We start from the raw sequence: 57,671 nt of genomic DNA on the forward strand, positions 1-57,671 counted from the left end.
ACGACTCCACTCTTCGGTTTCACCGCATGAACAAGTGGTACAAAATCGTCCCTTACAACGGAATGGAACTCTTTTTGTATGATGACATCCTTCACAAACGAATAGTTTAAATCCGTTTTTAGGGTTTCCGCAGTTAAGAAACTTTTGAACTTCTTTCAGAACCGAAGGACGGATTCTTTCCCCATACTTTTTAACAAAGGGATTCCAATGATCGATAAAAATCTGTTTAAGAATATTTGTCTCCATATAACGATTTTACCAACAAATAGAGGGACTTGCGCCCCTCAAAATTATATACTTTCCTATATAGCAAAAAAGGGGCAGATTCCGTAATGGAACCGCCCCTTCTTGCTCAAAACCTTATGCGAATTCAGCAACCAATTTCGCAAAATCTTCTTCAGACAAGCGAATATCTTGATTTGCCAAACCTTCTTCTTTGAAGCCTGTAACAAGTGCTTCGTAAGGTTTTTTCTCGGTGTCTTGATAGATCAGACCTGTAATCAAGCCTTTGTGTTGCATCGAAGCAGACATTGCTTTCACACGGTCGTGTGGATCGTAGCCTTCGATTGTGTCAACTGGAACGATGTTTTCTTTGAACCAGTCGTAGGTATTTACTTTGTTATAGGTTACACAAGGGCTGAATACGTTGATCAGGGAGAAACCTTCGTGTTGGATACCTTTTTCGATCAACTCGGTCAAGCCTTTCAGGTCGCTGGAGAAGGATTGTGCCACGAAGGTTGCTCCTACAGACAGCGCCAACTCTACAGGAGAGATGGAAGACTCGATGGAACCGGCCGGTGTAGACTTGGTCACAAAACCTGTCGCGGAGCGCGGGGAGGTTTGACCTTTTGTCAGACCGTAGATTTGGTTATCCATAACGATATACGTAATGTTCATGTTGCGGCGGATTGCGTGTACAGTGTGACCCATACCGATCGCAAATCCATCCCCATCTCCACCAGCAGCGATAACTGTCAGTTCACGGTTTGCCATTTTCACACCTTGTGCGATTGGCAAGGAACGACCGTGGATGCCGTGGAGTCCGTAGCAGTTGATGTAACCGGAGATACGACCGGAACAGCCGATACCGGAGATAAGTGCCAGATTTTCAGGTTCCAAACCTACGTTCGCAGCAGCACGTTGAATCGCAGCTTGAATGGAGAAGTCACCACAACCTGGGCACCAGTTTGGCTTAACGTTATTTCGAAACTCTTTCATAGTTGCCATGATTTACCAACTCCTTCACTTCTGCATAGATTTCCTTAGGCAAGAACGGGTTACCGTCATATTTCAGAACGGATTTGATCTTGTCTGCGCCACCAGCGTTTTGTTTGATCAGGTTTGTTACTTGACCTTGGATGTTGTGCTCTACCACAACCACTTGTTTTGCTTTATCCATCAATGCTTTCACTTCTTCAGCAGGGAATGGATGCAGCAAGCGAATTTGAGCGTGGTTTACTTTCACGCCTTCTTGCTCCAAACGCACTTTCGCTTCTTGAATCGTACCGATTGTGGAGTTGATACCCACGATCAGAACGTCAGCATCAGCATGAGGTGCATCTGCAACTACTGGGTTTTTGAAATTTTTCAGTACGCCATCGAGCTTGCGCATACGTTTATCCATTTGTTGAACACGGTTAGCAGCGTTCTCGGATGGACGACCAGTTTGGTCATGCTCAACACCTGTTACGTGGTGCAGACCGTATTTTTGTCCAGGAATAACACGTGGAGAAATGCCGTCTTCGGTTACTTCATAACGCTTGAAGAGGTCGTTTTGCTCTTTCTCTGGCAGTTCTTGTCCAGCAAGCAATTTTCCACGACGGATTTCTACTTTGTCATATTCAAATGGGGTTACAGTTTGTTTACCCAAAGACAGAGTAAGGTCAGTCATCAGGATAACAGGGAGTTGGTATTCTTCTGCAATGTTGAACGCTTCAACAGTATCGTAGAAGCACTCTTCTACTGTACTTGGAGCGATAACAACTTTAGGAACATCGCCGTGAGTACCGTAGATCATTGCATTCACGTCGGATTGTTCAATTTTGGTTGGCATTCCTGTAGAAGGACCACCACGTTGTGTATCTACGATAACGACTGGCGTTTCAGTAATACCTGCCAGACCGATTGCTTCCATCATCAAGGACAGACCAGGACCAGCAGATGCTGTCAAAGAACGAGCACCGGCAAAGTTTGCACCGATTGCCATCGTGATCGCTGCGATCTCATCTTCTGTTTGGATAACAGTACCGCCCAACTTAGGCAGCTTTTTGATCAGGTATTCCATAACCTCAGAAGCAGGTGTAATCGGGTAAGCAGGCATGAAACGGCAACCTGCTGCTACAGCACCAAGCGCGATCGCATCGTTTCCGATGAGGAACAGCTGTTTTTGAGGGTTTGCTTTTTCCAACTGGAATTCAGGCAGTTGACCACCTGTCAGTTCTGTAACAAATTCAAATCCGCGGCGAATCGCGTCCATGTTCTTCTCAACGACTTTTTCACCTTTGCGGAGGAACATATCTTCTACAATTACACGGAAGCTCTCAACCGGAATACCCAGAATAGCACTGGACGCACCGATGGAAACCATGTTCTTCATCAGAGAAGTACCCAGCTCATCTGCGATTTCAGACAGGGGCACAGTAAAGAATCGAACCGCTTTCAAACCGTCTGGCAATTTAGGGTTAAATTTCGCATCAGCGATAATGATACCGCCTTCACGAAGCTCATGCGCATTAAAATCGATGGTTTCTTGGTCGAACGCGACGAGAATGTCGAGGTCGTCAGAAATCGCGCGCATAGGTGTTGTGCTAACACGGATTTTGTTGTTTGTGTGTCCACCTTTGATTCGGGAAGAGAAGTGGCGGTAGCTGTACAGATGGTAACCCATCCGGTTCATTGCCATCGAGAAGATCTCACCAGTACTCTCGATACCCTCCCCTTGTTGTCCTCCAACTTTCCATGAAAGTTGACTAATCATTCAGATTCCACCCTTTCAGTGACTGTGAGAAAAAGCAGCTTTTCTATCGATTGATTCGATAAGATGTGACAAAATTGTGCATAGACAGTAACAATTGTAGTCCTGTCCATGTAAAATTGCAAGTGCTTTTACTCAACTTACTTTTGACCTGAATTAAATGTTGAACTTTGGTTCATTAATATCCTCATGTATCATTGTAGCACGTTTCCGAAAACACGCAACCAATTTCCGTGTACAATTTTGAATCCATTCTTTTCTTTTTCCTTTTCCTTTGAAAAACGCTTGGAAACAGGAAAAAACGTTGTCCTACCTACAATCAGAATAGCCTCAATGACTTACTTTAATACGCCTGTACAGCTTGAAATCAAACGTTCCCGCTTCCAATACAGGATATGTGAATGACGTACCGTTTGTCTGATGCACTGACCTATGTCCATAGCCTGTTGTCCGATATGCTTGGCCTATTCTTTGGCTCAGCTACATTATCGGACAAACGAAAAAACCTGTTCATTCATCGAACAAACAGGCATGACAACAGACATATTTCATTATCTGGGCTCTACGATGAGTTTTATTGCAGTACGCTCTTCTCCATCAATCACGATGTCGGTAAAGGCTGGAATACATATGAGGTCAACTCCACTCGGCGCTACGAACCCTCGTGCGATTGCTACGGCCTTCACAGCTTGATTAAGTGCCCCAGCACCAATGGCTTGGATCTCAGCAGCCCCGCGTTCGCGAAGCACTCCAGCAAGGGCACCAGCAACGGAATTGGGGTTAGACTTTGCTGAAACTTTTAATACTTCCATCCTTTTGAACCTCCCGTCTGATAGGAATCCTGTCATCATTAGAATGATATTCGCATAACCCCTAAAAATTCCTGCTATTCCAAAAGAAAGATTCAAAAAATTCAATTCTTTTCTTTATTATTCCATAAACGGATGGTGCTCGTCAATTCGTATCCGTTCCAGTTTTTTTGCGCTTCCTGTCGATTTGTCCAACGTGATGACGACCGCATTCAACTGCGCAGGATCTGGCGCTACCTCGAATCGCTCCGGCAGCTGCGTCAAGAATCTGCGAATGACCGCCTCTTTCTCCATTCCCAAGATGCCATTGCTTGGGCCGCACATCCCAACATCACATAAAAAACCCGTCCCTTTTGGCAGCACTCGTTCATCCGCCGTCTGCACATGTGTATGTGTTCCTACGACTGCACTGACTCTTCCATCCAGATACCACGCCAAAGCTTGTTTCTCTGAAGTCGCTTCCGCATGAAAGTCAACAAAGATCAATTTGGTGCGCTTGCGTGCCTGTTCCACCAGTTTGTCTGCAAGCTTGAACGGGCAGTCCAATGGAGGCAGAAAGGTTCGCCCCTGCAAATTGATAACCGCAAGCTCTCCTTCTGATTGTTTGACATAGGTAATGCCGCTTCCCGGAGCCCCTTCTGGAAAGTTCGCCGGACGAATCAACCGCGGTTCTCCATCAATGAAGTCATAGATATCTTTATGATCCCAGGTGTGATTCCCGAGTGTAATAGCATGCACACCGCTCTCAAACAATTCTTTCGCGATTTTCTCTGTAATGCCTCTTCCATGTGCCGAATTCTCACCATTCGCGACAATGAATGTAGGTTGGTACTTTCTTTTTAGCATAGGCAGGTACGCTTTCACCATTTCCCTGCCTGGAGAACCCATTATGTCACCGATAAACAACAGCTTCATTCCAACATCACCTCGTTGCTAGTATACACTACATCAACTCCAGAAGAAAAATGTCTCTGGTCTGTGCCTTCGACGAAAAAAAGTAAAGTGGCTGATTAGCCACTTTACTTTGCATACTCAACGGACCGCGTTTCACGGATCACAGTTACCTTGATGTGTCCCGGGTAGTCGAGTTCATTTTCTATTCGCTTGGTAATCTCGCGTGCTAAGCGGGTTGCTTCTGCATCGTCGATTTTGTCAGGTTGTACAATGACGCGAATTTCGCGCCCAGCTTGAATCGCGTAGGACTTCTCAACCCCATCGAACGATTCGGAGATCTCTTCGAGTTTCTCCAAACGGCGTATGTAGGTTTCCAATGTCTCACGACGCGCACCTGGACGAGCAGCAGACAAAGCGTCGGCAGCAGCCACAAGCATGGCAATAACGGAAGTTGGTTCCGTATCGCCGTGATGGGAAGCAATACTGTTCACCACCACAGGATGCTCATTGTACTTCTTGGCCAGTTCCACACCGATCTCGACGTGGGAGCCTTCCACTTCATGGTCAATCGCTTTTCCAATATCGTGAAGAAGACCAGCGCGTTTTGCCAGTTTCACATCTTCTTTCAATTCAGCAGCCATCAAACCTGTGAGGTGAGCTACTTCCATCGAGTGCTTCAGTACGTTTTGACCATAGCTTGTGCGATAGCGCAGACGTCCGAGAATCTTGATCAGATCAGGATGCAATCCATGAACACCGGTTTCAAAGGTTGCTTGCTCCCCGTATTCACGAATTCGTTCATCGACTTCGCGACGTGCTTTTTCCACCATTTCCTCAATACGAGCAGGGTGGATACGTCCATCTGCAACCAGCTTGTCCAAAGCCGTCTTGGCAATTTCTCGACGAATCGGATCAAACCCTGAAAGAATCACTGCCTCTGGAGTATCGTCAATAATGAGATCAATTCCGGTTAAGGTCTCCAATGCGCGGATATTTCTACCCTCGCGACCGATAATTCGTCCTTTCATCTCATCGTTAGGCAACGTGACAACGGATACAGTTGTCTCTGCTACGTGATCCGCTGCACAACGCTGGATGGAAGTCGTGATAATTTCACGTGCACGCTTATCTGCTTCTTCCTTCGCCTGTGTCTCGATCTCTTTGATCATGACGGCCATTTCATGGCGGACTGTATTCTCCACATCTGTCAGGATGATCGTTTTGGCTTCTTCCTGTGTCATGCCGGAGATACGTTCCAACTCAGATACTTGCTCTTTATATAATTGCTCGACCTTGCTTTGCAATTCCGCGATGGAGCGGTCGCGCTCGGACAACTCTTCTTCCTTGCGTTCCAGCTGTTCCATCTTGCGGTCCAACGCCTCTTCTTTTTGAAGAATGCGGCGTTCTTGACGCTGGATCTCGTTGCGACGCTCGCGCAGCTCGGTTTCTGCTTCGGAACGAAGCTTGAACACTTCATCCTTGGCTTCCAGCACCTTTTCCTTTTTCACGGCTTCGGCGTCCCGTTTCGCTTCTTCTACAATCTGGAGCGCAGCTACTTCTGCACTGCCGATTTTAGCTTCCGCAATCGACTTGCGGACGAAGTAGCCAATACCTAAGCCGATCAGCAAGGTAACAAGCGCAATGACTACAGTAATAATGGTTTCCATAGGCTCTTTCGTTTCACCTCCTTATTGTTTGACATCTCCCCACTTTCCAAGCATTCGTTTTTCATGGAGTGCCGCTTGTCGACTTTGCTCTCATAGAACGTTCGACTAAAAAACAAGACCGATGTTACTCGGTCCGCTGAAGCCGCACAATCATTGCACGGGTTTTCAGTTGTTCCACAGGCAACGAGTGAGCAAATCAGCAAAAAAGTTATGATACACCAAGTAAATACAAACCTATTTTATTATTTGTGAACAAGAATTGTCAAGAAGATGCAAATAGAGTCACGCTTATCCATCTGTACGCTGACGCAATTCGCCCCTGATCTGCTGAACGATCGTATGAGAAAAACCCTTCCGCATAAGCATGGAAAGGAGCCTTCTCTCTTCATCGGGATTTGGCGGTCCTTGCAGGCGACGCACCTTTTTCTCGATGAGAGCACGGGCTGCAGAAAGCTCATCTTCCCGTGATACTGCACTCACAGCCTCTTCCACGATCGCTTTCTCCACGCCGCGCTGCTGCAATTCCATACGCAGCATGTATGAGCTCCTTGGCTTCAAACGCAATCGCTCATCAACCCACTGTCTAGCAAATGCTTGATCGTCCAAGTATTTTTGTTCCTTGCAGCGTCGGCATACTTCTTCTGCGATCTCCGAGGAAAAGCCCTTTTCTAGCAAATAGGATTGAAGCTGATTGCCCGTCCGCGGGCGGATTCCGAGATAACGAAGAGCAGCCAAATACGCCTTGTGCTTTTCCTCTGCCAATACGATTTCCTGATAAAAGGATTCGTCCACTTCGTTTCCTTTGAACAGGTTGTATTTGACGAGGATGTCTTCATGCACCGAAAAGGCAAAAGCGTCCTCGACATAGATATGATAACGTTGCTTCTGTTTTTGATCCTGATGAACTCCCGTAATAACTCCGTTCGTCATCCTTTTCCACTCCTCTGGCAGCTCGTTTTTTTGAAAACTTGGCTGCGGCAAGCCTTTGGCGGAGCCTTTGTACCCAAGGGGCTAACTCACTCCGTTCGAAGTCTCACTATGTTGCACGTATACTATCATCCGCTAATCCTTTTGCGCTTTTGCGCACTTAAACTCCGATAGTAGAAGCAAAACAGCCTGTCTCACCGACAGGCTGCTTCCTCATATGCGCTCCATTAGTCCAGATCAAAGGCTGGTTCTTCGTCTTGTTCTGGATCATGCACAGGCTCAGTAGCCGGAATCGAACTCGGATTGAGACTGTAGTACTCGCGAACTTTTACCTCAATCTGGGTTGCGATGTGCGGATTCTCTTTCAGATAGATCTTGGAGTTTTCACGTCCTTGACCCAAGCGCTCTTCATTGAAGGAATACCATGCACCGCTCTTTTGCACCACGTCGATCTCAGCACCGATATCCAGAATGCTACCTTCGCGGGAGATACCTTCCCCATACATGATGTCGACTTCTGCTACTTTAAATGGAGGAGCTACTTTATTTTTCACAACCTTGATCTTGGTTTTGCTACCCAAGATGTCGTTGCCCACTTTGATCGACTCAGCCTTGCGAACATCAAGACGCACGCTGGCGTAGAATTTAAGTGCTCGCCCACCTGGTGTCGTTTCAGGGTTCCCAAACATGACACCAACTTTTTCACGCAACTGGTTAATGAAGATCGCAATCGTTTTCGATTTGTTGATCGCACCAGAGAGTTTACGCAGTGCTTGCGACATCAGACGCGCCTGTAAACCTACGTGGGAATCTCCCATCTCGCCCTCGATCTCCGCTTTCGGAACCAAAGCTGCTACGGAGTCGACTACGATAATGTCTACGGCACCGGAGCGAACCAGCGCTTCCGCGATCTCCAACGCTTGTTCCCCTGTGTCCGGCTGGGAAAGCAGCAGCTCTTCGATATTGACGCCAAGCTTGGCCGCATATACAGGGTCCAACGCATGCTCCGCATCGATAAAGGCCGCTTGACCACCCTGTCTTTGCACTTCTGCGATCGCATGCAAAGCAACGGTCGTTTTACCAGAGGATTCTGGCCCGTATACTTCTACAATTCGTCCGCGTGGGAATCCACCCACTCCAAGGGCAATATCAAGGGCCAAGGCACCGCTGGACACGGTGGAAACCTGGATGTTGGCTACTTCCCCCAACTTCATAATGGAACCTTTTCCGAACTGCTTTTCTATTTGACGCAATGCACTTTCCAAAGCTGCGCGACGATCTGACAAATGGTACACACCCTTTCAACTATTCGGTTCATTTGTTCTTGTACTCATCATACATCGAGATAGAACGGTTTGCCAAGTATTTTTTACGAACAAATATTCGCATGCATAAAACAGCCATCCGCATCATCTATGAGCGAATGGCTGTTCCGGTCTTGTGTATTAAGAACGCTTTGCTCCGCGAGGCTTCGCAGGCTCGAGGTTGATGCGCTTGCCGTTGATTCGCGTTTGACGCAGCGATTCGTAAACAAAAGCTGCTACATCCTCCGGAACTTCAACAAAAGTAAAGTTCTCGAAAATGTCGATCCGACCTACCGATTTCCCAGGGATCCCCACCGACTCGGAAATCTCGCGAACCAGGTCCTGTGGCTTTATATTGGCATTGCGTCCCACGTTCAGGAAGAAGCGGACCATGCCTTTGGCAGCACCAGTCTCTCCGAAGTTGTATGCTTCAGGCTCTTTTGCTTCCGCCACTTCACTATGGAAAGCAAGGTGCAGAGCTGCAGCAGCAATTTTTTCTGCCGGATACTGTTCCACCAGAGAATCTGTAACCTTTTGATACATCTCAGCAATGGCGTCGCTCTCCAGCAGGCTGATCAGCTGTTCACGCAGCTGTTCCTGCTTGCGCTCCGCTACTTCCTCAAGCGATGGTACATTGCGGGAGAGCACCTGTGCTTTGGTTTGCTTCTGAATGAACATCATCTGTCTGACTTCGCGCGGAGTCACCAATGTCATGGCAATCCCTTTGCGTCCAGCACGACCCGTACGGCCAATCCGGTGTACATAGCTCTCGGAATCCTGCGGGATATCGTAGTTGATGACATGGGATACATTGCCGACGTCAATACCGCGTGCTGCCACATCTGTCGCAATCAAAAACTCAATCGAACCCTCACGGAAGGAATTCATCACCTTATCACGCTGAGCTTGAGACAGGTCGCCATGCAAGCCATCAGCCAAGTAACCCCGTGATTGCAGCATCTCAGTCAGTTCATCTACACCGCGTTTGGTACGGCAGAAAATGATCCCCAATTCCACATCTTCACTGTCCAGAATGCGGCACAGGCTTTCCAGCTTATTGCGGTCGAACACTTTGTAATACACTTGCTCGATCAGTGGAGCTGTCACTTCCTCGCGGCTGACAGCAATCGTTTGCGGAGACTTCATGTAACGGGTAGCCAAGCGCTTGATTTCTGGCGGCATGGTTGCCGAGAAGAGCAAGGTTTGGCGGTCTTCAGGCAGGTGGTTAATGATCGTTTCGATATCGTCCACGAAGCCCATGTCGAGCATTTCGTCTGCCTCGTCCAAAACAAGCGTATGTACACCTTCCAGCTTCAGCGTTTTGCGGCGCAGATGATCCAGTACACGACCTGGCGTACCGACCACAACCTGAACACCTTGACGAAGTGCACGGATCTGATGGCCGATGGATTGACCTCCGTAGATAGGCAAGGTCCGCACTTTGTTGTACTTTCCAATTCGCAAGAGCTCGCCAGCTACCTGGATCGCCAGTTCACGGGTAGGCGTGAGAATGATCGCCTGTACGCGATTTGCAGGTGTTACTTTTTCCAAAAGCGGAATACCAAAAGCTGCCGTCTTCCCTGTACCTGTTTGAGCTTGACCGATCAGGTCGCCGCCCTCCAGTACTTTCGGAATACAAGCTGCCTGAATCGGCGATGGTTCCTCAAAGCCCATATCGTGAATGGCTTGAAGGATAGATTTATGTAAAGGAAAATCTGAAAAAATCGTCATGAATACGTCACCTTTCTTTTTGCATTTGCAGCGCATAAAACAGCGCATATTTAGCGGCACGCTTGACAATGGCATGTCTCTTTCCAGCCAGCCGCAATTCCTTCACTACTGTCGGCATGCCTTCTGCGGCAATCCCGATATAAACCAGACCCACAGGCTTCCCCTCAGATGGATCGGGGCCCGCTACGCCAGTAACCGATATGCCGTAGGTTGAGCCTAATTTTTCTCTGATGCTTTCAGCTAGAATTCGAGCGGTTGTCTCACTGACCGCACCATCTGTTTGCAACACCGATTCCGGCACATCCAGAAAACGATGCTTGACCTCGTTGGTGTAGCAAACAATACCACCATTGTATACGGCAGAACTGCCGGGCACCATGGTGATCAACGAGGCGACAGAACCACCTGTACAGCTTTCTGCACAAGCAACCGTTTCCCCCCTGCGCTTCAACTCGGAGACAAAAACCTCATGCAAAGACGATTCACCGATCGCGTATATATACTGCCCTAGCCGATCGTGAATTTCTTGCTCCACCGGCGCAATCAACGCTTCTGCTTCATCCACAGTTGCAGCTCTGGCCGTGACGCGTAAAGTCACTTCAAACTCCTTGGCGTATGGCGCGATCGTCGGGTTATCCTGGCTGTCGATCAAATCCAGCAGCTGGGCTTCCAAAGCGGATTCACCAATTCCATAAAAGCGTAGCACATGCGAATGAAAGACCTGTTTGTCCGGCAACAGCTGAATCAGATATGGCATGACATAGCTTTCCACCATTGGATACAGCTCGCTTGGCGGCCCTGGCAAGAGGATAAATGTCGTGCCCTCGTGCGCAATCCCCATCCCTGGTGCCATCCCGTAGTCGTTGGTGAACACATGACTACCTTCTATGACTAGGGCTTGCTTGCGGTTATTTTCCGTCATTACCATCTTGCGCTGTTCGAAAAATGCTTCGATATGCGCCATAGCTGGCGAGTTGATTTCCAGTCCAACGCCAATGTGTTCTGCCACCGTTTCCTTGGTCAAATCATCCTGAGTAGGACCTAATCCACCCGTAAAGACGACCAGATCGGATCTGCTTGCAGCCAGCCTGATAGTCTGAAGCAATCTCTGTGTGTTATCCCCCACAACTGTGTGAAAATACACGCCGATGCCGACTTCCGCCAACTTTTGCGACAGGTACTGTGCATTCGTATTGGCAATCTGACCAAGCAAGAGCTCGGTTCCCACAGCAATTATCTCCGCTCTCATGTCCCTCATCCATTCTCTTTGTGAGTAGAAAAGCCTCTAAAAAGACAGTCTATCACCGACAACCTTCTGGGAGAAGAGTCTCTTATTAAAAAGCCTAAAAGAGGTTTTGTTCTATAGAGGTGTGACCGCGCTTTATGGGAAAGGCTTTTCTGATGTCATGGGAGAGGCACGCGCTGTGGCAACCATGAGCCCCAGCACCTCCCCGATGAATTCTTCACGGTGAAAAAAGAGTCCAATACCCGCTTTACGAGTATTGGATAACGTTGCGATTCTTCGCAAAGTAGTCGTACCCGGAATAAAGGGTGATGATGACCATCGCCCAAATCGCTACCTGATCAAACGGAATGCCCAAAAACTCAAATGGGAAGTTGCGGATCATCACGACAGTGACCGCGACGATCTGAACCCACGTCTTTAGTTTGCCCAATGCGCTGGCAGCAATTACCTTTCCATCTGCCGCCGCAATCAACCGCAATCCGGTCACGGCAAACTCCCTGCTGATAATGATGATGGCGATCCATGCCTCGAGACGCTGCATTTCAACCAAGGATATTAAGGCCGCAGAGATAAGCAGTTTATCCGCAAGCGGGTCTAAAAACTTCCCCAGGTTGGTGACCATTTTATTTTTCCGGGCGATATAACCGTCGAGTCCGTCCGTACTGGCTGCCAGGATGAACACCAAAGCCGCAATCAGCTCGTTATACGTCATCGTTAGGGTACCGATAGTAAAAGTCCCAATGTTGTAACGCACCAGCAGAAAAAACATAACTACCGGAACCAGGAAGATCCTGGTGAGGGTGATGCGGTTGGCAAGATTCACCTAGACTACCTCCCCGGCAAGATCGTATTCATAGGAGTGCGTGATTTTCACCTTGGCGATGGTGCCAAGTTCTCCTTTGAAACCAGAGACAAAGACTTCGCCATCAATTTCAGGAGCATCGTACTGTGTGCGACCTACATAAATGTCATTGCGTCCTTCATAGCGTTCAATGAGTACGTCCAGAACCTGCCCGACGAACCGACCATTTCGCTTGCTGGCGATCTCGCGTTGGATCTCCATTAAAATATTCGCCCGCTTTTCCTTCAATTCCTCGTCAACATGATCGGGGAGCCTGGATGCCGGTGTATCATCTTCGTTGGAATAGGTGAACACACCCAAACGATCAAACTCAATATCCTTTACGAACTCACACAGACGCTCAAAGTCCTCGTCTGTCTCTCCAGGAAAACCAACGATCAGAGAAGTGCGCAATGCCACGTCTGGGACCTGTGCCCGTATTCTCGCGACCAATGCGCGAATATCCGTCTGACGTCCAGGCCGGCGCATTCTTTTAAGGATTTGGTCCTCAGAGTGCTGCAAAGGCATATCTACGTATTTGCACACTTTTGGATTGTTGGCGAATGTTTGAATCAGCTCATCTGTAAAGAATCCGGGATACGCATAGTGCAGACGAATCCACTCTATTCCTTCCACTTCTGCCAAACGGTCCAAAAGCTCAGGCAGCATATGCTTGCCTTCATAGATGTCCGTCCCGTAGTTGGTGGAGTCTTGCGCGATCAGGCTGACCTCCACGATTCCTTGCGCTGTCAAATGACGTGCTTCTTCCAAAATGGACTCAATCGTACGACTACGGAAGTTTCCACGCATGAGCGGGATACTACAGAACGTACATGCATTATCGCATCCCTCGGCAATTTTGATGTAAGCCGAATACGTCCCCTGCTTAACCTTGCGCTTCACCACATCTTCATAGGTAAAGATCGGATTACCAACGTAGATCGGACGCTTTCCGTCCAGCGACTCTTCGATGATCCCCGTAATGGACATAAAATCACCTGTTCCGACAATGCCATCCACCTCAGGAATCTCGTTCAAGATATCCTCTTTGTAACGTTGTGTGAGACAGCCTGCCACCACAAGTGATTTTAGTTTTCCAGCTTCTTTCATCTCAGCCATGTCGAGAATCTTGTTGACCGATTCTTCCTTTGCAGCGTCGATGAAGCCACAGGTATTGACGATGACTACAGTCGCATCCTCGGGATTGGCGACCAGTTCATAGCCTTTTTCATCTATCAGATGGGCCATCATGTCGGAATCGACAAGATTTTTCTCACAGCCCAATGTTACAATCGCAACTTTTTCTCGCGAGCCTACCTTCTCTGCCATTCCATTTCCTCCAATTGGTCACACCAGCCCAGATTACACCTATCCAGTATAATATAAGCCCAAAGGAAGTGTCAAAAGAGACAAAAGTATGAAAGGCAAGCATTCGCTTGCCTACTGTGCAGCCGCCTCTTTTACTGCAATCACAATATTTGACGGCATAGACTTCATTTGGGAGGTGTCTACAACTACGCCATTCACGGTCAACTCTACCATCATAGGCTTACCGAGACGGACATAAGCCGTTTTTCCAAGCTCGATCGTCTTTTCTTCGTCTTTCTTCAATTCTCCAGTTCCAACATAGGTTTTCCCTTTTCCTTCCGAAACGCCATACCAGCTTCTGTCTTCCTTCACTTTCAATTTCACTGTAATTTTTTCGCCGCCTTGCAAAGCGTAGTTATACATGGAGCCTTGCTGTGACTCAAATGTTACGGTCACTGGCGGTGTTTCAACGACAGGAGGTGCAGTCGTGGAAGGATCCGGAGTCTGCGTCTGGTTGTTTGGAGGCACTGGTGTTTGAGCAATCGGTGGTGTTGCGGCTCCACCCTGTCCGGGAGATACGATTTCTGCACCTGGTGTTACCTTTTCCCCAGGAATGGGAAGTGTTACACTCCCGTCGTTGTTGACGAGAGCCACATACGAAACCCCAATGATCAAAGCTACGAACAACACTAAAAGTGCCTTGGTAATCCAGCGTCCGGCCTGGATGGGACTGTTGGTCGTCGATACTCGGCGCCTTCTCAAGCGTTCTGCCTGCTCAACGGGTGGCTGGGCAGGCAAATCCGATTGAAAATGATTCATAAGGTGATTGGCGTCGAGTCCAACGGCTTCCGCATAGCTTTTGATAAATGCACGCGCATAAAAGTGGCCAGGTAGTACGTGAAAGTGGCCTCTTTCGATCGCTTCCAAATAGCGTCGTTGTATCTTGGTGATTCGTTGGATGTCGTCGAGTGAAATCCCTTTTTCTTCGCGGGCCCTTTGGAGTACTTGACCTAGCTCAGACACAGCTTACCCTCCTTAATTCATATCGAAATTATCGAAGCCGCGATTGTTAATCAACTCGTAAGTGATTTCCTCATCCGGATGATGTCGCAACTCAATGATGTAATGAAAATCTGACATTTCATATTCTGACTCTCTTGCAAAAATATCCGGATGTTCGATAATCTTCGCGGCAGGGAAATTCATGATCTCACGAAGCAAGGAATAGTGTTTTTCGGTCGAACGCAGTGTGGAAACAATCCCATCTATTAAATATACATGATCCGTAGACAACTCATCAATGGCTAACGAGCTTCGAACGGTCTGGCGCAAGAGAGTAGACGAAATAAATGTCCAGCGCTTATTGGCCGAGACGCTGGCAGCAATCATGGATTCGGTCTTGCCAACGCGAGGCATGCCGCGTATTCCAATTAGTTGATGACCTTCCTTTTTCAGGATTTCAGCCATAAAGTCAACCAATAGCCCCAATTCATCACGCACAAAGCGAAAGGTTTTCTTGTCTTCGCTATCACGCTCGATGTAGCGACCATGCCGAACAGCTAGTCGATCCAGCATGGTTGGCGGCCGCAAGCGTGTTATGGTTATGTTGTCCATTTTCTGCACAACATTGCGCAGAACCTCAATTTTTTCATCATCATCGGTCAAAAGCAACATTCCACGGCGCATGGTATCTACACCATTAATCGTCAAAATATTAATGTTCAGCATACCTAAAATAGAAGACACGTCCCCTAACAATCCGGGACGGTTGCGCGAAATCTCATATTCCAAATACCACTCTTTTTTTGCTTCCATCTGCATATCCTCTCCGACACCAAAATTGCCTTCTTATGTAGTATAACATTTTCCCAACTTTCGACAATCGAAGAAAAGAAAAATCCCCTATGTCGGGGATTTTATCTGTTAGTTACCACGGCTGATATTTTCCGGACTTTGCACCAGTTTCACCATAAGTGAAGCCAATGCTTGTTGCTGTTCTTTGTCTCCCGCGTCCCACAGCTGTTTCAACAGGCGCTCTTGATCATTTTTCGGATCCACTTGCTCTGATAAGTAGCCACCAATTTGATAAGCCACATTTTGCAGGGTTTCGCTCTCCATGCCTGCTTGTTTCGCCTGCTCTACTCGATCGCCGAGAAACTCTTTCCAGTCACGAAAATTGTCAAGAATCGACATGTGGAAATTCCCTCCCTCTGTATGTTGCGGGCAGATGTTTACCCACACAGAAGTAGAATTCCTTCTTTAGAGCGGAACTATGCATCCACAAGCACTACATCACGTGTACCAACCGCCGTTTGGACTGACGATTTGTCCGGTTAGATAGCTGGCATCCCTAGACAGCAAAAAACGAACAACAGCGGCCACTTCCTCTGGTCTTCCCAAGCGGTTAGCAGGGATCTCATCCGCGATTGCTTCCACTTCATCCGGTGAAAACCTCTCCATCATTCCGCCTTGTATGGCACCCGGAGCAACAGCATTCACTGTTATTCCGTTTGGTGCCATCTCTTTTGCCAGCGCCTTAGTAAACGTATTAAGCGCACCCTTGGTAAGGGAATAAAGCACCTCGCAGGAGCCACCTGTCATTCCCCAGACAGACGTGATGTTCACAATGCGACCGTATCTTTCTCTGAGCATCGCTGGCAGCGCTTGCTGCGTGATCAAAAAGCTGGATCGTATATTCAAGGCCACCATTTCATCGAACAACGGCACGGAAACATCTGTGAACAGCCCTACATGATCTGCTGAGGCGTTGTTGACCAGAAGAAGCGGCGGAACCTGTATGTGCTGAAACATCCGGTTGATTTGATCGGGATCGCGCAAATCTGCCTGCAACGTCTGTACAGGCACTCCCAAATCCTGACATAGCTGAAGGATTGGGGCGAGCTTATCGGCTGATTGATTGTAATGCAGGTAAAGAGGAACTCCCGCACTGGCCAATGCACGGCTTATCGCTTGGCCGATAGAACCGGAAGCTCCCGTCACCAACGCCCAAGGCGTTTGTTGTTCCATCAGTATTCACTACTCCTGTGCCGAAGCGGAACGGACGATGGATACAGCCATCTGATCAATCAGAAAATGCTCCTTCATGCGTGTTTCCACATCTTCGCGTGTAATGGACTCCAGTAGCGGCAGGACAGAAAACAGATCATTGCCGTTAAATTTGTAGTTGGTGAACTGATTCGCGATAAACTCGACGGAATTCAAACCACGCATGAAATTGCCGATCTTTTTCCGCTTCGCACGTTCGAATGCATCCTCGTCAATTCCAGCTTGCTTGCATTCTTCCATCACACTCTTGATGGTTTCGACGAGTTTTTCCGGATCAGGTGTATCTCCGCCAAGAATGGAATAGGCATAGTCCTTTTCACAACTGTAATCAAAATCAAAACTCTCCGTAATTAATCCACTGTCATACAGCTTTTCATAGACCGATGAGCTAGTGCCAAACACGATGTCCAACAACAATTTAGTCGTCTGGTCACGCTTTAATAACGCTTCACCCGTCAAACCATTCTCCCGCTCTTTGATACCGATCATGCATTTAGGCAAACCTACCGCCAAATTTGCCTCGATCAGCGGCTTTGCTGGACTAGACTGCTCCTCCGGAAAAATTCTGGAGATCTGCGGAGCTGGCGGAAAATCTTTGCCTGACTGATTCTCCCGGATCAGCTTCATCACAGCTTCCGGTTCAAAAGAGCCCACAACCAAGAGAAGCATATTGGCTGGATGATAAAAGGTATCGTAACACTGGTACAAGTACTCTTTGGTAATGTGAGAAATCGTTTCAATCGTTCCTGCGATCTCAATGTTGATCGGATAATCCTGATAGAGGGCCTTGAGCAGATTCATGTAGACTTTCCAGTCCGGATTGTCGTCATACATGGTTATTTCCTGCCCGATAATTCCTTTTTCCTTCTCTACGCTCGCATCCGTAAAATACGGCTCCTGAACATAATCCAGCAGCAGATTCAGATTACTATCCAGCTTATCCGTGCACGAAAAGAGGTATGCCGTCCGATTGAAGCTGGTAAAGGCATTGCACGAAGCTCCATTTTTGCTAAACTCATGCATGACATCCCGATCCTTTTTCTCAAACATCTTGTGCTCAAGAAAATGGGCGATTCCGTCAGGCACGTTGATTTCCTCTCCGCTTTTAGTCTGAAAATGGCTGTCGATGGAGCCGTAGCGTGTCGTGAATACAGCGTACGTTTTACTAAAGCCTTGCTTGGGTACAAGAAACACCTTCAAGCCATTCTCCAGGGTTTCGTGATAGACGGTTTCTTTTACTTGCTCAAAAACGGTCGTTTGCACGCTTACGCATCCCCTTTCTTATCCCGCAGCAGATAAATCATATCGATCTTCACCTTGTCGGCTACTTGCTTGATGTCGTCAATGGACACCGTTTCGATGGCTTGAAGCAATTCGTCCAGCTGCCGTTTGCGTCCACTCAACAAACCGTTATACGTGAAATCAATCATCATTCTCGCGCTATCCAACAGCTCTCGGAACTGGTTGGTCAAGGTAGCCCGGGTTTGGCTCAATTCCTCCTCCGAGATCTTTCCTTGGCGCATGGTTTCCATTTGCGCTTTGATAATCTCCACAGCCTGATCGAACATCTTGGCTTCGATGCCGGACATGATCATCAAAATGCCCTTGTGGCTCTCCAGTCGCGACACGGCATAATACGCCAGACTCGCTTTTTCCCTCACGTTGACAAAAAGCTTGGAGTGTGGGAATCCGCCAAGAATGCCATTGTATAGAAGGAGTGCAGGATATTCCTCATCCTTGTACGTGATGTTCGTACGGCAGCCGATATTCAGCTTCGCCTGACTGACATCCAACCGATCTACCGTGGTTCGTTCTTCCTGTATATTTTTTTCAGGAGTAGAAATCTCCAGCGTTTTTATGGTTGAGCGCTGCAGGGGTATATGGGTTTCAATTGCCTGTCTCACACGTCCCGCATCCACATCTCCAACTACGAACATATTGATTGGATTGGAAGCCATCAATTCCTGAAAGTACTGATACAGATCTTCTCCAGTGATAGACGGCAAATCCTCCAGTCGTCCTTGCACAAGCAAAGAAAATGGTTCTCCCTTGCACATTTCTTCCGTTACGCGCTGATTGGCATATTTCATCTTGTCATCGATCAAGCTTTCGATCCGTTTACGTAGCGTTTCCTTCTCTTGCTTTACGTATTTTTCCAGAAATGCCCCGTTCTCCACGCAAGGTCTCACCAGCATATCGCCTACAAATTGAATCGCCTCTTCAAGAAGAGAGTCCGCTTGTGTCAGGTACTTTTCATTCGGCACTTCCATGTAGATCTGCAGGATTTGACGTTCACCCTTTTTTGTTACATCTACATCAAAAATAGCGCCATACAAAAAGTCGAGATGTTCACGCAAACGCTTGGTTTCCTTGAACCTGGCGCTCGCCCGTTTCATCACCATCGCCAGCAGTGCTGTTTTGGTAACAGTCTCTTCAGACAACGCTTGTTCAATCATGGTCACAATCGTCGTGGTTTTAAACTTGCCAGTTGGCAAAATATGTACGTTCATCCCGTTTACCTGGGAGCTGTTAAACGCGATTTCGGTCAAGTGGGTGCTCATACTCCATTCTCCCTTCTGCATCAGCTTACTCTCCTCTATTGTAACCAATTGACAGGCCAGCGAGTAAACAAAACTTGATTTTCGCCTCTACAAAGCTCAAAAAAGGAAAGAAAAAGGCTGCCCTTATCAGGCAGCCTTGCAAAGCATGTATACCGAACATCGATATTCTTCATCACAGATCTGAAAAATCCCATTCCCGCGCATCATCAGGAATCAGGCTTTCCTCTACAAACCGTCCACAATCGGACCCCAGACACAACATGCCGTCCAGCTGCTCGTCGTGGAAGGGCAGACCGTGATTCCCTCCACAATAGGGGCAAATCCACACAGCAGAGCCCTCCTTTCTTTCCAAAGGATTACCTCCTGCTAGTTTGCCCCAATTTCAGTTGGAATGATTCACTTTATTCTGTTCCCAGTAACGAAGGTAGTTGTAAGCGTCTATAGCTTTACCTGAACTCGCTTGATACAGGCCAAAATGCAAATGGGGTGAAAACATCCCGGTGGTTCCAGGCGCACCATAACCTGAATCTCCCACAAACCCGATCATTTGACCCGTTGATACTTTGTGTCCGACCTTTATTCCAGGTACAAAAGCACTTAGATGCGCGTAGTACATCTTATAGGCTCCACCTGCATCGGTAATGTTTATTCTCCAGCCTCCATACGTGTTCCAGCCGATCCGATTGATGGTTCCTGAGGATACCGAATAAACTGGTGTCCCTGTAGGTGCCATGATATCGATGCCTTCATGCGAGCGCACACTGCCATTGCCGCTCTCGGTCCATTCCCGATTCGAACCGAAGCTGTCAACATAAGGCTCGTACTCATTTTCAGCAGCAAGCGGAAAAACAAAGTCATCGCGCAGCAGCTGCTGATTACCAGCTGTTTTCTTCGGACTGTAGGCCGCTGGTTTTGCTTGATTCGTCAAATACAGCAATTGACCAGCGAGCAATGCATCCGAAGTCAATTGATTGTTTTTTTTCAAATTCTCAATTGAAGTGTTGTGCCTTTTCGCAATCAAAAACAAACTGTCCCCTTCTTGAACGATGTACGGATTGGAAGTGTCTTTTGCCGAGGCAGAAGCAGTTTGCTTTTTGGTCCATACCATCGCTACCTTGGAGGCAGCATTCCAGTCGACCTGATACCCCAGCGATTCGCTGACAAAGCGAATAGGGACCAGCGTTCTTTTCTTTACGATTGTTGCAGGAACATCAAGTGTTACCCGTTTGCCATCGACATAGGCTGCAGACTGATCGATCGGGATGACGATTCGTTTGCCTTGATTCGAAACGACTACCTGTCTGATAGCACCATCGTATTGCACCTGAGCACCCGTTTGTTCTGCAATGACACGAATGGGAACCAGCATCCGTCCGTTTCGTTGGATCGGCTGTACATCAGCTGATACCCCTCTACCGTCAATCACCAGCGAAATTACGGGACCCGGTTCAGCAGCATCTGCCTTATCCCCTAGCGTCAGCATCAGTATGATACAAACTGAAAAAACGCCTAGAATCCTCGGCCACAGATGTCTGCTGTTGTTATGTAAACAGCGTGTCATCCTATCCCTCCCTCGTGCGAGATTCACGAAAAATTATCGCATAGGGAAAGAGCCGGGTTCTAGGCGTAAATTATGTCAACTAACGAGAGCCTGTTTCGTATGGTTTACCCAGAGCAGCAGGTGCGCTGGATCGACCTACCAGACCCGCCATGACCAGGATGGTCAAAACGTACGGAAGCATAAAGATGAACTCCGTCGGTACGTATTTGGTCAGGCCATAGACTTGCACCAATGACTTGATGGCTTGCGCGATCCCGAAGAACAGTGCCGCTCCCATCGCACCAGCAGGATGCCATTTACCGAAAATCAGGGCAGCAATCGCGATAAAGCCTTGACCGGATACGGTATTATGGGAAAAGTTGCTGGTTGTAGTTAATGAAATGGTTGCACCACCCATGGCTGCCAATGCACCACTGATCATGACAGCCGTGTATCTCATCTTTTTCACGCTGATCCCGACGGTATCTGCTGCACGCGGATGCTCACCGACAGCTCGCAGGCGCAGGCCGAATGCCGTCTTAAATAGAAGGAACCAGGTAAAGAAAACGACAATAAAGGCGAGAAAACTGGTTGGATATGCTTCAAAAATGGCATGACCGAGATAGGGTATGTCACTCAGCAATGGAATTTCCCATTTGCTGAACACACTGGTCAGTGTTGTGGTCTGCCCAGCACCATTAAAAATGATTTTGGTCAGGTAGACGGCCAACCCCGCAGCCAAAAAGTTGAGTGCAACGCCGCTAACGGTCTGATCAGCTTTGAATGTAATGGATGCTACCGCATGAGGCAGTGCAAATAGTGCACCGGCAATCGCAGCCGCCATAAAGCCGATCCAGGGTGCCATTGAAGTGGCCGAATCCTGGAACAAAAATGTGATGACCGCACCAGTAAAGGCACCGATGATCATCATACCTTCCAATGCAATGTTAATGACGCCAGATCGTTCAGAGTACAATCCACCCAATGATGCAAATATCAAGGCAGTGGAAAACACGATGGTATCATGAACGAGGTTACTTGCAATGACTCCCCAATCCATCAGTTTCCACCCTCCTTCTTCTTCAAAATAGGCTTCACAAAAATTTTCACAATCCCATGTGCTGCCACGAAAAAGATGACGGAAGCAATCACGACACGAATCAACTCAACGGGCACACCTGCAGTAAACTTAATTCCAGCCGCACCAAAGCTCAGGATTCCGAACAGTATCGCCCCTAATATAACCCCGATCGGTGTATTCCCCCCGATCAATGCAACGGCAATCCCGTCAAATCCGTATCCCGGCTGCGATGTGAGAATGGCCTGGTAGTGGAATACCCCAAGAATCTCACTGGCTCCACCAATACCTGCGAACAAACCACTGATAAACATTGCTTTTACAACATTGCGATTGACGTTCATCCCTGCGTATTCGGAGGCATGCGGGTTCAAACCAACCGCTCTCAATTCGTAACCTGTTTTTGTCTTCCACATGATAACGTAAAAGAAAATGGCGGCCACTACGGCAATAAGCGTGCCCCAGTGCAAGCGAGCGTTGTCAAACATCTGAGATAACCAGGTAATCGTGATAATTGCCGAATCACTTACCATTTCAGAGCGTTGCTGACCTTTTGGGACGAAGAAAGAGTTCATTACCCAGTTGGCAAGGTAAAGCGCAATCCAGTTCATCATAATGCTCGTGATAACTTCGTTCACGCCGCGCTTGGCCTTCAGATAGCCTGCTACCGAGCCCCACAGCCCGCCTGCTACCGCACCTGCCAAGATCGCCAATGGTGCGTGAATGAAAGCGGGAAGGTCCAATGTAACCCCCACTGTCGTTGCGGCGACCATTCCGATAATAAATTGGCCTTCCGCACCAATGTTGAACAAACCCGTCCGAAACGCGAAGGCAACGGCTAGTCCCGTGAAGATTAACGGTGTAATCTGCCGAATGGTTTCGCCAAAGTTGTAGGCGCTGCCAAATACTTTCTCGACCAATGCCGTATAGGCCAAAATCGGATTGAAACCACCTGCAAGCATGGCGATTGCACCGACCAGTAGACCGAGTATGATCGCAATGACTGGGACGAGGAACGATTCTTTGGTAAAAACGGCAATCGCTTTATTCATCGTTTCCTACTCCTTGCATCCGTTTTCCGCCAGACATCATCAAGCCCAGCTCTTGCTCATTTGTGGACTTCGCATCCACGATTCCAACAATCTTCCCTTCGTAAATCACAGCGATGCGATCCGCCACGTTGATGATCTCATCGAGCTCAAGTGAAAGCATCAGAACAGCCTTGCCTTTGTCACGCTGATCGACGAGTCGGCGGTGAATAAACTCAATCGCCCCTACGTCCAATCCGCGAGTAGGCTGTGCTGCGATCAACAGATCCGGATTCTTGTCCACTTCACGGGCAATGATCGCCTTCTGCTGATTACCACCTGAGAGTGCTCGAGCAGGTGTATGAATGCTTGGGGTACGTACGTCAAATTCTTCAATCAGCCTTGCCGCATGCTTGTCAATAGCGCCATAATCGAGAAAACCGTTTTTGTTAAACGTTGGGTGGAAATAAGTTTCCAGTACCATATTCTCACTCATAGTGAAATCAAGAATCAAACCGCGTTTGTGACGGTCTTCTGGAATATGAGACAAGCCTGATTCCGAGATGTCACGCGGAGTATGATTGGTGATTTCTTTCCCATTAAGAAGGACGCGACCACTTGTGATTTTGCGAAGACCCGTCAGAACTTCGATGAGTTCACTCTGTCCGTTGCCATCCACGCCAGCAATTCCCAGGATCTCACCGGCGCGCACCTCAAGACTAATGCCATTGAGGGCATTTACACCGCGATTCCCCATCGCCACGACATTCTCCACCGACAGGATTGGTCCTTTTGGTTGCGCTTCCGTCTTGTCCACGCGAAAATTCACTTCTCGACCCACCATCTTGGCTGCCAATTCATCAGGATTCGTATCCTTGACCATAAGAGAGTCGATGACTTTCCCTCTGCGAATGATTGTAACGGCATCACATACAGCCATAATTTCCTTGAGCTTGTGCGTAATAAGGATAATCGTCTTGCCTTCCTTGACCAGGTTATGCATGATTTCGATGAGTTCATTGATTTCCTGAGGAGTCAGGACAGCTGTCGGTTCATCAAAAATCAGGATATCTGCACCGCGGTACAAGGTTTTGAGAATCTCTACCCGCTGCTGCATACCTACCGAGATCTGCTCAATCTTCGCATTTGGGTCAACTTGTAAGCCGTATTGTTTCGACAGCTGCTCGACAGCCTTTACAGCCTGCTTTATATCTATTTGTAACCCGTTTTTCGGTTCATTTCCTAGCACAATATTCTCTGTCACTGTAAATTTTTCTACCAACATAAAGTGTTGATGCACCATGCCAATACCGAGTTCATTTGCTACATTGGGACTCGTGATCTTGACCGTGTTTTCATTAATAAGGATTTCGCCTTCCTCAGGCTGATACAAACCAAACAAAACGTTCATAAGTGTAGACTTGCCGGCGCCATTTTCTCCAAGTAGCGCGTGAATTTCCCCTTTTTTCACGGACAAGTTAATATTGTCGTTGGCGATAATACCCGGGAAACGCTTGGTAATACCTCTCATTTCAACCACTGTTTTTACCGAATTCAACCACGTTCACCCCGTTTTTATGGGTCTAGTAGGTAAAGAACAAGGCTAGTTGCTCGAACTAGCCTTGTCCGCTTGCAGCCTCATATTTCTTACTCAGCAGGTACTTTGATTTCACCACTAACAATTTTTTGCTTGTATTCGTCAGCCAGCTTCAATACGTCTTCTGGTACGTTCTTGCTAGAAGTGTCAGCCAAACCTACGCCGTCTTCAGCCAGACCCAACCATACGATTTTGCCGCCTTCGAATTTACCTTCGATTACGTCTTTAGAAACACGATAAACAGCTTCATCAACACGTTTTACCATGGAAGTCAGAGTAATATCGTCACCGAAAGTCAGGGATTGGTCTTTGTCAACACCGATTACCCAAACGTTTTCACCTTTGGATTTGCGGTCTTTACCTTCGTTGAATACGCCATCGCCAGTACCACCAGCTGCGTGGAAGATGATGTCAGCGCCTTGACCATAGATTTGGGAAGCAGCAGATTTACCTTCGTCTGGCTTATCGAAGAAACCAGTGTAGATCTTGATTACTTCAACGTTCGGGTCAACCGCTTTCACACCCGCTTCGAAGCCTACTTCAAAACGTTTGATTACTGGGATTTCAACACCGCCAACGAAACCAACTTTCTTAGATTGGCTCATTTTCGCAGCAACTACCCCTGCCAAGAAGGATCCTTCATGCTCTTTGAACAATACGGATTCTACGTTTGGAGCCTGTACTTCAGCATCGATGATCGCCAATTTTGCATCTGGGTTTTCATCAGCAACTTTTTTCAAGTGGTCACCCATCAGGAAGCCAATACCCCATGTCAGATTCCAATTGTCTTTTACAAATTGGGTCAAGTTAGGTACATAATCAGCATCACTGGTAGATTGCAGGAAGTTTACGTTTTCCTTTGGCAGGTTCAGTTCTGCCTGAAGCTTTTGCAGGCCTTCCCATGCGCTTTGGTTGAAGGAGTTGTCGTTTACACCACCGACGTCAGTAACCATACCGACTTTTGCCGTTGCAGCAGGAGCTGCTCCTTCAGTACCAGTGCCAGTTTGTCCTTGAGGTGCCTCAGTTTTACTGCCGCAACCAGCCAGTACGAGTGACAGGCTAAGCGTTGCAACAGAGAGGACGGAAAGAACCTTTTTCATGCGAGATTACCCCCTGTTTTTGATGTAAATGAAATTGTTTCATGTGGGTTGCCCCACCGTTACAACCGTCTGCGCACGACATGGAAGTGAATCTTGTCAGCCCGAAAGTAATTGTGGGAAAACAAGATTGGACGTTCGCTCTCATCGTAATGGATTTGTTTGAGCAACAACAACGGCGTCGACTTATCACACTGCAGCAGATTGGAAACCTTTTCATTGTAGCCCATTGGTTCAATCTCAGCGACTGCATAGGAGATGCGAATTCCCGTCGTGCTCTCCAGCCATGTAAAGATAGATTCTCCCCCTGCGGTGTAACCCTCGGGCACCAGGTGTGCGGGAATACGGTCAATGCAATAAACCACGGGCAATCCATCCGCGGTGCGTATACGCTCTACCATGAGTACGCCTTCCCCCGGATTAAGGGACAGACGTTTCCGCTCTTCTTCTGCAGACTCTCCAAAGGAAGTCTTCAAGATTATCGTACCCGCCGTGTAGCCTTGACGCTCAATTGCATCAGTCACACTAAATAGTTCCCCAATTCCTCCAGAAAAAACAGGCTTGGAGTTAATAAAGGTGCCTACTCCATGTCGGCGAATTACAATTTTCTCTTCTTCCAGAAGACGAAGTGCCTCGCGAAGCGTCGCTCTGCTAACGCCCAATTGTTTGGACAGCTCTGCTTCTGATGGCAAGCGTTCACCAGGACGCCTCTGCCCTGATTCGATATCGCTCTTGATTTTATCCATAACCAAGAGACACAATGATCGAGCATTCCCCTTGATGTTCAATGTCATTCACTCCTGCTGTCCAGTTGCCATCCCAACAGGTAGGACGTCAGACCTCTGATTCGTAGAAGACGGCATAACAACAATTTCCTTTAATCTCGTAAGAATTTTACCTTAGGGGCGAATATCATGCAAGCCATATTTTCGTAAACAACATGGTGTTTTACGAAAATATGGCTTGATTTTTACATCGTCTTTCCTATTGCATGGTTACGCCGCAATTTAGGATATATTACTTTCTACGGATGGCCGGGGCAAACGGACTTCTCTGGGCTTACTACCTTCGTAAGGGCCGACGACTCCGTTCGCTTCCATCATATCAATCAGACGTGCTGCCCTCGTATACCCGACACGCAATCTACGCTGCAACAAGGATGCTGAAGCTGTTTGAGCCTCTGAGACGATCTGGACTGCCTGATCGTACAGCTCGTCGTCCACAACTGGCTGCGCTTCTTCCTGCACCTCGCCAGGTATCATCTCTTCGTTGTATCGTGCTTCCTGCTGTTGCTTGACGAACTGAACGACTTCCTCGACTTCCTTATCTGAGACGAACGCGCCCTGTACACGGATCGGCTTGGAAGCCCCCATCGGAAGAGAAAGCATGTCTCCCCTGCCCAATAGCTTCTCTGCTCCCCCCATGTCCAGAATTGTGCGCGAATCGGCCATCGAAGAGACGCCAAAAGCAATACGGGAAGGAATATTCGCTTTAATCACACCTGTAATGACATCTACAGATGGACGCTGTGTCGCGATAATCAGGTGAATACCCGATGCGCGCGCCATTTGTGCCAGACGGCAGATGGCGTCCTCAACCTCTCCCGGGGCAACCATCATCAGATCCGCCAACTCGTCCACGATTACCACGATATAGGGCAGCGGAGCGCCCTCCACATTGGCGTTGTACATTTCGATGTTGCGACTGCCTGTTTTGGCAAACAGGTTGTATCTGCGCTCCATCTCCGCCACCACTTTTTTCAGTGCGACAGATGCCCGTTTCGGGTCTGTCACAACAGGTGCGAGGAGATGCGGGATTCCGTTGTAGACATTCAATTCTACCATTTTCGGGTCGACCATCATCAGCTTGACCTCATCTGGCTTCGCCTTGAACAAGATGCTCATGATCAAGCCATTGATACAAACCGACTTCCCGCTACCCGTAGCTCCTGCAACGAGCAAGTGGGGCATTTTAGTCAAGTCCGCCACGATCGGTTCACCAGAAATGTCACGTCCAAGAGCCACTGTCAGCTTGCCGGGTGCATCCTGATATTGCGGTGCTTCCAATACCTCACGAAGGGACACCACAGCAACCTCCGAATTGGGGACCTCAATACCGATGGCCGATTTTCCTGGAATAGGCGCTTCAATGCGGATGTCCTTGGCTGCGAGGGCCAGCGCCAAGTCGTCGGTCAGGCTGACAATTCTGCTTACTTTTACACCTGTCGCGGGCTGAACCTCATAACGGGTAACGGCTGGCCCTCGATGAACCTCGGAGACCGTCGCATTGACTCCAAAGCTTTTGAGCGTCTGCACGAGCTTGGCTGCATTCGACGTGTGGTCCACGTCTTTTCCAGATGAAACCGAACGCGGTCGAGAGAGCATTTGTAAGCTTGGCAATTCATAAGGTAAAGCATTGGCCTGATTCTCGGCATTTTCCAGCGTACCGAAGATCTCCTCGTCACCTTCCAGCGTAAAGGTGATTTCCTGAGCGCTTTGTGACGACGGCTCTTGTCTTTTGGATTGTGCAGCACTGCCTTGTGGTCCTTCATCCAACGAGATTTTATCCGTGAAATCGTGGATTACCGGTTGGACAGGGGCTTCTGGCTGGACCTGCGTGTATGTATCCTGCGGTGGCCATCCCGCATCCTGGAGAGGATCAACAGTTGTACCTGCCATCCTTTCCTCCTTAGACGCTTTTTGTGATTCCTTCGCCTTTTTTGCTTCCTCTTTGCGCTTTTCACTCTCTTCTTGCATCAGTTGAACGGACTCTTTTACGGTGTCTTTGGCTTTTCCATAAATTCGCGCAGCTTTGTCTCGCAGAAAAATCAAGATATCCACATACGAGAGATTAAACATGAACATGAGACCAACCAGGAACAAAAAGACAATGATAATGCCTGTACCGATCGTGCCGACGAGGCTGTTGCTGAACGCAAAGACGAGAGCGCCAAGCATTCCGCCTCCTACGCCAGTTGTGGAGACACGCTGACTGTGATCCAGCCACAGCCTGTCCCATGTGACGCGGATGATGCTTTGCTCTGCAAATTTGCCATCAGCCGTAATCTGCTTGTATAGCATCATGTGGTCCCAGGTGAAAATGGCAAGCCCGATCAGCATGATCCCCAAAACACGATACGTCAGCTTGGGCCGTTGGCGAGTAAACATCATGTAAAGGGCCATTCCAATTAAGAATACCGGAATCGTAAAATCCCAAGATCCTGCAAAAAAGCGGAAAAGGAATGCTAGTATATTTTTCCCCAACCAGCCGCTCTCCAGAAGGCCAATGAGCGCCAATACGATAATGACAAGTCCCAGCAGCTCTATTTTAACAACCGAGGCCAATGCCGCGCCTGACTGTTTTTTTCCTCTCCTACTCACTGGCACGCCTCCTTTATTCAGCATCAAATTGTAAAAAGGCAGCCGTGTGCTGTTCGGCTGCTGTTCGTACACATTTAGTATAACACAGGAAATTCATAGAAATACAGGACTTCTTAGGAGAACCCTTCCGGCTGTATAGGGATCATTTTACCTGGAGCAAACCTGGGATTGAGGTAATCCTGCGGGTCAGGGCTAATCATTCTGACGATCCGTCCTTCGAAAGGACCTGTTTGCTCGATCAGCATTGTTGCATGGCCGATCGCGACTTCCTTGATCTCCTGTTTTTCTACCTGGTCCATGTTGGCGAAGATCGTCTCCATCGGAATCACGGAGTGGATGATCATTGCAGCATCTTCTCCTCGGTCCGATTTTTCTCGATCAGCTCATTTAATTTCTTCAGCGCCTTGCCCAAGCCTCCTACCTCGTCAATCAACCCGTACTTTACAGCGTCCGCACCGATCACATTCGTACCAATATCTCGGGTCAGCTCTCCTGTACGTAGCATCAAATCACGAAATTGCTGTTCACTGATTTTCGAATGCCGGGCGATAAAACTGACAACACGCTCTTGCATTTTGTCCAGGTATTCAAAGGTTTGCGGCACGCTGATGACCAATCCAGTCAGACGAATGGGGTGAATCGTCATCGTGGCTGTTTCGGCGATAAACGCATAATCTCCTGCTACTGCAATCGGCACTCCAATACTGTGACCGCCACCCAGAACTAGCGTGACCACCGGTTTCGATAAGGAGGCGACCATCTCGGCGATCGCCAATCCAGCCTCCACATCTCCACCAACTGTGTTCAGGATAACAAGAACCCCTTCGATTTTACTGTTCTGCTCTGCAGCCACCAGCTGAGGAATGAGGTGTTCGTACTTGGTCGTCTTGTTTTGGGGTGGGAGCTGGATATGTCCTTCTACCTGACCGATAATGCTCATGCAGTAAATATTGCTCTCCAGCTGAGGGATATTCGTTTGTCCAAGCTGGGTGATGGAATCAATCAACTTTTTCTTGGATTCCTCTGGTGCCTGTGGTGCTGGTTCAACTGCCGGCTCTTGTGCAGGCTCTTGATCTTCAGCAGAAGAGGCCAAGAAGTTTGAGATTTGCTGGTTGCTTGTTCCAGCAAAAAGTGGCCGATTCAAATAATCGGTTAATCCGCGATTTGACATAATCATCCTCCCTCACTTTCCTCGTTAGTATGGTTAGGGCGAGGGAAAAAGATGCACCTTTGGAAATGAACAACAAAAAAAGAGCCTAAAACCCATTTCATTAGGCTTCAGACTCTTTTGTGCAGGACTTACACTTCCATAATAATCGGCAGGATCATTGGACGACGGCGTGTCTGCTCATACAGATAGCGTCCCAGCGATTCTTTGACGTTATTTTTTAGTGAAGACCATTCATTCACATTTTCTTCCATGCATTTCACAAGTGTTTGGGTCACAATGCGATTAGCCTCGTCCAGCAATTCCTCAGATTCACGTACATAGACGAAACCGCGAGAAATGATGTCTGGACCTGAAAGGATCGTACCATTTTGTTTGCTGAGAGTAACGACAACTACCAGAATTCCATCTTGAGATAGCAATTTGCGGTCTCTTAGTACAATGTTTCCTACATCTCCCACACCCAGCCCATCGATCAGGACATTGCCTGAGTGAACTTTTCCACCATAGCGCGCGTTGCCGCCGGAAATCTCTACCGTATCACCGTTGTCCAGCAAGAAAATGTTTTCTTCCGGAATGCCCACTTGTTCACCAAGAATCGAGTGGCTTTTCAGCATGCGGTATTCGCCATGAATCGGGATGAAGAATTTCGGTTTCATCAGGTTGAGCATCAGGCGCAGGTCTTCTTGACTGCCGTGGCCGGAGACGTGGACGGTTCCGTTTGGTCCGTGGCCGCCATAAATCACGTCGGCGCCGATGCGAGATAATTGGTCAATCGTGCGCGCTACGTACTTTTCGTTCCCTGGAATAGGTGTAGCGGCGATGATAACAGTATCTCCTGGAAGGATATCGATTTTCCGATGGGCGGATCGGGCCATACGAGTGAGTGCCGACATCGGCTCTCCCTGACTTCCAGTAGACAAGATGACCACTTGCTCAGCGGACAGCTTGTTAATTTCATCCGTATCAACGATCAGACCATCCGGAACGAAAAGATAGCCCAGATCACGACTGATGTTGATCACATTTTGCATACTTCTGCCGACAACCGTCAGCTTTCGATTAAATTGTACGGCTGCATCTACAACTTGTTGAATCCGATGCACGTTTGATGCGAATGTGGAAACGACAATACGACCAGTCGATTTACTGAATACATCCTTAATCGCAACTCCAACCGAACGCTCCGATCCTGTAAAACCAGGTCGTTCTGCATTGGTACTATCCGACATCAAGCATAATACGCCGCGATCACCAATCATCGCCATCTTGGCCAAATCTGCTGTCTGGTTGTTGATCGGCGTTTGATCAAATTTGAAATCGCCGGTATGAACAATATACCCTTCTGGCGTATCCAAGCATAGGCCGACACAGTCCGGAATACTATGGTTTACACGGAAAAAGGTTGCTTTCATCTTGCCGAGGACGACTTCCGAATCACTATTGATCAAAACGCGCTTCGTATCATTTAGAATGCCCGCTTCTTTCAATTTTGCTTCAATCAATCCGAGGGTTAGCTTGGTAGCATAGACCGGTACATTCAGGTGTTTCAGGACATAGCTCAGCCCACCGATGTGGTCCTCATGACCATGCGTAATAATGATACCCCGAACCTTGTCGCGATTTTCCTCCAAGTAAGTGATGTCCGGAATAACCATGTCAATTCCCAGCATTTCCTCTTCCGGGAATTTCAAACCGGCATCAATCACTACGATGTCATCATCGCACTGTACTACGTACATATTTTTCCCAATTTCGCCGACTCCGCCCAGGGCGAAAATGAGAACAGAGTGATTCGACTTTACCAAAACATGTAACCTCCTATATTTAGTTGTCATTGTACACTCAAAAAACCGCCCCAAATCACTTATTTTCATTATACCCGAAGTGAAAACGTGAACACAAGAAAAAAGAGCCATTCGCAAAGAATGGCTCCAAAAAGTAACATATTTTGATCACATTAAACAAACAGGGAATGAACAAATGCTTTTTCTTGCTCCGTCAGTTCCACGAGTGGAAGTCGAACGCCTCCTACATCAATTCCGAGCTTATTCAATGCTTCCTTGGTAGGCCCAGGACTCGGATATGCGAACAAGCCTTCGAATACAGGCATGAGCCTACGGTGCAGACTGGCTGCTTCCTTGGTGTTGCCCGCAAAAAAGGCATCGAGCATCTCAGTCATTTGGCGTCCCACGATGTGGCTCGCAACGCTGACGATCCCTACGCCGCCAATAGAGAGAATGGGCAAGGTAAGGCTGTCATCACCGCTGTATACTTCAAAGCCATCCGGGGCATGCTCAATGATCTGAGCAATCTGACTCAAATTGCCGGACGCTTCTTTCATGCAAACGACATTGGGCAGCTGAGCCAATCGCAGTGTGGTCTCAGCCGTCATGTTTACGGCAGAACGAGCAGGAACGTTGTACAGCATAACGGGTAATTCAGTAGCCGATGCCACTGCCTTGAAATGCGCATACAGTCCTTCTTGGGAAGGGCGGCTGTAGTAAGGGGCTACCAGCATGACTCCATCCACGCCAATGCTTTTCACAGCTTGGGTGAATTCAATGCTTGCAGCAGTATCATTGCTGCCAGTACCTGCAAGTACCTGGCACTTGCCTTTTGCATAGCTCACTACATGCTTAAACAGCTCTAATTTCTCCGTATGAGACAAGGTAGGGGATTCCCCTGTTGTCCCGCTTACGACGACACCTTCACTGCCTGACGCCACAAGATGATCAATCAGGCGCTCTGTTTTATCGTAATCAATCTGGTTTTGATCATTAAACGGGGTTACCATCGCGGTAACCAGTCGGCCAAAACGTGCCACTGCCTATCCAACTCCTCTATTCATAATCAAATGGATGTTCCAGATTTACACGTGATGTTGATGAAGATGGAATTGTTGATGCAAGGCACGGACGGCTCTTACCATATCAGACTCATGAACCAGTACCCAGATCGTCGTGTGGGAGTCAGCAGACTGGAGAATTTGAATATCCTCATTGGTCAAAGCTTCTACGATTTGTGCCATGACGCCTGGAACGCCGGTCATACCAGCACCAATCACCGATACTTTGGCACAATGTGGCAAGAGCTGAGGCTCATAGCCCATCTGTGTCAACAATCTCGCCGCTTTTTCCCCCAACTCATCATGAACGGTGTACGCCACTCCCAACGGATTTACGTTGATGAAATCAACGCTGATCGAATTGGTTGCCATCGTTTTGAATACTTGCAGCTGCGTGTCGTACTGCCCTTCTTTGTTCGCCACTTTTATCTGCGTAATGTTGGGGACATGAGCGATCCCCATCACGACCCGATCGTGTACAGTGTAACCAAGTCTGCCTATTTCCAGCATGGTGGTAACCAGCGTTCCGGGGTCGTCCGAAAACGTGGAACGGACGCGAATCGGTACATTCGCTTGCATGGCAATCTCCACTGCGCGTGGATGAATGACCTTTGCGCCCAGATGAGCCATATTGCAAATCTCTGTATAAGTAACTGTGGATAAGGGCTGAGCTTCTTCCACAATCCGTGGATCTGCAGTCATAATTCCTTCAACATCCGTAAATATATCAACCATTTCTGCCTGCAAGGCTACGCCAAGTGCAGTAGCGGTCGTATCGCTGCCGCCTCGGCCAAGTGTCGTAATCTCCCAGTCAGCTGTCCGTCCTTGAAAGCCCGGTACAATCACCACTTGATTTTCTTCCAGTTCTTGTAAAATGCGGACAGGGTCAATCGTTGTGATCTGAGCATTGGTGAAATCATCACTAGTAATGATATTCGCCTGCCCACCCGTCAGTATCTTTGCCTGGACCCCGTGAGCATTCAACATGCTGCACATTACGGTTGCGGAGATGATTTCTCCTGTATGCATCAGCATATCCATCTCTCGACTCGGCAATTGATTCCCATTATTGCGAATGAGTTGCAAGAGTGTATCTGTTGCATACGGATCTCCCTTGCGCCCCATGGCGGAGACGACTACGACGAGGGAGAACCCCTCGTCTATCGCCTTTTCTATATGGTAGATTGCCCTCATTCGGCAATCCTCTGTCGTCAAGGAAGAACCACCGAACTTCTGGACGAGAATCTTCACAAACCTCTCCCCTATGCTCTTGCTTTGATGAGTTCCTCAGCGATTTGCACCGAATTCCAAGCAGCACCCTTTAACAGGTTGTCAGATACAATCCACATATGCAGTCCACGAGGATGATGCAGGTCACGTCTTACCCGACCGACAAACACATCCAGTTTTCCAGTAGCATCTGTTGCAAGTGGATACTTTTGCTCTTCCGGTACGTCTACAAGTACGATCCCTGGTGCATTCTCCAAGAGGGATTTCACTTCAGCCAGATCGTAGTCCTCTTTTAATTCTACGTATACAGATTCACTGTGCCCGTAAACGACCGGGATACGTACGCAGGTTGCAGAAACCAAGACCTGCTCATCACCAAAGATTTTTTTCGTTTCGTTGATCATCTTCATTTCTTCATACGTAAATCCATTATCCGTAAATACATCGATTTGCGGAATGGCATTGAAAGCAATCTGATGATGGACGGGAAGCTTACCGACAGGCAACACTTCACATGTAGGTTCTTTTCCGTCCAATACTTCGCGGCTTTGCGCCTGCAGTTCATTGATGGCAGATTGACCTGCACCAGAAACTGCCTGATAGGTGGATACAATAATACGATCTATGCCATAGCGATCATACAAGGGTTTCAGAGTGGCAACCATCTGAATCGTGGAGCAGTTGGGATTCGCAATAATTCCATTATGAGCCAGAGCAGCATCCATGTTTACCTCTGGTACGACTAAAGGCACATTCGGGTCCATCCGGAATGCACTGGTATTATCAATAACGACCGCACCATGATTTACTGCGTGATGAGCCAATTCCTTACTGACTCCACCGCCAGCGCTGAACAAGGCGAAATCGATACCAGCGAAGCTTTCTGGTGTTGCTTCTTCCAGAACAATTTCTTGCCCCTTAAACGTGACTGTCTTACCGGCCGAACGTCCGGATGCGAGCAGCTTCAACTGTTTAATTGGAAAATTACGCTCTTCCAGAATTCGAATCATTTGCTTTCCTACTGCACCGGTCGCACCTACTACCGCGACGTTAAAAGTCAGTTGGTTCGCCATCTCTTACTCTCCTCCTAATCGCGAAAAAACAAATCAATTGGTTTTTCTCTAGTTTTTTTAGTAGTTGAATCTCTCGATAAGCAGGGGTTGCAATTGTCGTCCTTCCATCGCAGCCACACAGGTTTCCACTAACAGGTCCATGCGTGCTACGAGTGAATTAGGCTTTTTGTCCGGGGCATCCTGCCCGAACGGAACGAAGTAGATATTTTTGGCAGCCAACAGCTTGGCAATATTGGCCGCATTTAATCCCAACCCATCATTGGTGGATATGGCCACTACCAGCGGCCTCAGATTACGCATCGTCGCTTTTGCAGCCATCAGCACGGCACTGTCTGTAATCGCATTTGCCAAACGGCTGGTGGTGCTACCTGTACAAGGAGCTATCAGCATGACATCAAGGAGTTTGGACGGCCCCAAAGGCTCAGCCTGAGGAATCGTAGAGATCAGTTCCTCACCCGTAATATCCTTGATCTTCTGTTGCCAGCTTTGCGATGTACCAAAGCGCGTATCGGTAGTCATCAGCGTATGGGAGACAATCGGAATGACCCGTGCGCCTTCATCAACAAATCGTTGGATTTGCGGCATCGTCTCCTCGAATGTGCAATGCGAACCGGAAAGTCCAAATCCAATGGTTTTCCCCTGTAGTTTAGTCATGTTGATTCCCCCTGGATATCATTTGCTCCGCAATGAGACGAGACAATGTTTGAGCTAAGATTTGTCCTGCGGTTTTTGGTGCAACGATTCCGGGCAGTCCGGGTGCGAGAAGTGCTTTGATCCCTCGTCTTTCCGCGTAGCGAAAATCTGTGCCACCCGGCTTGGATGCGAGATCAAGAATGAACGCCGACTGCGGCATCTGAGCAATAACCTCTGCTGTCAGAATTAATTGCGGGATGGTATTAAAAATAAAATCAACATTCGTTACATTTTGCCTTAATTCGCTTATATGGAAGGGAGTTAATCCCATCTCATAAATGCGTGCCAAGTGTTCCTGACGCCTTGCTCCTACATGAACATGAGCTCCAAGTGCATGTAATGCCCGAGCCATCGATAATCCAGTACGGCCTAACCCTAATACGATACACTCCGATCCGTGAATCGTAATATCAGTATTTTGAATCGCCATCATTAAAGCTCCTTCCACCGTGGGAATGGAGTTGTAAATGGCTACGTCATCACGATCCAGCAGTTCCACCAAAGGTATATTCTTTGGATCTAAAAGTGCTCGCAGATAAGGCTTTGCCATCCCTGTGTATACCACGCAGTGATCCTGCAGGCAGGCAATGTGCTCTTCTTGCAGCTTGAGTTGTTTGGAACAAAAGATGCTTTCTACATATCCATTGTCATCGGTTCCGACAATAGGTAGGATGAGGGCATCCGCGTCTTTCAACACATCGCATGATAATGGTCTCTTCGTTGCCCCTGTGAAATTGCTTTCCAGGTTGTCGAAGCCGATCAACTTAACAATCGCATCCAGTTGTATGCAGCGTTTTATTACTTCCAACTGGCGCGCGTCTCCGCCGATGAAGGCAACATGTATGCCCGTTAGCATGCTGCGTTCCCCTTTCCACACATTTTACTGCATCTTGATTGAAACGCAAAGGTTTTTCCTCAGGATTGCACAGACGAAAAAAACGTTGCGGTCTACCCCCATCCTATTCGCATGCCCTTGGTTCGGTGACACTGGTGTCTACTTTGGAAAAGCTTGATTCTCCTGTTGTTTTAGCTGGATAATGATCATATCCGGCCCAATTTTGACAATCGAGTTCCACGGTATGACGATATCCTCTTTTTTCTTTCCAAGTCCAAGAAAGCTGCCACCTGGCAATATGATCGATTCGATACTCCCGCTTTCGGGATTGATGACCAGATCGGAGTCGCTGATAACACCCATTCTTTCCCCGGTATCGAGTCCAATGATTTCCTTGCCCCCCAGCTCGCTCAAACGCATATCGCATCTCCCTTTGTCCAAGTGATTTACTGTTGATATACGCAAAAAAACCCGGCCTATGCCGGATTTTTTTCTGTGAAAAACGTCTCGACGTTTTTCATAACAGGGGATGTGACCGCTTGCGGTCAAACACTTTTGTCCCCCGAAGAGAGGGGAAAACGGTCATGACCGTTTTGTTCAGTCAGCTGCTATTTATGGAAGGAGGACATCATTTTTCACATTGGAAGGATAGCTGTCCAGTGGGCTAACCATGGCCAGCGCCATTTTATTGCGGAACAACTCCTGCGCCACCGCCAGAACAGATTCATGGGATACACGGTCAATCTTTGCAAGTATCTCATCGAGGGTGAGATGACGTTCCAGCAGCAGCTCGTTTTTGCCCAAACGGCTCATACGGCTGCTGGTGCTCTCCAGGCTGAGCATGAGACTGCCTTTGAGCTGTTCCTTGCCTTTATTCAGTTCTTTTTCCGTGATGCCATTCTCTGCTACATCTCTCAAAATATGGGTGACGATATCAAAAACCTGACCCACGTGTTCAGCAGCAGTGCCGGAATAGATCGTAAATGTACCTGCTTCCTTGTAAGAAGAATGGTACGAATAGACCGAATAAGCCAGTCCTCGCTCCTCCCGTATTTCCTGAAACAGTCTGGAGCTCATGCTGCCACCGAGTACATTGTTCAACAGCACCAAGGAATACGAATTTTCATGTCCAACCTGAAAGCCGGGAAGAGAGATGCACAAGTGCGCCTGCTCTGTTGATTTTTGATGGGCGATGATCTCCCCCGCAAATGGTGGTACGGTCAGGCTGACTGGTGCACCTTGACGTTGAAAAGCAGAAAAACGCTTCTTGATTTCTTCAATCAGGGAATCATCGTAGTTTCCTGCAACCGTAATCACGGTATTGATCGGCAGGTATCGCTGCTCGGTATAACGCAGGAGGTCCTCTCTTTTCAGACTGCGCAGCACATCCTCTGTCCCCAGAATGGAGTAGCCTAGTGGGTGATTACTATAGCTGGCGCGGCTGATCAAATCGTGAACGAGGTCATCCGGCGTGTCCTCGTACATACTGATCTCTTCGATGACAACATTCTTTTCTTTTTCTAATTCTTCGCTATCAAACACGGAGTGAAAAAACATATCCGCCAAGACATCCAGTGCAATCGGAGCATGCTGATCGAGAACGCGAGCATAGTAGCAGGTGTATTCTTTAGAAGTAAACGCATTCACATTACCGCCAATCTCATCGAAGGTTTCGGCAATTTCCTTCGCAGAGCGAGTTGTCGTTCCCTTGAAGAACATATGCTCTAAAAAATGCGAGATCCCATTGTTTTGTTCATTTTCATATTTCGAACCCGTACCTACCCAGATGCCGATAGCAACAGAGCGCACAGACGGGATTTTTTCCGTTACGATCCTCAGACCGTTTTCACACGTATGACGTTGTATCACACAAATCCTCCTTGGTGAATCTTTTCGTCTCTCTCTGATTTATCAGGAGCAATCCTGTAAACACGTCTAACTATAGCAAACTTCCTGCCTCTCCACAACAAATGAGCACAGTCAGCTGTTTTTTGGGAAGCGTTTGCTGGAAAGCAGTTCGGATACGGTCGTCGGCACCAGCCCTTTTTGTTTGGCAAGTGTCAGCAAATGATCCAGGCTGGCTTCTGAGGCGGCAGTCGGATGCATCAGGACGAGGACGCCATTTTCCATCTTTTTCGTGATCCGTTGAATGACCGTTTGCGGTGAAGGTTTTTGCCAATCTATGGTGTCCGCCGTCCATAATATAGTCTGCATCTGATAGGAGGAGTGGGCGATGTCGACGACTCGTTGATTAAAAGAGCCAGATGGAGGAGCAAATAACGTGGGTCTACTTCCGAGCGTTTGAAAAACGACTTCCTGTGTACGATGGATTTCCTGATGGATCCGATCCACACCCAAGTTTTTCATGTCCGGATGAGAATAGGCATGATTACCGATTTCGTGTCCGCGCTGAGCAATTTTTTTGACTTCATCCGGGTACTTTTTAGCCCAAGAGCCGTCCAGGAAAAAAGTCGTTTTTACCTGATGTTTATCCAATGTGTTGAGCATCGAATCCAGATACTCATTCCCCCAGGCGACGTTAACCATGAACGAAATGGCCGGCTTCATAGGATTGCCACGATAAACAGGGTGAGCTCCCAGTTGTTTCAAGGAAACGGCTGGCTCTACTTCTTTGTACACGAGTAATTCGGGTCCAGGGTTTTTAGCGGTCAACATCTTCTCGAGAGATGCTTCCACATCCACTATCAAACCGTTGTAACCAGGTATGGCCTTCCAGGTCTGATCGACCTTCGCGTCAATCGGCGCTTCCTCCCGTCCCTCTTTCCATTTTTCAATCATTTCCCGCAAACGTTCCTTCTCGTCAACATTCACGGAAACAGAAACCGCTTCTTTCTCTTTTATTGTATGAACGTAATGGTCTATTGGTTGGAAATTGATGATGACGGTCAGTAATGTCGCCCCTACGATGGTAAGCCAAAGCCTCCTCTTTTCGCGCTTCATGGAACCATTGCCCCCTCCAGAACGTACAAGTTTCTCTTGTCCAATCTATGTGCGGGAGCGAAAGGTTAGAAGAAAAAAGAAAAAGCTTCCGTACACGAAGTTTTCTTCGGGTGACGAAGCCTTTTGTGGGTAAATTATTCAGCTTGAGCCGGTGCAGATTCAGCCTGCTTGGCTGCAGCTTGTTCTTTCAAAACAGCTTTACGGGACAGATTGACACGACCTTGGTCGTCAATTTCCGTAACCTTCACTTCTATTTTATCGCCGACTGCTACGACATCTTCAGTCTTGGCTACGCGTTCTTCAGCCAGCTGGGAAATGTGGCACAATCCTTCTTTGCCTGCGAACAGCTCTACGAATGCGCCGTACTTCTCTACACGTTTTACTGTACCCATGTAGATTTGTCCAACCGCAACCTCGCGAACCAAGTCTTCAATGATCTGTTTCGCGCGCAGGTTTGCTTCATGGTTGATGGAAGCGATGAAGACACGTCCATCTTGCTCGATATCGATCTTGACGCCTGTTTCCTCGATGATCTTGTTGATCACACGACCCTGAGGACCAATGACATCGCGGATTTTCTCCGGATTGATGGACATCGTCATGATTTTTGGAGCGTAAGGCGAGAGCTCTGTACGCGGCTTGGAAATCGTGCTCATCATGTGCTCCAGGATGTGCAAACGTCCAATGCGAGCTTGCTCCAGCGCCAATTGCAAAATTTCACGGTTGATACCCGAAATTTTGATATCCATCTGGATCGCTGTTACGCCTGCTTCGGTACCTGCTACTTTAAAGTCCATGTCACCCAGGTGATCTTCCATACCTTGAATATCGGTCAGAATGGAGAATGTTTGCCCATCCTTGCCCATAATCAAGCCCATCGCGATACCTGCTACCGGAGCCTTGATCGGTACACCCGCATCCATCAGCGCGAGTACGCTTGCGCAAATCGAAGCCTGAGAGGTAGAACCGTTGGATTCAATGACTTCCGATACCAATCGAATGGTGTACGGGAATTCGGTTTCACTTGGAATGATCGGCTCAATCGCACGCTCACCCAACGCACCATGTCCAATCTCGCGACGACCTGGCGGGCGCAATGGACGTGCCTCTCCCACACTGTAAGGCGGGAAGTTGTAGTGATGCATGAAGCGTTTGGACTCTTCCAAACCCAAACCATCCAGAATTTGGACGTCTCCCAGCGCACCCAGCGTACAAATGCTCAGAGCTTGTGTTTGTCCGCGTGTAAACATACCGGACCCGTGCGTACGAGACAGGATACTTGTTTCACTAGAAAGTGGGCGGATTTCATCAAGTGCTCGTCCATCTGGTCGTACTTTTTCATCGGTGATCAAACGACGAACCTCGTCCTTGACGATGTTGCCGAGAACCTCCGAAATCATTTTTTCGTTCAGCGCAAAGCTTTCGGGATCTTGCGCTGCGAAATGTTCCAGCGTTTCTGCCTTGATTTGGTCGATAGCATCGTAGCGAGCTTGTTTTTCCTCGATACGGACCGCTTCCTTCATGCGTGCTTCCGCAACGTCACGAACAGCCTGATCAATCTCAGGATTGACTTCATGCAGGATTACCTGCATTTTTTCTTTCCCGATCTCAGAAACGATCTGCTTTTGGAACGCGATCAGCTTCTTGATCTCTTCATGACCTGTCATGATCGCTTCCAGCATAATGGCTTCTGGAACCTGATTAGCAGAAGCTTCTACCATGTTGATAGCTGTTTCGGTACCAGCTACTACGAGGTGAATATCACTTTTTTCCGCTTGTTCAACGGTAGGATTCACGATAAATTGACCGTCTACGCGGCCAACAATCACCCCAGCAATCGGGCCTTCAAAGGGAATTTCAGACACGCTTAATGCTGCAGAAGTTCCGATCATCGCGGCGATTTCAGGTGAACAATCCTGATCCACGGAAAGTACGGTATTTACGATTTGTACATCGTTACGAAATCCGTCTGCAAACAGTGGACGAACCGGACGGTCAATCAAGCGGCTGGCCAGAATTGCCTTTTCGCTCGGACGTCCTTCTCTCTTAATAAAGCCGCCAGGAATTTTCCCAACCGCGTAGAGACGTTCCTCGTAGTTTACAGTGAGCGGGAAGAAATCAAGCGCTTTTGGTTCCTTCGAGACCGTCACTGCAGACAGGATTGCCGTATCGCCGTACCGAACCAGAACCGATCCCTGCGCTTGTTTGGCCATTTTGCCAAATTCGAGCGTCAGTTTGCGGCCTGCCAGTTCGAAGTCATATGTACGGTATTGTTGCTCCATGTTGCTAGCAGTCCTCCTTCACGACAATGTGCATATCTACACTTTGTTTTCTACCTGTATGTATTATTTCCTGCCATGATAAAAATTAAATGGATACCATTGGCAGTCTTCCCGGATAATAAAAAAAGCTTCTATTGAAGCTATTTTCGAATCCTTTTCATACGTACGGACGAGCTTGCCATCCAAGAGGCAGCAAGCCCCATCCAATACAGTAAGAAAAAGCGGGTAAACCCGCTTTTTCAAGACGTACCTTAGCGACGCAGACCCAAACGGTCTACTACGGAACGGTAACGTTGAACATCTGATTCTCTCAAGTATGTCAACAGGTTACGACGTTGACCTACCATTTTCAACAGACCGCGACGGCTGTGGTGATCTTTCTTGTGCGTACGCAGATGTCCGTTCAGGTTGTTAATGTTTTCGGTCAAGATAGCGATTTGCACTTCTGGAGAACCAGTATCGTTCTCATGAGTACGGAATTCTTGAATCAATTGAGTTTTACGCTCTTGAGTCAATGCCATCTAGACTCACCTCCTTGTTTTTATACCGTTAGCCGAGTCTGCCGTCGGTGAGAATCGGTCAGCCAAGCCACGGTTATCTGTACAACGTTATGAATTATATCATACCGATTTGCGAAAAGCAAAGTGAAATCAATAACTAGAATGAATCTGCAAATCGTTGTTTGGCTGTAGCGACATCCTTTTGAATCTGTGCGATCAGCGCATCTACTCCTGCGAATTTTTGTTCTTCACGAATATAGAAGAGTAGCTCTACTTCCACATCTTTGCCGTAGATTTCGCCTGAGAAATCAAACAGGTGTACTTCTAGCGATTTTTCTTTCTTCTCCAGCTCAAACGTCGGTTTGATACCCACATTCATCACGCCAAAGTAGGATTGCTGATCGACGGTAAAGCGGACACCGTATACGCCGTTCTTCCCGATCAGATACGGTGCTGACACAGAGACATTGGCAGTCGGAAAGCCAATCGTGCGCCCCCGCTTGTCGCCATGAACCACAGTACCCCGGACCTTATACGGACGCCCCAGCAGATGACGTGTCTGTTCCACATCTCCATGATGCAAATACTCGCGGATGATGGTGCTACTCACCTTTTCCCCCAGACGATTGACTGGCCCGATAATATCTACACCGTATCGACCATGGCTCATTTCCTGCAGGGTTTGTGCGGTACCCATCCCGCGGTGTCCAAACGTATAATCAAAGCCGACCACCACCTGGCGGCAGGATAACGGCATCAGACAATCCGTGATGAAATCCTCGGGATACACTGCCGCAAAAGCAATGTCAAACTGCATCACGTACGTCTTCTCCACACCCATCTTTTCAAACTGCTCCAGCTTGTCAGCCAGAGGTGTCAAATAACGGGTATATCCGCTTTGCCCCAAAACCTCACGAGGATGGGGATCAAAGGTGAGGACCGTACTTTGCCAGCCATTGGCTCTGGCCGTATCGATTGCTTTTTGGATGACGCGTCTGTGTCCGATATGCACGCCGTCAAAATACCCCAACGCAATCGCAGTGGGTGTCGCCTCCTGAAAATCTTTGGGTAATGGATAGGTTAAGTATATCGTTTTCACAGTTACACCTCGGAAGGAAAGACTTTTTCTGCTTTGGCAAAGAGGCCTTTTTCCCCTCGGCATACACGATGGATACCGAGCAATTGCTCACCGGCAAACAGGCAGATTAAGCTCCCTTCCTCCGCTTCCACTCCTGGCAATCCAGTAGTCAGACCATTGAGGACAGCCTTGGCGCGTTCTGGCTTTACCTGAAAAGATGGCAGAAAAGATACTGCCTCACGGATGCTCAGCAACGGACGGAATATGTCTTTGCCCTGCGCTGCCATTTCTTCCAATTCTCCTAATGGGATCGCTTCCTGCTCTGTAAACGGGCCGCTCTTGATACGCCGCAACAGCTTCATATGGGCAGGATACCCCAGAGCACGCCCAAGGTCAACACATAAGGTGCGCATGTAGGTGCCTTTTGAGCATGTGCACGTAAAACGAACGTCCACCATACCCTGCTCCACACTTACCTCATGCAGGGTCAAATCGTAGATCGTAACCTTGCGAGCCTGTCGCTCCACGACAGTTCCTTCCCGCGCCAGATCGTACAGTCGTTTGCCATTTACTTTCACCGCAGAGAACATGGGAGGTACTTGTTCAATCTCTCCGATAAAGCGCTGGAACAGCTCTTCGATACGCTCTCTGGTGATTGACGTTGTCGCTACTTCCTTTTGCTCGGTGATTTCGCCCGTCGCATCCTCCGTCGTCGTCGCATACCCGATGCGCATCACGACATCATAGCGTTTGGGTAGCTCCTGCAAATACTCGACCAGTCGGGTGGCATGCCCCACACAGATCGGAAGAACGCCTGTAACTTCGGGATCGAGTGTACCGGTATGACCGACTTTCTTTGTTCCGTACAGTCGTCGAATTCGTGCCACACAGTCATGCGAAGTCATGCCGGCAGGTTTATCCACAACCAGTACGCCACTTACATTACTCATCAACCTTCACTCCTACCGCTTCCCCCAGCACCTGCCAAACTTTTGACTGTACGTCTGCAAGGTTTCCGCGCATGGTACAGCCTGCTGCCTTGGCATGCCCGCCTCCGCCAAAATGCTTGGCAATGGCAGACACATCAACGCGATCACGGGCACGCATGCTCACCTTTATCACTCCAGGCTCCGATTCTACAAAAGATACACCGACCTCGACGCCTTCAATGTTTCGGCAGTAGTTGACCAAACCGCCTGCATCTTCACGTGCGGCATTCTCCTGGACAAAATCCTCAGGCCGAACCGTGATGGAGGCGACCAGGTTTTGATGAGACAGTGTGAGGGTTTGCAAGGCCCGACGCAAAATTTTCACATGGGCAAACGTGATTTCTTCCAGGCAGCGCTCGGCTACATCCCCCGGTTTGACTCCATAATGGAGCAGTTTGGACGCGATCTCCATCACACGTGGAGATGTGTTAGAGTAGCGAAAGCCTCCTGTATCTGTCAGTAAGCCTGTGTAAACGCAAAGAGCCAATTCCTCGTCGAAACTGACGCCTGCTGCAATAGCGACATCATACAGGATTTCAGCCGTAGCGGCAGCATCTGTGCGAATCAGATTGACAGTACCAAACCCATCATTGGTCGGATGATGATCGATATTGAGCAACACCGCCCCAGACGCAAATAAAGACCGTACATCGCCCATCCGCGACTCATCGGCACAGTCTACGGCGATTACGGCCCCGAACGTATCGTCCAGCGATTCCTCCGAAAGATTGCGAAGAAGATCAAAACGAGGCAAAAACGAAAATTTAGCCGGGGTCTCTCCTTCGTTGACAACTATGTATTCCTTGCCCATTTTCTCAAGCATCAAGCAGACGCCCAATGCAGAGCCCGTGGCATCGCCATCCGGATTCACATGCGAAAGAACCAGGAAGCGGTCGTGCTCCTGCATGAATAGGGCCGCTTCCTTTACTTGATCACTATTATGACTCATCCCGTTTTTCCCCTTCAGTGGAGATTTCCCGCAGGATCGTTTCGATTTTGGAGCCGTAGTCGATCGATTCATCCAGCTTGAATACAAAGTCCGGGATATGGCGCAGCTTTACTCGTTTGCCGATCTCCGTGCGCAGATACCCCTTTGCTTTATGCAAGGCAGACAGTGAAGCTTTACGCTCTTCCTCGCTGCCAAAAATGCTGACGAATACCTTAGCAAGCTGCAAATCGCTTGTTACTTCTACATCTGTAACCGTGACGAAGCCAACCCTCGGGTCTTTCAGTCCACGCTGAAGAACGAGACTCAGTTCTTTTTTAATCTCTTCACCCACGCGGCTCATGCGTGTTTTGTTCATTCCTTTTCACCTCCGTCGGCTGCTCTAACCGTAGTATTCCGTATCGACATGAATCAACTCCACGTCGGGATGAGTTTCCACCAATCGAATAGCAGCCTGCATCTCTTGCTGCAAAAAAGAGATTTCATTAGCAACGGCAGCGATACCCAATTCGGTACGCTGCCACTGCTCCTGATAAGCCACCTCCGCTGCGGAAAGATTAAACCGGCTCCGCAGCTTGCCAATCAGACTCTTGACGATGGCTCGTTTCTCTTTCAAGTTTTGGCATGCGGGCAGAAACAGTTCAATCCGCGTACCTGCAAACATTATTGTTTCACTTCAACCATGACGAAGGCTTCCACAACGTCCCCGACCTTGAGGTCTTGGAAGCGTTCCAGGGTCAAACCACATTCGTAGCCGGCATTGACATCCTTCGCATCGTCTTTAAAGCGTTTCAAGGTCTCAAGCTTACCTTCGTAAATGACAATACCTTCACGAATCAAGCGAGCACCTGCATCACGGCTCAGTTTTCCTTCCGTCACATAGCAACCGGCAATGTTACCGATTTTGGAAACCTTGAAGACTTCGCGAATCTCGGCTTGACCGATGATGCTTTCCTTATAAACAGGATCCAGCATACCTTTCAGTGCTTGCTCGATCTCTTCGATGACGGTGTAAATGACGCGATGCAAACGAATGTCGATCTTCTCTTGCTCAGCCATGCTGCGCGCATTTGGTTCAGGACGTACGTTGAAACCAATCACAATTGCATTTGAAGCATTCGCCAGTGTCACGTCTGATTCGGTAATCGCACCTACACCAGTATGAATGATCTTCACACGTGTACCATTCACATCGATCTTCTCCAAGGAACCACGGAGCGCTTCTACGGAACCTTGTACGTCCCCTTTTACGATCAGGTTGAGTTCCTTGATGTCGCCTTCCTGGATGTGTTGGAACAGATCGTCCAGGGATACGCGCGTATTTTCACGACGCTCGGACTCACGTTGCTTTGAGGCACGCGCTTCACCGATCGCACGCGCTTTTTTCTCATCCTCAAACACCCTGAATTGGTCGCCGGCTTGAGGTACATCGTTCAGTCCTGTAATTTCTACAGGTGTAGACGGGCCAGCTTCTTTCAGACGACGTCCCTTGTCGTTCACCATCGCACGGACACGACCGTAAGCAGAGCCCACTACGATTGGGTCACCCACATGGAGTGTACCCTGCTGAACCAGGATAGTAGCGACAGGGCCACGACCTTTATCCAGCTCAGCCTCTACGACAGTACCGCGAGCGCGTTTGTCCGGATTGGCTTTCAGTTCCTGCACTTCAGAAACGAGCAGAATGTACTCAAGCAGCTCTTCGATACCGATACGTTGTTTTGCGGAAATTGGCGAGAAGATCGTTTCGCCACCCCACTCTTCAGCAACCAATTCGTACTCTGTCAGCTCTTGCTTGATACGATCAATATTTGCTTCTGGCTTATCTACTTTGTTGACAGCCACGATGATCGGTACACCAGCTGCCTTGGCGTGGCTGATCGCTTCCACAGTTTGTGGCATGACACCGTCGTCGGCAGCAACTACCAGGATCGTAATATCCGTAATTTGTGCACCGCGCGCCCGCATGGTTGTAAAGGCGGCGTGACCAGGTGTATCCAGGAAGGTAATCTTCTTCCCTTTGATTTCTACTTGATAGGCACCGATATGCTGCGTGATACCGCCCGCTTCGCCGGAAGCGACGTTCGCAGAACGAATAGCGTCAAGCAAGGTCGTTTTTCCGTGGTCAACGTGACCCATGATCGTCACAACTGGAGGACGCTCCAGCATTTTTTCGGGTTCGTCTACTTCTTCCAATGTCTCGAAGTTGGTTTCGTCGATGACGATTTTTTCTTCGACTTCCACATTGTACTCGGCACAAATCAGTTCAATCGCATCTTTTTCCAGGTACTGGTTGATCGTAGCCATAATACCCAAATTAAACAACTTTTTAATGATTTCCGCCGGTTCCTTGCGCAGTTTTACCGCCAGCTCATTTACTGTAAGCGAGTCCTGGAAGGTAATTTTGGTAGGTGGCTCAATGACTGGACGGGGTGCTGATTGCTGACCTCGTCCGTTATTGCGGTTTCTGCCTTGGTTGCGGTTATTCCCACCACGGAACGGTTGGCTCTTTTTATTGTCTTCAAATGTCTTTTTAGTTGGAGGTGCTTTCTTGATCTTCTCCCGTTTTTCGGTGCTAACATTGGACGGAAGCTTCACTTTGTCTTCAAAATCGTCTCCAGTGCGTCCTTCCACTTGCGGTGCCGCATTTTGGGTTTGCGGTGGACGTTGCTGATTTTGTGGACGATTTTGGTTCTGTGGTCGTTGCTGGTTTTGCGGTCTTTGTTGATTCGATGTCTGCGGTTTGCGGTCAGTCGGTTTTGCGGGTTGACTTCTCATATTGTTAGGTTTTCTCTCCTGATTCTTCCCCTGATTTTTCCCCTGTTGAGGACGCTGTTGATCGGGACGGTTGCTTGGGTTGCTTCCTCCACGATCACGATCTGCCGGACGTTCCACGTTCTGTTGCTGTGCTGGCTGACCCTGGCCCGATTGTTGGGATCGGGTTTGTTGTCCTCTGGAGTCGTTGGGGCGTCGTTGATCGTCTGCTTGTTTCGGTCTTGCGGCGGCTGCTGGTGCAGTGCGCTGTTCCGGCTTGGACCCAGCCCGTAACTTGGCCATATGATCCTCGATCTTCTTGATCGTCCCTTCTTCCATGATACTCATATGATTTGCAACTTCGATATTTAAACGTTTTAGTAAATTGAGGATTTCCTTACTGCTCATGTTGTGTTGTTTGGCATATTCATACACACGTGTCTTCAAATGTACTCCACCCTTTCGTAAATTAGGTGAGCAGACGCTGAATGCTTTCCGCCAACTTCCCATCCGTTACCGCCACGGTTACTCGCCCATCTTTTCCGATCGCGTGTCCCAGTGAATATCGGTCTGACGTGGTTACACATGAAACACCGTAATAGGAACATTTGTCTTGCACTTTTTTGGCGGTATTCCCAGATGCATCAGCCGCGAGCAACACCAGTCGGGCCTGACCGCTACGAACAGCCTGCAGGACCATTTCCTCTCCGGTAATCACTTTCCTTGCTCGCATTGCCAATCCGAGCAGCTGAGCTGCCTTTGGGTTCATCGACCCATCATCTCCATCCAGTTATCGCGAAAAGCATCGTACTTCTCCTGGGTAATGGACATGTTCAAGGCGCGCTCCAGCACTTTTTTCCATTTTCCAGATGCAAAAGCATCCGGTTTCAGGCAGCTATCCTGCCGACATACATAAGTCCCGCGTCCGGCGGCCTTTCCGGTCAAATCGATGACGATTTCTTCATCGGGCGTTCGGACTACACGGATCAATTCCTTTTTTGGAAACATGCCTTGGCAGACAATGCATTTACGCAAAGGGATCTTTTTTTGCTTCATGATTATTCGTTGTCCGCTCCTTCATCGCCCTCAGGTAATTTCGGATAGACGATGCCTTCTTGATCAGCTTGTGTTTCGCTCTTGATATCGATTTTCCAGCCAGTCAATTTGGCAGCAAGTCGAGCATTTTGACCGCGCTTGCCAATTGCAAGTGACAATTGGTAATCAGGTACGATGACCCGGGTTACTTTATCGGCTGCATTCACTTCAACATGCAATACTTTTGCAGGGCTGAGTGCATTCGCCACATACTCGGAAGGATCTTCCGACCAGCGTACGATATCGATCTTCTCACCTTTTAGCTCAGTAACAATCGTCTGTACGCGCATGCCTTTAGGCCCTACACAGGCACCTACAGGATCCACGTCAGGATTGATGGAATGAACAGCGATTTTGGAGCGATCTCCAGCCTCACGAGCCACAGACTTGATTTCCACGACACCGTCGTAAATCTCTGGCACTTCAAGCTCAAACAAGCGCTTCAAGAGTCCTGGATGAGTGCGGGAAACGACGATCTGGGGACCTTTTGTGGTCTTTTCCACCTTGATAATGTACGCCTTTACACGATCCTGTGACTTAAAGTCTTCGGAAGGCATTTTTTCCGTAATCGGCATAACCGCTTCTGCCTTGCCCAGATCAATGTAGTAGTTGCGTGCATCCATACGCTGAACGACACCTGTGACGATATCGTCTTCGCGTTCGATGAATTCGCTGTAAATCAAGCCCCGCTCTGCCTCACGGATACGTTGAGTAACGACCTGCTTCGCTGTTTGTGCAGCAATGCGTCCAAAGTCGCGCGGCGTTACCTCGATCTCCACGATATCCTCCAGACGGAAGTTCGGATCAATTTCTTGAGCTGCCTCAAGAGAAATCTCCAGACGTGGATCCAGCACTTCCTCCACGACGTTCTTGCGTGCGTACACGCGCACTAGTCCAGAATGACGATTCACATCCACCCGCACGTTTTGTGCAGAGTTGAAGTTTCTTTTGTATCCAGAGATAAGAGCTGCTTCAATGGCTTCGATCAGTATATCTTTGGAGATGCCTTTTTCTCTCTCAATGGCCTCTAATGCCTCAATAAAATCGCCGTTCATGACTTGCGTTGCCTCCTCCTTTACTACCACCAACCCTGTCTATTAAAAGACGATTGACATACGGGCCGTGTCAATTTGTTCTTGGGAAATGATGTACGTTTTCTTCGCTTCTTTAACCGTGAGTTTGCCATCCTCAAAGGATAGTAGTTCACCCTCGAACTGGCTAGCTCCTTCTATCGGTTCTTTGGTCGTAATATTTACGTGTTTGCCGACAGCTTTTTTGAAGTCTTTATCGTTTCGCAGTGGGCGCTCTGCACCCGGTGACGAGACTTCTAGAAAATAAGCGGTTGGAATCGGATCCGTTTCATCAAGCTTCTGGCTTAATTTCTCGCTCACAAGGGCACAGTCATCGATGTCAATATTGCCGACTTCATTGTCGATGAACACGCGCAGAAACCAGTTGCTGCCTTCTTTTTTGTACTCGATGTCAACCAGTTCCAGCCCCATCTCGCTCACAATGGGAGTGACCAGTTCGGTGACAATGTCCGTTACCTTGCTCAAGCAAGTACCTCCTTTATCCGGTGAAAAATGAAGCATGAGGTTTGGCCAGAAAGAAAGAGTGGGTTTCCCCACTCTCGATCTGTCATGCGTATAAAACCAGTATTTCCAAAAAAATTATAGCATAACAGCCCTTCGCTGACAACCTTTGGATGATTCGGGGGTCTTTTGTGCGCTTTAGAACAGGGATAGCTGATTGGATTCTGGCAATCCTTTCAAGGCCCCTTGCTCCTCGAGGTATTCCAAAATGGTTTTGGAAATGCGTGAACGCGACAACAAATCTTCCTTGGAGAGGAATTCTCCGTTTTCGCGAGCTTTCACGATGGAAATCGCGGCGTTTGTACCAAGCCCAGGGAGCGCGTTAAATGGAGCGAGCAACGAGTTTCCTTCGATCAGGAAGCGAGTTGCGTCTGAGCGATACAAGTCTACGTTGGCAAACGAGAAGCCGCGCTCCACCATCTCCAGCGCCATTTCCAAAACAGTTAGCAGGGCTTTTTCCTTCGGTTGGGCGTCATGACCCTTGCCTTCAATCTCCTCGATCTTCTGCCGGATCGCAGCAGATCCTTTTACCATGAGGGGAATGTCAAAGTCATCAGCGCGTACGGAAAAATAGGTCGCGTAGAACTCAAGGGGTCGATGCACCTTGAAATAGGCGATCCGTACCGCCATCATGACGTATGCGGTAGCATGGGCTTTCGGGAACATGTACTTGATCCGCTGACAGGATTCGATATACCAGTCCGGGACGTTGTTCTTGCGCATCTCTTCCTGATCTTCCTCCGGCACGCCTTTTCCTTTCCGCACGGACTCCATGATTTTAAAGGCTCGGGATGGCTCCAGTCCTTTATAAATCAGATACACCATGATATCGTCGCGGCAACCGATTACGTCCGGCAGCTTGCACGTACCGTTGCGAATGAGTTCCTGCGCATTATTCAGCCAGACATCTGTTCCGTGAGAAAGCCCCGAGATCTGTACCAGCTCCGCAAACGTCGTCGGCTTGGTGTCTTCCAGCATCTGACGGACGAACTTGGTGCCAAACTCCGGTATACCCAGCGTTCCCATATTCGAGCCAATCTGCTCAGGAGTCACACCCAAAGCTTCAGTAGAACTGAAGATCGACATCGTTTTCTTGTCATCCAGCGGGATGGTTTTCGGGTCCATCCCCGTCAGATCCTGCAGCATCCGAATGACGGTCGGATCGTCGTGTCCGAGAATGTCCAGCTTCAACAGATTGTCATGAATGGAGTGGAAGTCAAAATGCGTCGTGCGCCACTCGGATTCATTGTCATCGGCCGGGAACTGGATGGGGCAAAAATCTTCAATTTCCATGTAGTCTGGGACGACGATAATTCCGCCCGGGTGCTGACCGGTAGTCCGCTTTACACCGGTGCAGCCGTTGACCAGGCGAGCGACCTCGGCATTGCGCAAGGTCAATCCGCGCTCATCTGCATATTTACGCACGTAACCGTAAGCGGTCTTTTCCGCTACCGTTCCAATGGTCCCCGCACGATAGACATAATCTGCTCCGAACAGCTCCTGTGTGTACTTGTGCGCACGCGGCTGATAATCCCCGGAGAAGTTCAAGTCAATATCCGGTACCTTGTCTCCCTTAAAGCCCAAGAACGTCTCAAACGGAATGTCTTGTCCATCCTTGGCAAATGGAGTACCGCAGGAAGGGCAATCCTTGTCCTCCAAGTCAAACCCGGAGGCGATCGATCCGTCCGTAATGAATTCACTATGCTTGCAGCTAGGGCAGCGGTAGTGCGGCGGTAGCGGATTCACCTCGGTAATCTCGGACATGGTGGCCACGAAGGACGATCCCACGGACCCCCTGGAACCTACCAGGTATCCGTCATTCAACGACTTGGTCACCAGGCGCTGCGAGATCAGATAAATCACGCCGAAGCCGTGTTTGATAATACTGTTCAGCTCTTTTTCCAGACGACTTTCCACCAGCTCAGGCAGTGGATCTCCGTACAAAGAACGGGCTTTGTCATAGCACATCTGGCGCAGCTCTTCATCTGCTCCCTCGATGATCGGCGTGTACAGCTTATCCGGAATCGGACTGACATCCTCGATCATGTCAGCGATCAGGTTGGTGTTGGTTACGACAACCTCTTTGGCCGTCTCTTCACCCAGGAAGGCAAAGGCCTCCAGCATCTCTTCGGTCGTAAAGAAATAGAGCGGCGGTTGATTGCCGGCCGTAGGATCTCCCTTGGAGAGCAGGAAGATGTCCCTGAAGATATCGTCCTCCGGATTCAGAAAATGTACATCCCCCGTCGCCACCACAGGCTTGTTCAGTTCTTTTCCCAAATCCACGATCATGCGATGATAGCCCTTCATGGTTTCCAGAGAAGGGATTTCTTCATTGCGCAAAAGCGGAGAATACTGCGCGACAGGTTGAATTTCCAGGTAATCGTAATAAGCTGCGACTTCTTTCAATTCCTCCGGTGATTTCCCCCGCAGGATCGCCTGCATCATCTCGCCATCCTTGCATGCCGTTCCAATCAGAAGCCCTTCGCGGTACTTGCTCAGCTGGCTACGCTGGATTCTTGGCCATCGGTAAAAGGTCTCCACGTGAGAGCGGCTGACGAGCTTGTACAGGTTCTTTAGCCCCTCTTTGTTTTTCACCAAAATGGTGGCGTGAAAAGGACGGCTGCTCTTGTAATCCGCTTCTTCGTTGCTCTTCTCATTCAGCTCGGCTAAAGTCTTAATCGATGCTTCTTTTATATCCTTGAGCATCTGCTGGAATACGTGCGCCAAAGCGACAGTATCATCCAAGGCGCGGTGAGCATTGATCAGCTCGACATTAAACTTTTTGGCCAGCGTGCCCAGTCGGTAATTGCGCATCCCTTTGTACATCAAGCGAGCGAGCGGCAGCGTATCCAAAAATGCGTTGTTCCAAGGCTCCATGCCGACTCGTTTGGCACATGCGTTGATAAACGCCTTATCAAACTCAGCATTGTGTGCGACTAGTACGGCATCTTGAGCAAAATCCTTGAATTTGCGCAGAACGACGTCCAACGTTTCCTTCCCGCGCAGCATTTCATTGGTAATTCCGGTAATCTCGGTGGTTTTCGGTCCAATTTCCAGCTGTGGGTCGATCAGCTCTGTCCATTGATCTACGATCTCCGAGCCTTTCATTTTGACCGCAGCGATCTCGATAATCGTATGTTCAGCTGCATTCAGACCTGTCGTTTCCGTATCGAAAACGACGTATTCTATATGCTCGTCGATCGGCCGGTTATTTTCCGATGTCAGGTTGTAGACGATGTCGATACCATCCTCTACGACATAGGCTTCCATCCCCAGAATGCATTTGATGTTGTTCTTCTTGGCGACGGAGTACGCTTCGGGAAAGGCTTGCACCACACCGTGATCCGTGATGGCAATCGCGGGATGGCCCCATTTGGCGGCTGTAGAAACGAGTGATTTGACTGACACCACTGCATCCATCGCACTCATGGGTGTATGACTGTGAAGCTCAACACGTTTTTCTTCCGCCTTGTCCTTGCGTACCACTTGCTCAATCTGATTGAGGTCATTGGCATTCATCACCAATTCCCGCATGAAGGTATCATGCTGTACGCTTCCTCGTACTTTCACCCACATGCCGTCCTTGAGTGCCTCCAGCATCTTGACGTCTTCCTTGTCGCGGGAAAAGATCTTGACCGTCAAGGAATCCGTAAAGTCTGTTACACAGAAGGTCAGAAGATGACGGCCGCTACGTAGCTCTTTTAGCTCTACGTTAAAGACCGCACCCTGAATGACAATGCGCCGTTCTTCATCCTGAATTTCATGAATAGGGATCGGTGCGTCCTTGATCTCATACCCAATCATCATCGTCGTAATGGCTTCAGACTTGTCGCCACCTTTACTTTCCTTCTCCTGCTGGACAGCGGACATCACGACTTCTACCAATGCACGTTCTTCTTCATCCCTTTGCTCGACAAAGGCCTTGTATGCTTCATCGCTTTCCTCTGCGTGGAAGCTAAATCGCGGTACACATCCCGTCGTCTGCTCGAACATGGCAATCAGCTCCGTATCGGCCTTCTTGCGCTTGATCATTTCAACAGTCATTTCCGTTGGCAGATATACTTTTACCTCTTGCTGCTCCACCAGCTTTCTCGCGCTTCGCATGGTGACAGCCAATGAATTGAGACTCCCCTCCAGACGAGACAGCAAAACCTCCCAGTACTCATCAACAGCGAGTTCAAGCGGAGGTAGCTGGCGATAGCGAAAGAACACATCCACTTCTGCCAGATGCGAGAAGGTCTGTGTCAAACGCTGAGTGAAGGCTTGGAACACTTGTGCAGGTAACAGGGATGGCAGCGTAAAATGAAACACCCACTTCTTGTTTTGCTTAAACAACTCCAGCTTGTCTATTTGTCCGTCTAGGAAAAAGCGCTCTACCCATTCCGCTGGTACGTCCATTTGCTTGATCAACAGGGAGAAGCGATGTTTTTGTTCTTGTAAACGGTCCACGATACTCCCACCTTCCCATATGAAAACCCCTATTGAAGCCTCCCCAAAGAGGAGCGTTCACTGTGTAGAGGCAGGTTTTAGGCTGCAACGACAACCAAGCTGCATAGACGACTATGCTGCCCCTCATGCCATCGTGCATGAAAAAGAGGTACTCCCGATGTATGAGGGAAGTACCCCGTAATTTTCGACAAAATCCTACTCAAATCCTGCTTGCTTTTTACTCACCGAACAGTTCTGCCCCCGTGTGATCGATGCTGGCCAAAAGCTTTTTCACAGTTGGTACGAGCTCGTCCAAATTTACGTTATGTGTCTCGCCCGTTTTACGGATACGAACTTCTACCGTACCTTCTTGAGCCGCTTTATCGGATACCGTGATGCGCAATGGCAAACCGATCAGGTCAGCGTCCTTGAACTTGACACCTGCACGTTCTGGACGGTCATCGAACAAGACTTCCACTCCCGCACGATGCAATTGCTCAGTGACTTGTTCGCTTGTCAGTCTTTGCTCGTCCACTTTTACATTGACCGGAATGACATGTACGTGGAAAGGCGCAATGGCTACAGGCCAGATGATTCCGTTCTCATCATTGTTTTGTTCGATGGCAGCAGCAATCGTACGCGACACGCCAATACCGTAGCAACCCATGATCATCGGTTGGCTTCGTCCGTTTTCATCCAGGAAGGTGGCACCGATCGCTTGAGAGTATTTTGTACCCAGCTTGAAGACATGACCTACTTCTACACCGCGTGCAAACTTGATTGCACCGCCAGTACGTGGGCACTCGTCACCTTCTGTGATATTGCGCAGATCTGCAAAGCGTCCTACCTTGAAATCGCGACCGATGACTACATGAGCCAGGTGGTAATCAGCTTCGTTGGCACCGACGATACCATCATGGACATCCTGCACATAATTATCCGCAATGATTTCCACCTTTTCAGTATCGAGACCCACAGGACCCACAAATCCAGCCGGTGCCCCGGTCAAAGCGCGAAGATCCGCTTCTTGGGCCAACCCCACTTGTGTAGCGTCATATAGATTTTTCAGCTTCACTTCGTTTAATTCATGGTCACCGCGAACCAAAATCATAACGAGCTTTTCATCTACGCGGTAGATCAGGCTTTTGATGATTTGTTTGGCATCGACGTTCATTGCCTTCGTCAATTGCTCAATCGTTTTGACTCCTGGCGTATGAACTTTTTCAAACGCAGGCACTTCACCCTCTGGCTTTGCGGAAGGCTTGTACACGACTTCTGCCTTTTCCAGGTTGGCAGCAAAATCGCCTTCTTCTGAATAGGCAATCGTATCTTCTCCAATTTCGCACAGTGCCATGAATTCATAGGTACCTTTACCGCCGATTGCGCCAGCATCCGCCTCTACAGCACGGAAATTCAGACCGACGCGGGTAAAAATGCGTGTATAGGCGTCATACATGGCTTGGAAGTTGATATCCAATCCTTCTTGCGTCGTATCGAAGGAGTAGGCGTCCTTCATAATAAATTCACGGCAGCGGATCAAGCCAAAACGAGGTCTTACCTCATCCCGGAACTTCGTCTGAATCTGATAGAGGTTGATCGGGAGTTTTTTGTAAGAATTGATCTCGTCGCGAACCAGACTGGTAATGACCTCTTCGTGCGTCGGTCCAAGTGCAAAGGAACGATCATGACGGTCCTGCAAGCGGACCAACTCGGGACCATAAACATCCCATCTCCCTGTCTGATGCCACAATTCTGCGGGCTGCATCGCTGGCATCAACAGCTCTTGCCCACCCGCGCGATTCATCTCTTCACGCACAATAGCTTGGATTTTATGCAGAGTGCGGAGTGCCAGTGGCAGGTACGTATAAATACCGGATGCCAGCTGGCGAGCCATTCCGGCACGAAGCAGCAGCTTGTGGCTGGCAATCTCCGCGTCAGCAGGCACCTCCCGCAAAGTAGGAATCAACATTTGGCTTTGCTTCAACACGTGCGTGTCCTCCTTATGCCTCATCAGCAATCAACGTCTTGATCTCCAAAAAGCTTATTTTACTTGAGCAGGCTTTTGCTCATCTACCATTTCATTGATTTCTTTCATCAATTCTTCAAACAGTTCGTCTTCTTTCACTTTCCGTATAATTTCACCATTACGGA

At 48.6% G+C, this 57,671-nt stretch carries 52 protein-coding genes (1 of these 52 running past the window's edge); all 52 read right to left on the reverse strand.

Annotation, left to right across the window (positions count from 1 at the left end; genetic code table 11):
* Positions 1 to 246, reverse strand: a 246-nt coding sequence (locus tag EDM52_RS02725) for a transposase zinc-binding domain-containing protein (protein WP_183184797.1), incomplete at its 3' end; no start/stop codon positions are given.
* A 114-nt stretch (positions 247 to 360) separates the two neighbouring features.
* The gene (locus EDM52_RS02730) at positions 361 to 1,227 is read right to left on the reverse strand and encodes a 2-oxoacid:ferredoxin oxidoreductase subunit beta (RefSeq protein WP_122907471.1); all 867 of its coding nucleotides are present in this window, start codon (positions 1,225 to 1,227) and stop codon (positions 361 to 363) included.
* A complete protein-coding gene (locus EDM52_RS02735; protein ID WP_122907472.1) occupies positions 1,199 to 2,977 on the reverse strand; it encodes a 2-oxoacid:acceptor oxidoreductase subunit alpha in 1,779 nt (592 codons plus the stop codon). The genes EDM52_RS02730 and EDM52_RS02735 overlap by 29 nt, the downstream gene beginning before the upstream one ends.
* A gap of 548 nt (positions 2,978 to 3,525) precedes the next feature.
* Complete coding sequence (spoVS, locus tag EDM52_RS02740; protein ID WP_003385776.1) at positions 3,526 to 3,786, reverse strand: stage V sporulation protein SpoVS; 261 nt, start codon at positions 3,784 to 3,786, stop codon at positions 3,526 to 3,528.
* 117 nt (positions 3,787 to 3,903) lie between these two features.
* Positions 3,904 to 4,698: a TIGR00282 family metallophosphoesterase gene (locus EDM52_RS02745; protein WP_122907473.1), complete on the reverse strand. Its 795-nt coding sequence runs from the start codon at positions 4,696 to 4,698 to the stop codon at positions 3,904 to 3,906.
* A 104-nt stretch (positions 4,699 to 4,802) separates the two neighbouring features.
* Positions 4,803 to 6,344: a ribonuclease Y gene (gene rny, locus EDM52_RS02750; protein ID WP_122907474.1), complete on the reverse strand. Its 1,542-nt coding sequence runs from the start codon at positions 6,342 to 6,344 to the stop codon at positions 4,803 to 4,805.
* A 288-nt stretch (positions 6,345 to 6,632) separates the two neighbouring features.
* Positions 6,633 to 7,274 carry a RecX family transcriptional regulator gene (locus EDM52_RS02755; protein WP_122907475.1) on the reverse strand — a complete coding sequence of 214 codons (642 nt, stop codon included), beginning with the start codon at positions 7,272 to 7,274 and terminating at the stop codon, positions 6,633 to 6,635.
* A 224-nt stretch (positions 7,275 to 7,498) separates the two neighbouring features.
* Positions 7,499 to 8,557, reverse strand: a complete 1,059-nt coding sequence (gene recA / locus EDM52_RS02760) for a recombinase RecA (protein ID WP_122907476.1) — start codon at positions 8,555 to 8,557, stop codon at positions 7,499 to 7,501.
* 159 nt (positions 8,558 to 8,716) lie between these two features.
* Complete coding sequence (locus EDM52_RS02765; protein ID WP_122907477.1) at positions 8,717 to 10,306, reverse strand: DEAD/DEAH box helicase; 1,590 nt, start codon at positions 10,304 to 10,306, stop codon at positions 8,717 to 8,719.
* 7 nt (positions 10,307 to 10,313) lie between these two features.
* Positions 10,314 to 11,555: a competence/damage-inducible protein A gene (locus tag EDM52_RS02770; RefSeq protein ID WP_122907478.1), complete on the reverse strand. Its 1,242-nt coding sequence runs from the start codon at positions 11,553 to 11,555 to the stop codon at positions 10,314 to 10,316.
* 244 nt (positions 11,556 to 11,799) lie between these two features.
* Positions 11,800 to 12,375, reverse strand: a complete 576-nt coding sequence (pgsA, locus tag EDM52_RS02775; RefSeq protein ID WP_122907479.1) for a CDP-diacylglycerol--glycerol-3-phosphate 3-phosphatidyltransferase — start codon at positions 12,373 to 12,375, stop codon at positions 11,800 to 11,802.
* Positions 12,376 to 13,722, reverse strand: coding sequence for a 30S ribosomal protein S12 methylthiotransferase RimO (rimO, locus tag EDM52_RS02780; protein ID WP_122907480.1), 1,347 nt, complete (start codon positions 13,720 to 13,722; stop codon positions 12,376 to 12,378).
* Positions 13,723 to 13,833: 111 nt separating this feature from the next.
* On the reverse strand, positions 13,834 to 14,724 hold the full coding sequence (locus EDM52_RS02785; protein WP_122907481.1) for a helix-turn-helix domain-containing protein: 891 nt from the start codon (positions 14,722 to 14,724) through the stop codon (positions 13,834 to 13,836).
* Positions 14,725 to 14,736: 12 nt separating this feature from the next.
* Complete coding sequence (locus tag EDM52_RS02790; RefSeq protein ID WP_122907482.1) at positions 14,737 to 15,516, reverse strand: YmfK family protein; 780 nt, start codon at positions 15,514 to 15,516, stop codon at positions 14,737 to 14,739.
* Positions 15,517 to 15,624: 108 nt separating this feature from the next.
* Positions 15,625 to 15,894, reverse strand: coding sequence for a DUF3243 domain-containing protein (locus tag EDM52_RS02795; protein WP_122907483.1), 270 nt, complete (start codon positions 15,892 to 15,894; stop codon positions 15,625 to 15,627).
* Between the two features lie 99 nt (positions 15,895 to 15,993).
* A complete protein-coding gene (gene ymfI / locus EDM52_RS02800; protein WP_183184799.1) occupies positions 15,994 to 16,728 on the reverse strand; it encodes an elongation factor P 5-aminopentanone reductase in 735 nt (244 codons plus the stop codon).
* A gap of 9 nt (positions 16,729 to 16,737) precedes the next feature.
* Positions 16,738 to 18,030, reverse strand: a complete 1,293-nt coding sequence (gene yfmH / locus EDM52_RS02805) for an EF-P 5-aminopentanol modification-associated protein YfmH (protein ID WP_122907485.1) — start codon at positions 18,028 to 18,030, stop codon at positions 16,738 to 16,740.
* 2 nt (positions 18,031 to 18,032) lie between these two features.
* Positions 18,033 to 19,328: an EF-P 5-aminopentanol modification-associated protein YfmF gene (gene yfmF / locus EDM52_RS02810; protein WP_122907643.1), complete on the reverse strand. Its 1,296-nt coding sequence runs from the start codon at positions 19,326 to 19,328 to the stop codon at positions 18,033 to 18,035.
* Positions 19,329 to 19,500: 172 nt separating this feature from the next.
* Positions 19,501 to 19,680, reverse strand: a complete 180-nt coding sequence (locus EDM52_RS02815; RefSeq protein ID WP_122907486.1) for a hypothetical protein — start codon at positions 19,678 to 19,680, stop codon at positions 19,501 to 19,503.
* 30 nt (positions 19,681 to 19,710) lie between these two features.
* Complete coding sequence (locus EDM52_RS02820; protein WP_122907487.1) at positions 19,711 to 20,889, reverse strand: stalk domain-containing protein; 1,179 nt, start codon at positions 20,887 to 20,889, stop codon at positions 19,711 to 19,713.
* Between the two features lie 79 nt (positions 20,890 to 20,968).
* The gene (locus tag EDM52_RS02825; RefSeq protein WP_122907488.1) at positions 20,969 to 21,928 is read right to left on the reverse strand and encodes an ABC transporter permease; all 960 of its coding nucleotides are present in this window, start codon (positions 21,926 to 21,928) and stop codon (positions 20,969 to 20,971) included.
* On the reverse strand, positions 21,928 to 22,998 hold the full coding sequence (locus tag EDM52_RS02830; RefSeq protein WP_122907489.1) for an ABC transporter permease: 1,071 nt from the start codon (positions 22,996 to 22,998) through the stop codon (positions 21,928 to 21,930). The genes EDM52_RS02825 and EDM52_RS02830 overlap by 1 nt, the downstream gene beginning before the upstream one ends.
* The gene (locus EDM52_RS02835; RefSeq protein WP_122907490.1) at positions 22,991 to 24,532 is read right to left on the reverse strand and encodes an ABC transporter ATP-binding protein; all 1,542 of its coding nucleotides are present in this window, start codon (positions 24,530 to 24,532) and stop codon (positions 22,991 to 22,993) included. The genes EDM52_RS02830 and EDM52_RS02835 overlap by 8 nt, the downstream gene beginning before the upstream one ends.
* 89 nt (positions 24,533 to 24,621) lie before the next feature.
* Positions 24,622 to 25,671 (reverse strand): BMP family lipoprotein, encoded by a 1,050-nt coding sequence (locus tag EDM52_RS02840; protein WP_122907491.1) that lies wholly within the window; start codon positions 25,669 to 25,671, stop codon positions 24,622 to 24,624.
* Positions 25,672 to 25,730: 59 nt separating this feature from the next.
* Entirely contained in the window at positions 25,731 to 26,456 is a 726-nt protein-coding gene (locus EDM52_RS02845) for a GntR family transcriptional regulator (RefSeq protein ID WP_122907492.1), read from the reverse strand.
* Between the two features lie 219 nt (positions 26,457 to 26,675).
* On the reverse strand, positions 26,676 to 29,054 hold the full coding sequence (locus tag EDM52_RS02850; RefSeq protein ID WP_122907644.1) for an FtsK/SpoIIIE family DNA translocase: 2,379 nt from the start codon (positions 29,052 to 29,054) through the stop codon (positions 26,676 to 26,678).
* Between the two features lie 107 nt (positions 29,055 to 29,161).
* Positions 29,162 to 29,392 carry a YlzJ-like family protein gene (locus EDM52_RS02855; RefSeq protein WP_122907493.1) on the reverse strand — a complete coding sequence of 77 codons (231 nt, stop codon included), beginning with the start codon at positions 29,390 to 29,392 and terminating at the stop codon, positions 29,162 to 29,164.
* Positions 29,389 to 30,219, reverse strand: coding sequence for a ClpP family protease (locus EDM52_RS02860; RefSeq protein ID WP_122907494.1), 831 nt, complete (start codon positions 30,217 to 30,219; stop codon positions 29,389 to 29,391). The genes EDM52_RS02855 and EDM52_RS02860 overlap by 4 nt, the downstream gene beginning before the upstream one ends.
* Positions 30,220 to 30,347: 128 nt before the next feature.
* The gene (locus EDM52_RS02865) at positions 30,348 to 32,024 is read right to left on the reverse strand and encodes a ribonuclease J (protein WP_122907495.1); all 1,677 of its coding nucleotides are present in this window, start codon (positions 32,022 to 32,024) and stop codon (positions 30,348 to 30,350) included.
* Between the two features lie 152 nt (positions 32,025 to 32,176).
* On the reverse strand, positions 32,177 to 33,043 hold the full coding sequence (gene dapA / locus EDM52_RS02870) for a 4-hydroxy-tetrahydrodipicolinate synthase (RefSeq protein WP_122907496.1): 867 nt from the start codon (positions 33,041 to 33,043) through the stop codon (positions 32,177 to 32,179).
* Between the two features lie 45 nt (positions 33,044 to 33,088).
* Positions 33,089 to 34,315, reverse strand: coding sequence for an aspartate kinase (gene dapG, locus EDM52_RS02875; RefSeq protein ID WP_122907497.1), 1,227 nt, complete (start codon positions 34,313 to 34,315; stop codon positions 33,089 to 33,091).
* Between the two features lie 11 nt (positions 34,316 to 34,326).
* Positions 34,327 to 35,367, reverse strand: coding sequence for an aspartate-semialdehyde dehydrogenase (locus EDM52_RS02880; RefSeq protein WP_122907498.1), 1,041 nt, complete (start codon positions 35,365 to 35,367; stop codon positions 34,327 to 34,329).
* Positions 35,368 to 35,424: 57 nt separating this feature from the next.
* Positions 35,425 to 36,021 (reverse strand): dipicolinate synthase subunit B, encoded by a 597-nt coding sequence (locus tag EDM52_RS02885; RefSeq protein WP_122907499.1) that lies wholly within the window; start codon positions 36,019 to 36,021, stop codon positions 35,425 to 35,427.
* On the reverse strand, positions 36,014 to 36,916 hold the full coding sequence (gene dpsA / locus EDM52_RS02890) for a dipicolinate synthase subunit DpsA (protein WP_122907500.1): 903 nt from the start codon (positions 36,914 to 36,916) through the stop codon (positions 36,014 to 36,016). The genes EDM52_RS02885 and dpsA overlap by 8 nt, the downstream gene beginning before the upstream one ends.
* A 138-nt stretch (positions 36,917 to 37,054) precedes the next feature.
* Positions 37,055 to 37,315 (reverse strand): YlmC/YmxH family sporulation protein, encoded by a 261-nt coding sequence (locus EDM52_RS02895; RefSeq protein WP_057134172.1) that lies wholly within the window; start codon positions 37,313 to 37,315, stop codon positions 37,055 to 37,057.
* Between the two features lie 192 nt (positions 37,316 to 37,507).
* Positions 37,508 to 38,764, reverse strand: a complete 1,257-nt coding sequence (locus EDM52_RS02900; protein ID WP_122907501.1) for a M16 family metallopeptidase — start codon at positions 38,762 to 38,764, stop codon at positions 37,508 to 37,510.
* A 111-nt stretch (positions 38,765 to 38,875) separates the two neighbouring features.
* Complete coding sequence (locus tag EDM52_RS02905) at positions 38,876 to 39,856, reverse strand: polysaccharide deacetylase family protein (protein ID WP_122907502.1); 981 nt, start codon at positions 39,854 to 39,856, stop codon at positions 38,876 to 38,878.
* A 134-nt stretch (positions 39,857 to 39,990) separates the two neighbouring features.
* On the reverse strand, positions 39,991 to 42,138 hold the full coding sequence (gene pnp, locus EDM52_RS02910; RefSeq protein WP_122907503.1) for a polyribonucleotide nucleotidyltransferase: 2,148 nt from the start codon (positions 42,136 to 42,138) through the stop codon (positions 39,991 to 39,993).
* A gap of 251 nt (positions 42,139 to 42,389) precedes the next feature.
* Complete coding sequence (gene rpsO, locus EDM52_RS02915) at positions 42,390 to 42,659, reverse strand: 30S ribosomal protein S15 (protein ID WP_049738821.1); 270 nt, start codon at positions 42,657 to 42,659, stop codon at positions 42,390 to 42,392.
* 136 nt (positions 42,660 to 42,795) lie between these two features.
* The gene (locus tag EDM52_RS02920; RefSeq protein ID WP_122907504.1) at positions 42,796 to 43,737 is read right to left on the reverse strand and encodes a bifunctional riboflavin kinase/FAD synthetase; all 942 of its coding nucleotides are present in this window, start codon (positions 43,735 to 43,737) and stop codon (positions 42,796 to 42,798) included.
* A gap of 2 nt (positions 43,738 to 43,739) precedes the next feature.
* A complete protein-coding gene (gene truB / locus EDM52_RS02925) occupies positions 43,740 to 44,666 on the reverse strand; it encodes a tRNA pseudouridine(55) synthase TruB (protein ID WP_122907505.1) in 927 nt (308 codons plus the stop codon).
* Complete coding sequence (locus tag EDM52_RS02930) at positions 44,659 to 45,654, reverse strand: DHH family phosphoesterase (protein ID WP_122907506.1); 996 nt, start codon at positions 45,652 to 45,654, stop codon at positions 44,659 to 44,661. The genes truB and EDM52_RS02930 overlap by 8 nt, the downstream gene beginning before the upstream one ends.
* Positions 45,644 to 46,009 (reverse strand): 30S ribosome-binding factor RbfA, encoded by a 366-nt coding sequence (gene rbfA / locus EDM52_RS02935; protein ID WP_122907507.1) that lies wholly within the window; start codon positions 46,007 to 46,009, stop codon positions 45,644 to 45,646. Before rbfA ends, EDM52_RS02930 begins: the two co-directional genes overlap by 11 nt.
* Before the next feature lie 24 nt (positions 46,010 to 46,033).
* Positions 46,034 to 46,315, reverse strand: coding sequence for a DUF503 domain-containing protein (locus EDM52_RS02940; protein WP_122907508.1), 282 nt, complete (start codon positions 46,313 to 46,315; stop codon positions 46,034 to 46,036).
* The gene (infB, locus tag EDM52_RS02945) at positions 46,315 to 48,852 is read right to left on the reverse strand and encodes a translation initiation factor IF-2 (protein ID WP_122907509.1); all 2,538 of its coding nucleotides are present in this window, start codon (positions 48,850 to 48,852) and stop codon (positions 46,315 to 46,317) included. The genes EDM52_RS02940 and infB overlap by 1 nt, the downstream gene beginning before the upstream one ends.
* Positions 48,853 to 48,874: 22 nt before the next feature.
* The gene (locus tag EDM52_RS02950; protein WP_122907510.1) at positions 48,875 to 49,174 is read right to left on the reverse strand and encodes a YlxQ family RNA-binding protein; all 300 of its coding nucleotides are present in this window, start codon (positions 49,172 to 49,174) and stop codon (positions 48,875 to 48,877) included.
* Positions 49,171 to 49,461, reverse strand: coding sequence for an RNase P modulator RnpM (rnpM, locus tag EDM52_RS02955; RefSeq protein ID WP_122907511.1), 291 nt, complete (start codon positions 49,459 to 49,461; stop codon positions 49,171 to 49,173). The genes EDM52_RS02950 and rnpM overlap by 4 nt, the downstream gene beginning before the upstream one ends.
* 2 nt (positions 49,462 to 49,463) lie before the next feature.
* The gene (gene nusA, locus EDM52_RS02960; RefSeq protein WP_122907512.1) at positions 49,464 to 50,555 is read right to left on the reverse strand and encodes a transcription termination factor NusA; all 1,092 of its coding nucleotides are present in this window, start codon (positions 50,553 to 50,555) and stop codon (positions 49,464 to 49,466) included.
* Positions 50,556 to 50,597: 42 nt separating this feature from the next.
* Entirely contained in the window at positions 50,598 to 51,056 is a 459-nt protein-coding gene (gene rimP, locus EDM52_RS02965) for a ribosome maturation factor RimP (RefSeq protein ID WP_122907513.1), read from the reverse strand.
* A gap of 174 nt (positions 51,057 to 51,230) precedes the next feature.
* Positions 51,231 to 55,541 carry a PolC-type DNA polymerase III gene (locus EDM52_RS02970; RefSeq protein WP_122907514.1) on the reverse strand — a complete coding sequence of 1,437 codons (4,311 nt, stop codon included), beginning with the start codon at positions 55,539 to 55,541 and terminating at the stop codon, positions 51,231 to 51,233.
* 217 nt (positions 55,542 to 55,758) lie between these two features.
* A complete protein-coding gene (locus EDM52_RS02975) occupies positions 55,759 to 57,504 on the reverse strand; it encodes a proline--tRNA ligase (RefSeq protein ID WP_183184813.1) in 1,746 nt (581 codons plus the stop codon).
* 57 nt (positions 57,505 to 57,561) lie between these two features.
* On the reverse strand, positions 57,562 to 57,671 hold the 3' portion of the coding sequence (gene ispG / locus EDM52_RS02980; RefSeq protein ID WP_122907516.1) for a flavodoxin-dependent (E)-4-hydroxy-3-methylbut-2-enyl-diphosphate synthase. 973 nt of this gene lie beyond the right edge of the window; only the last 110 of its 1,083 coding nucleotides appear in the window; its start codon lies off the right edge, out of view; its stop codon occupies positions 57,562 to 57,564.

It is taken from the genome of Brevibacillus invocatus, assembly GCF_003710915.1.
In the GTDB taxonomy this organism is placed as follows: domain Bacteria; phylum Bacillota; class Bacilli; order Brevibacillales; family Brevibacillaceae; genus Brevibacillus; species Brevibacillus invocatus.

Coding starts and splice junctions, on each gene's coding strand:
- yfmF (WP_122907643.1), bottom strand. CDS start 19,328: ATGAGCACCCACTTGACCGAAATCGCGTTTAACAGCTCCCAGGTAAAC.
- EDM52_RS02950 (WP_122907510.1), bottom strand. CDS start 49,174: ATGAACCCAAAGGCAGCTCAGCTGCTCGGATTGGCAATGCGAGCAAGG.
- EDM52_RS02855 (WP_122907493.1), bottom strand. CDS start 29,392: ATGATCATCCACTCCGTGATTCCGATGGAGACGATCTTCGCCAACATG.
- EDM52_RS02770 (WP_122907478.1), bottom strand. CDS start 11,555: ATGAGAGCGGAGATAATTGCTGTGGGAACCGAGCTCTTGCTTGGTCAG.
- EDM52_RS02880 (WP_122907498.1), bottom strand. CDS start 35,367: ATGGCGAACCAACTGACTTTTAACGTCGCGGTAGTAGGTGCGACCGGT.
- rny (WP_122907474.1), bottom strand. CDS start 6,344: ATGGAAACCATTATTACTGTAGTCATTGCGCTTGTTACCTTGCTGATC.
- EDM52_RS02735 (WP_122907472.1), bottom strand. CDS start 2,977: ATGATTAGTCAACTTTCATGGAAAGTTGGAGGACAACAAGGGGAGGGT.
- EDM52_RS02755 (WP_122907475.1), bottom strand. CDS start 7,274: ATGACGAACGGAGTTATTACGGGAGTTCATCAGGATCAAAAACAGAAG.
- EDM52_RS02730 (WP_122907471.1), bottom strand. CDS start 1,227: ATGGCAACTATGAAAGAGTTTCGAAATAACGTTAAGCCAAACTGGTGC.
- EDM52_RS02790 (WP_122907482.1), bottom strand. CDS start 15,516: ATGGAAGCAAAAAAAGAGTGGTATTTGGAATATGAGATTTCGCGCAAC.
- EDM52_RS02905 (WP_122907502.1), bottom strand. CDS start 39,856: ATGAAGCGCGAAAAGAGGAGGCTTTGGCTTACCATCGTAGGGGCGACA.
- nusA (WP_122907512.1), bottom strand. CDS start 50,555: ATGAACGGCGATTTTATTGAGGCATTAGAGGCCATTGAGAGAGAAAAA.
- EDM52_RS02795 (WP_122907483.1), bottom strand. CDS start 15,894: ATGTCGATTCTTGACAATTTTCGTGACTGGAAAGAGTTTCTCGGCGAT.
- ymfI (WP_183184799.1), bottom strand. CDS start 16,728: ATGGAACAACAAACGCCTTGGGCGTTGGTGACGGGAGCTTCCGGTTCT.
- rbfA (WP_122907507.1), bottom strand. CDS start 46,009: ATGAACAAAACACGCATGAGCCGCGTGGGTGAAGAGATTAAAAAAGAA.
- EDM52_RS02745 (WP_122907473.1), bottom strand. CDS start 4,698: ATGAAGCTGTTGTTTATCGGTGACATAATGGGTTCTCCAGGCAGGGAA.
- pnp (WP_122907503.1), bottom strand. CDS start 42,138: ATGGAGCAACAATACCGTACATATGACTTCGAACTGGCAGGCCGCAAA.
- dpsA (WP_122907500.1), bottom strand. CDS start 36,916: ATGCTAACGGGCATACATGTTGCCTTCATCGGCGGAGACGCGCGCCAG.
- rnpM (WP_122907511.1), bottom strand. CDS start 49,461: ATGAAGCAAAAAAAGATCCCTTTGCGTAAATGCATTGTCTGCCAAGGC.
- EDM52_RS02895 (WP_057134172.1), bottom strand. CDS start 37,315: ATGCGTTTGAGCGAGCTGGGGGGCAAGGAAATCATTGGACTCGATACC.
- EDM52_RS02940 (WP_122907508.1), bottom strand. CDS start 46,315: ATGTTTGCAGGTACGCGGATTGAACTGTTTCTGCCCGCATGCCAAAAC.
- EDM52_RS02765 (WP_122907477.1), bottom strand. CDS start 10,306: ATGACGATTTTTTCAGATTTTCCTTTACATAAATCTATCCTTCAAGCC.
- EDM52_RS02860 (WP_122907494.1), bottom strand. CDS start 30,219: ATGTCAAATCGCGGATTAACCGATTATTTGAATCGGCCACTTTTTGCT.
- EDM52_RS02885 (WP_122907499.1), bottom strand. CDS start 36,021: ATGACTAAACTACAGGGGAAAACCATTGGATTTGGACTTTCCGGTTCG.
- EDM52_RS02830 (WP_122907489.1), bottom strand. CDS start 22,998: ATGAATAAAGCGATTGCCGTTTTTACCAAAGAATCGTTCCTCGTCCCA.
- EDM52_RS02930 (WP_122907506.1), bottom strand. CDS start 45,654: ATGAGTCATAATAGTGATCAAGTAAAGGAAGCGGCCCTATTCATGCAG.
- EDM52_RS02825 (WP_122907488.1), bottom strand. CDS start 21,928: ATGGATTGGGGAGTCATTGCAAGTAACCTCGTTCATGATACCATCGTG.
- EDM52_RS02840 (WP_122907491.1), bottom strand. CDS start 25,671: ATGAAAAAGGTTCTTTCCGTCCTCTCTGTTGCAACGCTTAGCCTGTCA.
- rimO (WP_122907480.1), bottom strand. CDS start 13,722: ATGGCAGAGAAGGTAGGCTCGCGAGAAAAAGTTGCGATTGTAACATTG.
- spoVS (WP_003385776.1), bottom strand. CDS start 3,786: ATGGAAGTATTAAAAGTTTCAGCAAAGTCTAACCCCAATTCCGTTGCT.
- rpsO (WP_049738821.1), bottom strand. CDS start 42,659: ATGGCATTGACTCAAGAGCGTAAAACTCAATTGATTCAAGAATTCCGT.
- truB (WP_122907505.1), bottom strand. CDS start 44,666: ATGAGTAATGTAAGTGGCGTACTGGTTGTGGATAAACCTGCCGGCATG.
- EDM52_RS02820 (WP_122907487.1), bottom strand. CDS start 20,889: ATGACACGCTGTTTACATAACAACAGCAGACATCTGTGGCCGAGGATT.